The organism is Mycobacterium sp. IS-1556, assembly GCF_001499985.1.
Classification (GTDB): Bacteria; Actinomycetota; Actinomycetes; order Mycobacteriales; family Mycobacteriaceae; genus Mycobacterium.
In genome coordinates this window covers 1-55,381 of record NZ_LQIM01000041.1, presented here as the reverse complement: position 1 = coordinate 55,381, position 55,381 = coordinate 1, and the positions used below count along the sequence as shown (strand labels likewise).

The window sequence follows — 55,381 nt, the reverse complement described above, 5'->3', positions numbered from 1 at the left end:
GCCTCGACGAGGGCGACCTTGAGCCCGCGCGTCGCTGCATCCAGCGCGGCGCCCGCCCCGACGACGCCCCCGCCGATCACCACGACGTCGAACTGCTCGCTGCCGAGCCGCTCCCAGGCCTCGGCCCGCTGCTCGGGGCCCAGAAGCGTCTGCCCGTTGGCCGGGATCGGATCGCTCACCGGAATGGACTCCTAGTTACTGGTGGGTACGTTCGTCCGTCCCAAGGCTACGTGGGTTCAGTCCAGATCGTCGTGCGCCATCAACCGCCGGCCCGCCTCGGTGATCGACCCCGACAGCGACGGGTACACCGAAAACGTCTGCGCGAGATCCTCGACGTCGTTGCCGTTCTGCACCGCCAACGCGACCGGCATGATCAGCTCCGAGGCGATCGGTGCCACCACGACCCCGCCGATCACCACCCCGGTCGCCGGACGGCAGAAGATCTTCACGAAGCCGCGCCGCAAACTCGACATCTTGGCCCTGGCGTTGGTGTTCAGCGGCAACATGATCGTGCGCGCAGCCACCGACCCGTCGTCGATCTTGGATTGGGGCACCCCGACCGCCGCGATCTCGGGCCGGGTGAACACCGCGGCGGCCACGGTGCGCAGCCGGATCGGCTCGAGTCCTTCACCGAGCACGTGGTACATCGCGATGCGGCCCTGCATGGCGGCCACCGAGGCCAGCAACATCAGCCCGGTGCAGTCCCCCGCGGCGTAGATGCCCGGCACGGTGGTGCGTGAGACCCGATCGACCTTCAGATAGTCGCCCGGCCCGAGGTCGATGCCGACCCGCTCGAGGCCCAGGCCCGCCGTGTTGGGCACCGAGCCGACCGTCATCAACGCATGGCTGCCCTCGACGCATCTACCGTCGGTCATCTTGACCACGACACCGTCGTCGGTACGGCTCACCTGGTCGGCGCGGGCGTTCTTGACCAGCGTCACCCCGCGCGAACCCAGCGCGTCCTCGAGCACCGCGGCGGCGTCGGAGTCCTCGTGGGGAAGGATCTGGTCGCGGCTGGCCACCACCGTCACCTTGACCCCGAGTTCGGTGTAGGCGTTGACGAACTCCGCGCCGGTCACCCCGGAGCCGACGACCACCAGATGCTCGGGCAGTTCCTCGAGGTCGTAGAGCTGGCGCCAGTTCAGAACGCGTTCGCCGTCGGGTTCGGCGCCGGGCAGCACCCGGGGGCTGGCTCCGGTGGCGATCAGCACGACGTCGGCGTCGATCGTGCCGACGGTGCCGTCGTGCGCGGTGATCTTGACGGTGTGCCTGGCCATGCCCGGCATGTCGTCGACCAGCTCACCCCGGCCGGCGATCAGCGTCACGCCATCGTTGCGCAACCGCTCGGCGATGTCGGCGGACTGGGCGGCAGCCAGCCGCTTGACCCGCTCGTTGATCTGCCGCAGCGAGATCTTGGCGTCCTCGAACTCGAGCGCATAGCCCAGGTCCGGTGCACGACGCAGCTCGGTGCGCACGCCCGTCGACGCGATGAACGTCTTGGACGGGACGCAGTCCCACAGCACGCACGCCCCGCCGATGCCGTCGGAGTCGACGACGGTGACCTCGGCAACTTCGGGTCCTCGTGCCGCGGCGACCAATGCCGCCTCATAACCGGCGGGCCCGCCGCCGATGATCACGATGCGGGTTGCCACGACCCCAACCTAACGAAGCGGATGGTTGATCGCGCAGCCTGTGCGCGAACCCAGCTAGTCTTTCCTGGTGCCGCTCTATGCCGCGTACGGATCGAACATGGATCCGGAGCAGATGTTGCAGCGCGCGCCCCATTCCCCGATGGCGGGGACGGGGTGGCTGCACGGCTGGCGTCTGACGTTCGGCGGGGAGGACATCGGCTGGGAGGGCGCGCTCGCCACGGTCGTCGAGGATCCGACATCGAAGGTGTTCGTCGTGCTCTACGACGTGACCAAGGAGGACGAGGAGAACCTCGACCGCTGGGAAGGCTCGGAACTGGGCTTTCACAAGAAGATCCGCTGCCGGGTGCACCGCATCTCGTCGGACACCAGTTTCGAGCCGGTGCTGGCGTGGCTGTACGTGGTCGACGCGTGGGAGGGTGGTCTGCCGTCGGCACGCTATCTCGGCGTGGTGGCCGACGCCGCCGAAGTCGCCGGCGCCCCAGCGGATTACGTGCACAACCTACGAACTCGCCCGGCGCGCAACATCGGCCCGGGCACCAGCGGCTGACTCTTTTCCGCGAGTTTCCGCGTGGGCCCACGCGAAGTTCCGCGAGCGACCGCGTCTGTACGCCGACACGCCGTAATTCGCGCGCATTTCGCGGTCCCTCACGCCGCGCGAGCGCGACGCAACTGGTTGTCGATGCGAGCAACGAACTCCCTCGACCGGTACCGAACATCCTCGAAGACGATCGCAATGACCACCCATCTGACGTCGAGGAGTGCAGCCGTTCGGCGACGGTCGCGCCGTAGCGCCTCGGCGCTGCCGTGCCAGTCCAGACCGTCGTACTCGACGGCCACCCGGTAGGCCGGCCAGGCGAAATCGACGCGACGAAGCTGCCCATTTCCGTCGATGAGCTCGTACTGCAGCTCGGGGGTCGGCAGGCCACCGTCGATCATCGCGAGCCGCGCTTCGCTCTCCATCGGTGATTCCGAGCGGGCGTCGGCCAACGTGATCAGGTCGCGAACGGCGACGATGCCGCGCCGGCCGGCCTGCTCGACGGCCGCACGCCACAGCTCGGTCCGATTCACTGAACCGCTGCGCAGCGCGGCATCCAACGTGGCCAATGCCCTCGGTCGACGCTGCGAACGGGCCACCTCCACCGCCGTCCACGCCGCCGCGGTGACCGGTCTGCCGTCGACGACGGTCAGCGGCGCACCCTCGCGTCGATGGACTTTCATGCCGTCGGTCGATCGCAATCGTGAACCCGGCGGACTGAGCACATGAAGATCGGCGGGCTCTTCGATATCGAAGCCATGGATCGCCGCTGCGGTATGCAGACACGCGGCCACCGGAGTGCCACAGCGAAAATCGAGCCCGCGCAGCCGCATCGCGTCATCCGGTTCGCCAATGCAGTAGACGCCTGGCCAAAGCCGTTGCAAGGGACCGGATTCGAGTGCTGAGTCGAAGCCGCGCCTCGTCATGTGTTGCAGAATCTGGGCACTCGTCGCGAGCCCGCCCTGCGCATCGAAAAGTTCTGTCAATTCTCGGTTCACAGCGCTGATCGTCAGCGACGAGCCGGCGCGCCGGTAGGCCGTGTGGCCAAGCTGTGGATGAAGGTCAAATTGTGGACGATCAACTCCCGCGTGGGCCCACACGTCAGTCGGGGACGACCGCCGAGTGTTCGCGAGAACCGGCGTGTCGGGGCGCAAACACGGTCACTCGCGGGAGAAGGACAGTTAGAACTGAGCGGCCTGGTCGATGATGTTGACCAGCACCCGCACCCCTACCGCCAGCGCCCGCTCGTCGAGGTCGAACGTCGGCTGGTGCAAATCCAACTGGGGGCCGCGGCCCGTCCACACGCCCAGGCGCGCCATCGCACCCGGCACTTCCTCCAGATACCACGAAAAGTCCTCGCCGCCGCCGGACTGCCGGGTGTCGGCCAGCACGTCGGGTCCGATCGCTTCGATCGCGTGGGTCAGGATGCGCGTCGAGATCTCCTCGTTGACCACTGGCGGCACCCCGCGGCGGTACTGCAGGCTGTACTCGATACCGAGCGGCGCGAGTAACGACGAAACAGACTCGCGCACAATGGATTCCAGCATCTCCCAGGTGTCGCGGCTGGCGGTGCGGATGGTGCCGGCCAGTGTGCCGGTCTGCGGGATCGCGTTGGCGGCGACGCCCGCATTGACCGCACCCCACACCATCACGGTGCTGTTGCGGGGGTCGATGCGGCGCGACAACACCCCGGGCACACCCGTGATCAGCGTGCCCAGCCCGTAGACCAGGTCACCGGTGAGGTGCGGTCGCGAGGTGTGACCGCCCGGCGAGTGCAGCGTCACCTCGAGCTGATCGGCGGCCGACGTGATCGGTCCGGCCCGCATCGCGACCTTGCCCACGGCCAGCCGCGGATCGCAGTGCAGCGCGAAGATCCGGGACACCCCGGTCAGCGCGCCCGCGGCGATCGCGTCGATCGCCCCGCCCGGCATCAGCTCCTCGGCGGCCTGGAAAATCAGCCGCACCCCGACCGGGAGTTCGGGCACGTACGCCAACGCCAGGGCGGCGCCCAGCAGGATCGCGGTGTGCGCGTCGTGCCCGCAGGCGTGGGAGACGTTCGGCACCAGCGACGCGTACGGCGCGCCGGTGCGGTCGGCCATCGGCAGCGCGTCCATGTCGGCGCGCAACGCGATTCGAGGTCCATGCTCGGGACCGAAGTCGCACGTCAAGCCCGTTCCGCCGGGCAGCACCTTCGGGTTCAGGCCCGCGTCGGCCAGCCGGGACGCGACGAACTGCGTGGTGGCGAACTCCTGCCGGCCCAGCTCCGGGTGCATGTGAATGTGGCGGCGCCACTCGACGAGGTCGTCGTAGTGGGCCGAGAGCCACCGCGCGGCGGCGTGGGGCAGCACGCTCACGACGCCCGCCTCGCCTGTGACTCCATCACCCGGTCGCGCTCGTGCGGCGTTTCGGCCAACCGCACGGCGGTGCGGGCCAGCATGATCGCGCCCTCGATGACGGCCTTGTCCGCGCTGGGCCCGGCCGCGGCCGTCGCGAACGCCGGCTGGTGCACCGACGCGCCGCCCGCATCGATGCCGACGATCGGATGGATTCCGGGCATCACCTGGGTGACGTTGCCCATGTCGGTGCTGCCCAGCGGCAGCGCGGCCTCGACGTCGGCGTGTACCGGCTCGCGGCCCAGCCGCTGCATCTCGGCGCGGAACGTCTCCGCCAGCCAGGTGTCCGGGGTCAGCTCGAGGTAGCTGGGTTCGGTCTCGGTGACCTCGTGGCTGCAGCCGGTCGCCACAGCGCCGGCCAGGAAGCAGTCGGCCATCCGCCCTTCGAGTTCCCGCAGCGAGGCGGCGTCGTTGGCCCGCATCGTGAACTGCATCTCGGCGCGCGCGGGAATGACGTTGGTGGCCTGGCCGCCGTCGGTGACGATGCCGTGCGCCATCTGACCGGGCGCCATCTGCTGGCGCAGCAGCCCGATCGCCACCTGCGCGACGGTGATCGCGTCGACGGCGTTGAGGCCGAGGTACGGCGCGACCGCGGCGTGCGCTTCCCTGCCCTCGTACCGGATCGCGACCTGCGAGAGCGCGAGTGAGCGCGCGCGGGCGATGTCGAGCGGGCCGGGGTGCAGCATCACCGACGCCGCGATGTCGTCGAACGCGCCGGCGTTCAGCATCAGCACCTTTCCTCCGCCGGCCTCCTCGGCCGGGGTGCCGAGCAGCACGACCGTCAGCCCCAGCTGGTCGGCCACCTCCGCGAGTGCCAGCGCGGTGCCGACCGCGGACGCGGCAATGATGTTGTGTCCGCAGGCGTGCCCGATGCCCGGCAGCGCGTCGTATTCGGCGCACACCCCGATGACGAGCGGCCCGCTGCCGTAGACGGCGCGGAACGCGGTCTCCAACCCGCCGGGCGCATGTGCGACGGCGAACCCGTACTCGGCCACCAGGGCCTGCGTCTTGGCACAGCTGCGGTGTTCGGCGAACGCGAGTTCGGGTTCGGCGTGGATGGAGTGCGACAACTCGACCAGATCGCCACGGCGTCGGTTGACGGCGTCTTCGACGGCGTCCGACGCGGTGAGTGCTGGCATCTTGGCAGTATCTCACTGCGGCCGCGCGCCGGAACCGACAGATAAGCTCGCGCACTGTGACCGATGCGCGGGCCCTGACTGCCGAATCGGCGGCCGCCATCGCCGAGCGCACCGGCGTCGACCGCCACGACGTCGCGGTCGTCCTGGGTTCGGGCTGGGCACCGGCCGTCGAACCGCTGGGTGACCCGGTGGCGGTGGTCCCGATCGCCGAATTGCCGGGGTTCACCCCGCCGGCCGCCGAGGGACACAGCGGCCAGTTGTTGTCGATGCGCGTCGCCGACCACCGGGTGTTGGTGTTCGTGGGCCGGATCCACGCCTACGAGGGCCACGACCTGCGCCACGTCGTGCATCCGGTGCGTGCCGCCTGCGCGAGCGGCGTGCACACGGTGGTGCTGACCAACGCCGCCGGCGGACTGCGCGAGGAGTTCGCGGTGGGCCAACCGGTGCTGATCAGCGACCACCTCAACCTGACGGGCCGCTCCCCGCTGGTGGGGCCGCGGTTCGTCGACATGGTCGAGGCGTACTCGCCGCGACTGCGCGGCATCGCTCGCGAGATCGACCCCGCGCTGGCCGAGGGCGTCTACGCCGGGCTGGCGGGGCCGCAGTACGAGACGCCCGCGGAGATCCGGATGCTGCGCACGCTGGGCGCAGACCTGGTCGGCATGTCGACCGTGCACGAGACCATCGCCGCGCGTGAAGCGGGCGCGCAGGTGCTCGGGGTGTCGCTGGTGACCAACCTCGCCGCGGGGATGACGGGCCGACCGCTGAACCACGAAGAGGTGCTGGAGGCGGGCCGTCGGTCGGCGACGCGAATGGGCGCGCTGCTCGCCGCGGTCATCGCCCGGCTCTGACGGCGACCCGCGTCGCTGGAATATGCCGACAGGAAAGTGGGCACACTAGCGCCATGACTGCGTCGCCGGCGACAAGTACAGCGCAGGAGTGGATCACTCACGATCCCGATCCCCAAACCGCCGCGGAGCTCTCGGAGTGTTCGCAAGAAGAGCTCGAACGGCGATTCGCACACCCACTGACGTTCGGCACCGCGGGCTTGCGCGGACCGCTGCGCGGTGGCCCCAGCGGCATGAACCTGGCCGTGGTGCTGCGCGCCAGCTGGGCGGTCGCCAAGGTGCTCACGGACCGGGGCCTGGCCGGCCAGGACGTCATCGTGGGCCGCGACGCCCGGCACGGGTCCGACGAGTTCGCCCTGGCCGCCGCCGAAGTCCTTGCCGCGCACGGGTTTCGCGTCACGCTCTTCTTCACCGCCGTGCCCACGCCGATCGTCGCCTTCGCCGTGCGCCACCGCCCGGCCGCCGCGGGTATCCAGATCACCGCCTCGCACAATCCGCCGTCCGACAACGGCTTCAAGGTGTTCTTCGGCGGCGGCTTCCCGATCATCTCGCCGACCGACCGCGAGATCGAGCAGGCCATGGCCGAGGCGCCGCACGCCGACGAGATCCCGCGCCAGGCGGTGACGCCGGGCGGCGTCGACGAGGTGCAGCGCTACGTCGAACGCGCCGCGAATGTCCGGCACACCCACGGTTCGGTGCGGGTCGCGTTCACCCCTCTGCACGGCGTCGGCGGGGAGTTCGCCCTCGACGCGTTCGTGCGCGCCGGCTTCTCCGACGTGCATGTCGTGGAAGACCAGTTCGCGCCCGACGCCGACTTCCCCACGGTGACCTCGGCGAACCCGGAGGAATCCGAGGCCGTCGAAGCGGTGCTGAAACTGGCCGCCGACGTCGACGCCGAGGTCGCGATCGCTTTGGATCCCGACGCCGACCGGTGCGCGGTCGGCGTTCCGACGCCGGACGGTTGGCGCATGCTCTCGGGTGACGAAACCGGTTGGCTGCTGGGCGATTACATCTTGTCGCAGGTCGAACCCGGGGCGGTGACCGAATCCACGGTGGTGGCCAGTTCGCTGGTGTCGTCGCGCATGCTGGCGGCGATCGCGCGGGAGCAAGGGGCGCGTCACGTCGAAACGCCCACCGGCTTCAAGTGGCTGTCGCGGGCGGACGTCGACCTGCCGGGCTGCACGTTGGTGTACGCATACGAGGAGGCGATCGGCCACTGCGTCGATCCGTCCGCGGTGCGCGACAAGGACGGCATCAGCGCAGCGGTGTTGGTCTGCGATCTGATTGCGGCGCTGCGCGACCGCGGGCACACACTGCTCGACGCGCTGGACGACCTGGCCCGCCGCCACGGCGTGCACACCACGACGGCGGTCTCGCGGCCCGTCGAGGACGCACAGGAGGCGAACGCGGTGATGACACGCCTGCGTGAGACGCCACCCGACCGCCTCGGCGGATACGAGGTGACCGTCACCGATCTGGAGCCCGATGACGGTACCGACGCGCTGATCCTGACCGGCGGTGGCGATGACATCGCGGTGCGGGTGGTGGTGCGCCCCTCGGGTACCGAACCAAAAGTCAAGTCCTACATCGAGGTACGCAGCAGCGACGTCGCCGATCTGGCAGCAGCGCGGGAGCGGGCCGAGCGGGTGCAGGACGAGTTGGCCGGCCTCTGCTCGCGGTTCTAGCGCGGGCCGAACTGGCGGTCCCCCGCGTCGCCGAGGCCGGGCACGATGTAGGCGATGTCGTTGAGGCATTCGTCGATGGTGGCGGTGACCAGCCGGACGTTCGGCGCCGCCTTCTCCAGCGCGGCCAAGCCTTCCGGTGCGACGACGACGCAGATCGCCGTGATGTCGACGGCGTTGCGCGAATGCAGCAACTCGACCGTGTGCAGCATCGAACCGCCGGTCGCCAGCATCGGGTCGAGCACGATCACCGGCTGGGTGCTCAGGTCGTCGGGCAGCGACTCCAGATACGGCGTCGGTTGATGGGTTTGCTCGTTGCGGGCGACACCGACGAAGCCGACGCGCGCCTCGGGGATCAGCACGTGCGCCTGGTCGACCATGCCCAGACCGGCCCGCAGCACAGGGACGAGCAACGGCGGGTTGGCCAGTCGGCAGCCGGTGGTCTCGGCCAGCGGGGTGCGCACCGGGATGGTCTCGACGGCGGCGTCCCGGGTCGCCTCGTACACCAGCATCAGCGTGAGGTCTCGCAAGGCCGCCCGGAAGACGGCGTTATCGGTTGTGGCGTCGCGCAACGTGGTCAGTCGTGCGGCCGCGAGCGGGTGGTCGACGACGCGCACATCCATTGCCCGACCTTAACGGGAACCGAGGTCCGTCGCGCCGCGTCCTAACGACATGCACGCCGATACGGACGCCATCCGCAACCTGGCCGCGGCGAACTCCGCGCACGCCGACGAACTCGCCGCCATCGCTTCGAAACTCGCGAGCGCCCCCACGTCGGCGCCGGCGTTCGGTCCAATCGGCGAGCCGTTCCTCGCGGCGCTGGCCGAAGCCGTCGCGCACGAGGCCCGCGGCGTCGCAGCGTTGCGGGATCGGGCATCGGCGACCGGTGACACCGCATACCGGACGGCGCGCGCCTACGACGACGCCGACGATCGCGCGGGCGCACGGGTCAGCGGCGTCTGACGATGCCGAGTGCGTTGGTGGCCGCGCTGACGGCACCCCTGCGAGAACTTCAGTCGCTGGTCGGCCCCGGCTCGCGGGCCGAGTTGGCGACCGCTCTGCACGACGTGCGCAATGCGCTGCAGGAGGTCTCGGCGTCGACCAGCCAGGCCTGGCGAAGCGCGGCGCCGCACTGGACCGGCCCCGGAGCCGACGCGGCCGAGCGCGTCGTCATCGCGACCGCCGCGCAGACGGAAGAACTCGCGCGACGGGTCGGGCGGCTCGGCGAAACGGCGGATGCCGCCGACGCGGCGGTCGCGCGCGCTCATCAGCGCCTACGCGACGTCGTGGACGCGTTCGAGGCCCGAGCGGCCGCGCTGGAGCCGTATCTCGATTCGCCCGGCGTGACCGAGGAGCTGATGGCCGAGGCACGGCGGTCGCTCGCCGAGGCCGTCGCGGTGATCGACGAGTTGCGCGCCGAGCTCGACGGGCACGCCGCCGGGATCGCCGCGGGCGCGACGGCTCCTGCCGCGACGACCCCGTCCGGCGCCGCGGCAACCACACCGTCAAGCTTCGGTGCGCCCATGGGTCCGCTGGGAAGTGCTGGCGGGTTCGGCTCCGGCGGTGGCGGGCTCGGAACCAGCGCCGGCGGGCCCGGGTCCAGCGCCAGCGGGCTCGGCACGAATGCGGGCGGCCTCGGCTCTCTGGTGCGCGACATCGCCGAACTCTCCCGACCCGAAGCTCCTGTTCCGACGCCGGATGCCGGGATCTTCGGAGACGGTGTAGCGGTGCGGCTTCCCGACGGCAGCTCCGCGACGGCGCCGAACGCGGTGGCGGCGAGCGCTGTTCGGCACGCGCTGACGCAGTTGGGTGTGCCGTACTACTGGGGCGGCACCACGCCGGGCGTCGGCCTCGATTGCAGCGCCCTCACCCAATGGGCGTATTCGGAAGCGGGACTGAGCCTTCCGCGGCTCGCGCAGGAGCAGGACATCGGCGCGCCCGTCGCCGCGGGCGATCTACGGCCGGGTGACCTCGCGGTGTGGGACGGTCATGTCGCGATGATCGTCGGGAACGGCCAGATGATCGAGGCCGGTGACCCCGTTCAACTTTCGCCGATTCGGACGAGCAACGCGGGACAGGGTTTTCAGGGGTTCTGGCGGCCGACTGCGTAGGCGGCAAGGGTGTTGTGCACAGATAAGTCGAGCAGCGCACTGTCCAGTGGGCGGTCGAGTAGCAGCAGCCGGAGATATGCCGGGGCCACGAGAAACTCGATCAACTCGTCTGGGTCGGTGCCGACTGGGAGCTCGCCGCGGTCGATGGCACGTTCGACGATGCGCGAAGACCCCAGGAATCGACTGCGCCAGAATGCCTTACGTGCATCGACGGCACCGTGGTCGCGACTGTCGAGCGCAGCGGCCACGCGAAGAATCCGCTCGACCTCCGGGCGTCGAAGCAAGTTGAGTATCTGACCCAACAGTGTCCCTAAGTCGCCCTCGAGCGTGCCCGTGTCGGGAATCGGATTGTCGGCGCGGGCGAGGTGGCCGACCGCGGCAGCAGCAAGATCGTGCGTCGTGGGCCAGCGCCGATAGATCGTGGTTTCCGCGACGTCTGCCAAGCGTGCGACATCGCGCACCTTGAGTCCGTCGTAGCCGTCGTCGAGCAGCCGCTCCACCGCCGCTTCGAGAACCTTCACACGGACGCGCTCAGAGCGGCCCCCAGGTCGTCGGGTGACCAATCGCCACCTCCTGTGACGTGCGGCTATGGCCAGCGTAAGGTCCTTAATGCAATTTTTCTAGCGTTAGGGCTCAGCATGTCGGCTCCGGAAATCGTCACCGAGATCAAGGGCAGGAGCGTCACCCGAGGTGAGGTACTTGCCTGGGAGGACCGTCGCATCACCGCAGTGGCGAGAAAGCTCGGCGTGCGCGTGCCGCGCAGCGGCGTCACAGAACGGCGCGAAGCGTTGTTGCAGGCGAAGCGCGCCCTCGGTGCCGAGAAGATCACCGCCCGACTCGATCGCGAGATGAGAATCGCCGACGCCGCCGCCCGACTGGAAGCCCGCCTGAGCCCTCGACGTCGGATCAGCAGCATCGACGTATACGTCCGTGGCGGCTCCGCCGAGACCTTCGTCGACGCGTTCGAACGTTGGACGCAGACCTCTGACGAGTTGGCGATGCTTCGAGCGTGCCCGGACCACTTCCTCATCCGCACCGGCGCCGACCGCCGACAGCGGGTGCTGGAGACGACCGGCGGCAGTCCGTTTGCGGCGCTGTTCTTGATCGACTACGACGACGTCTCGTCGCTGGTCACACCCGCCGATACGCGCTTCCCGCATCAGATTGCGGGCGTCGCACGGGCGTCCGACGGGTTCGCGATCGGTGGCGTGCGCCATCAGTTCCGTGACACCGACGATGGGTTCCACGCTCGACTGACTGTCGAGTTCCCGCTGCCGACGCTGAGGCGGATGGTGGCCGGACACCGGTGGCACCTTGCGTGCGAATTCTGCAACTGGATCGAAGCGGCACTCGAGCAGCCCACGGCGTAGGCGGTATGGCCCTGCGCCAGCTTGACAACCAATCTCGATCGTTAGGCTGTGCGCCATGGCTGCTGACATCGTGCCGATCCGGCTCGGCTTGACCAAGGGCGACCTGTACACGTTATGGGCTCCACGCTGGCGCGATGGCGCCGACGAGTGGGAGGCCTTCCTCGGCAAGGACGAGGATCTGTATGGGCTCGAGTCGGTTGCCGACCTGGTCGCATTCGTCAGGACCAACAAGGACAACGACCTCGTCGACCACCCGGCATGGGACAAGGTCACCGAGGTCAATGCGCACCGGCTCGATCCGGCCGAGGAACACGAGTACGACGTCGTCGGCGTACCGGACATCGTCTCCGAGAAGGCCACCGAAGAGTCGGTGCGGCGACTGCACCGGACGCTGGCGGTCGTCTCGGCGCTCGGCTCGGTGTGCGAGCTGCCGGCGGTCGCCAAGTTCTTCAACGGCAACCCGGTGCTGGGCACGCTCGGTGGTGGAATCGACGCGTTCTCCGGGCGCCGGGGACGCAAACAGTGGGCCGCAATCGAGGCCGTGATAGCCAGAGGTTGGGACAACGTCGTCGACGCGCTCGACGAAGTGATCACCACACCGGATGTCGACGCGGACGCCGTGAAGAAGGCCGAGGCAGAACTGGCCGAGCCGGCACCGGAACCGGAACCGGAAGAAGAGCTGATCGACGAGGTCGAGGACAGCGAGGACGCCGAGGACGAGGGCGCGGAGGAACCCGACGCGCTGGCCGTCCAGGCGCAGAGCCAGGTGCTGGGCAGCGACGAGGACTTCTGGCTCAAGGTCGGCATCGACCCGGTGCGGATGATGACGAGCGCGGGCACCTACTACACGCTGCGCTGCTATCTGGAGGACCGGCCGGTCTACCTCGGCCGCAACGGCCGCATCAGCGTATTCGGCTCGGAGCGGGCGCTGGCGCGCTATCTGGCCGACGAGCACGACCACGACCTGTCCGGGCTGGCCACCTATGACGACATCCGGACGGCCGCCACCGACGGCTCGCTGCAGATCGACATCACCGACGACAACGTCTATGTGCTCACCGGCATCGTCGACGACCTCGCCGAGGGACCCGATGCGCTCGACCGCGACCAGTTGGACTTGGCCGTCGAACTGCTCAGGGACGTCGGCGACTACTCGGAGGACTCGACGGTCGACCAGGCACTCGACGCCGATCAACCGCTGGGCCGGATCATCGCCCACGTTCTGGAGCCCGACAAGGTCCGCGCGCCGAGCCCGCCGTATGCCAAGGCCGTCGAGCAGTGGGAGGCGTTGGAGGCGTTCGTCGAGTCCCGGCTTCGCCCCGAATAGCGTTACAGCTCAGTTGCTTTCGGGTGGCGAGGCTCATACAGACCGAGCTCACCGCCGCCGGGCAGTGCGATGGTGGTCAACAGACCCCAGCCCTGGTCGGTAACCGGTCCGCAGGCGATTCCCTTGTCGGACAGTCGCTCAATGGTGGCCGTGACGTCGTCGCACATCAAATACAGCTCGTGCGACCCGGCACCCTCGGCCGGATGCACGGCGACCTCGGCCGGCGGCAATTTGAAGATCAGCCAACCACCGCCGGCGTCGACGTTCGGATACTCGAGCACGTCGCGGAAGAAGGCCCGGTCCGCTTCGGCGTCGCGGCTGTAGACGATGACGTGGGCTCCGGTGATCATGTGGTCACCGTACGACGCGCTCTGGCTGGCGGAGGCACGCCCTCGCGTGAGGAGGTGCTCCCGCCGGCCCACCTGTCCTACATGCCGTCGGGCCTGGCGGCTCAAGCCGCCGCCTTCGCGGCCGCCCGCCTGTAGGGCCTCTCGGCACGCGCGAGCGACCGGAAAATGTCACCCGGCATAGGCGTGTCGGTGTGCAAACACGGTCACTCGAGCGGAAAGGGGACTCAGCCGATGAGCACGGCGTAGCGCGGCTTGATCACGTCGTCGATGATCGACAGGCGCTCGTCGAACGAGATGAACGCCGACTTCATCGCGTTGATGGTGAACCGCTGTAGATCGCTCCAGCCGTAGCCGAAGGTCTCCACCAGCCGCAGCATCTCCTGGCTCATCGTGGTGTCACTCATCAGCCGATTGTCGGTATTGACCGTGACGCGAAACCGCAGCCGCGCCAGCAGATCGAACGGATGCTCGCCGATGCTGGCAACCGCGCCCGTCTGCACGTTGGACGACGGGCACAGCTCGAACGGAACCCGCTTGTCGCGCAGCAGTGCCGCCAGCCGGCCCAGTTGCGCGCTGCCGTCGGGCGCGACGGTGATGTCGTCGACGATCCGCACACCGTGGCCGAGGCGGTCGGCGCCGCAGAACGCGATCGCCTCGTGGATCGACGGCAGACCGAACGCCTCGCCCGCGTGGATCGTGAAGCGCGCGTTGTTGTTTCGCATGTACTCGAACGCGTCCAGGTGTCGCGTCGGTGGATAGCCGGCTTCCGCGCCGGCGATGTCGAAGCCGACGACACCCCTGTCGCGGAACCGGATCGCGAGTTCGGCGATCTCGAGCGAGCGCGCCGCGTGCCGCATCGCCGTCACCAGGCACCGCACGGTGATGCCCCGCCCTTCGGCGCTGGCCGCCTTCTCACCGTCGGCGAACCCGGCCATCACCGCGTCGACCACCGCGTCCAACGACAGGCCGCCATCGATGTGCAGTTCCGGCGCGAACCGGATCTCCGCGTAGACGACATTGTCGTCGGCGAGGTCCTCGACGCACTCGTAGGCCACCCGGTGCAGGGCCTCGGGCGTCTGCATGACGCCGACGGTGTGCGCGAACGGCTCCAAATAGCGCACCAGCGACCCGCTGTGCGCAGCGGTGCGGAAGAACGTCGCGAGTTCGTCGACGTCGGACGCGGGCAGGTCGTCGTAACCCGTCGCCTCGGCCAGCTCCAGGACGGTGGCCGGGCGCAGGCCGCCGTCCAGGTGGTCATGCAGCAGCGCCTTGGGCGCTTGCCTGATCGAGTCCAGCGTCAGCGGCGTCGTCATGTCGCTCTCCGGTCAGTCTCCGCTCGTGATTCGGTCGATGATCAATGGGCGCGCCGGCGGTGCGGTATCGGCGACGGTCCAGGCGCCGTCCAGTTCGGCGATCGCGGCCTCGAAGCGTTCGGGCGTCTCGGTGCTCAAGGTGAAAAGCGCCTGACCCGCGCTGACGGGCTCTCCGGGCCGCCGGTGAATGAGCAATCCGGCACCAGGTTGCACCCGCTCACCAGGGGCCGAGCGGCCCGCACCGAGTCGCCACACCGCCATACCCACCGCCATCGCGTCGATGTCCCCCATCGTGCCATCGCGAGGTGCCGTGATGGTTTCGACCGAGGTACGGAGCGGCAACGGCTGGCTCAGGTCGCCACCCTGCGCGGCGACCAAGTCGCGGAACCTGTCCATCGCCGAGCCGTCCTGAAGGGTCTGGGCTGGATCGACGCCGTCGATGTCCGCGGCGTCGAGCATCTCGGCGGCCAGCGCCAAGGTCAGCTCCACGACGTCGGGCGGCCCGCCGCCGGCGAGCACCTCCAGCGATTCGGCCACCTCCACGGCGTTGCCGACGGCGCGGCCCAGCGGCGTCGACATGTCGGTCAGCAGCGCCCTGGTGGCCAGGCCGTGCAGCGTTCCCAGCTCGACCATCGTGCGGGCCAGCTCCCGCGCTTCCTCCTCGGTCTTGAGGAACGCACCCGAACCGACCTTGGTGTCCAGCACCAGCGCCCGGGTGCCCTCGGCGATCTTCTTGCTCATGACCGAACTGGCGATGAGCGGCAGGGAGTCGACCGTGCTGGTGATGTCGCGCAGCGCATAGAGTTTGCGGTCCGCGGGCGCCAACTCCCCCGCCGCGAAGATCGCCGCACCGACGTCGCAAAGCTGTTGACGAATACGGTCTTTGGCCAACTCGGCGGTGAACCCGGGAATCGTCTCCAGCTTGTCGAGCGTGCCGCCGGTGTGGCCGAGTCCGCGGCCGGAGGCTTGAGGAACCGTCCCGCCGCAGGCCATCACCACCGGCACCAGCGGAATGGTGATCTTGTCGCCCACCCCACCGGTTGAGTGCTTGTCCACCAACGCCAGTGGCTTGCCACGGCGACTGAGATCGCTGAAGTCCAACCGTTCGCCGGAGTTCACCATGGCCGCAGTCCAACGGGCGATCTCGGCCGTGGTCATTCCGCGCAGGAAGATCGCCATCAGCAACGCCGACATCTGCTCGTCGCCCACCCGGCCATGGGTGTATGCGTCGATGACCCAGTCGATCGCCGCATCCGGGAGCGCCCCGCCGTCACGCTTGCGCCGGATCACCGTCGGCGCGTCAAATGTGAACTGCATCACGGAATTTCCCTTCTCCGCCGCGAGTGGGATCGACGCACGAATTCCCGCCGGATCGCGTGCCGGTAACCCTCGTTCGGCGATTCAAGTCTCCCGACCGCGCCTGGCCAGATCCTGCGGTCCGAACGCGTCGGGCAGTAGGTCCCTCAGCGTGCGCGGACCCTGCGGATGGTCGATGAGCATTTCCGGCCCGCCGTGCTCGAGCAGCACCTGACGGCACCGCCCGCATGGCATCAGCAGCTGGCCCGCCGCGTCGACGCACGACAGCGCGACAAGCCGTCCGCCACCGCTGGAATGTAGGTTGCAGACCACTGCGCACTCGGCACAGAGACCTAGGCCATATGAGACATTTTCCACATTGCAGCCGGCCACCACGCGGCCATCGTCTACCACCGCCGCCGCACCGACCGGGAAGCCCGAATAGGGTGCATAGGCGGTTTCTGCGGCTTCAATTGCTTTGTCCCGCAGCATCTTCCAGTCGATTTCCGTTGTCATGCCACCCCCGCCGGGCCGATCCTGAATGCATTCCGAAGTCCCGCGCGCGGAGCCGGTTTCAGCATAGGTAACCCTAACTTCGGCGCTTTTCAGGACATCGACGGCTAAACCGTAGTTCGTTTAGCAGTACAACTGGGTTTAGAGTCGCCCCGAGGTTTGGGTGAAGTGCGCGAACCGGATCAAGTCGCCGCCCGGTGCAGCTCGAAAGCCCAAACGTCCACCGAAGGCGTTGGAGGCCAGATGAGTACTCAAACTTCCGGGCTGGCGCCCGGGGGCCCGGCGGTGCCGGCTCCGCGATCGCGACCGCCGCGCAGGCGCACCCTCTACCGCGGCGATCCCGCGATGTGGTCCTGGGTCCTTCACCGCATCACGGGCGCGACGATCTTCTTCTTCCTGTTCGTCCACGTGCTCGACACCGCGCTGGTGCGCGTGAGCCCGCAGGCCTACAACGAGGTCATCGAGACCTACAAGACCCCGCTGATCGGATTGATGGAGATCGGCCTCGTCGTCGCGGTGCTCTATCACGCCCTCAACGGGATCCGCGTCATCCTGATCGACTTCTGGCAGCACGGCGCTCGCTACCAGCGGGTGATGCTGTGGATCGTCATCGGCGTCTTCCTGGCAATCTTCATCCCGTCGCTCGGTGTGATCGGGATGCACATGGCGGAGCGGTTCCTGTGAGCGCGCCGACGGGTGGGGCGACCGAAAAGGCGACAGAAAAGGCTGCGACCGAAAAGGCGGCGGAAAAGGCCTGGACTCCGCATCACCGCGAGGGACGCATCGCACCGGTGATGGAGAAGGAGCACGACCGGCCGGCCGGCCTGGACCATCCGCGGGCGCCGCGGCGGCCGCGCGGCATCCCGTACTTCGAGAAGTACGCGTGGCTGTTCATGCGTTTTTCGGGTGTCGCTCTTGTTTTTCTCGCGCTCGGCCACCTGTTCGTGATGCTGATGTGGGAGGACGGGGTCTACCGCATCGACTTCAACTACGTCGCCGAGCGTTGGGCCTCGCCGTTCTGGCAGATCTGGGACATGGCGCTGCTGTGGCTGGCCCAACTGCACGGCGCCAACGGCCTGCGCACCATCATCGGCGACTACGCGCGCAAGAACACCACGAAGTTCTGGCTGAACTCGCTGCTGCTGCTGGCCACGGGGTTCACCCTGGTGCTGGGCAGCTACGTGTTGGTCACCTTCGACGCGAACATCTCATGAGGGCGAGTCTGTAAATGATTGTTGAACATCGCTACGACGTCGTGATCGTCGGCGCGGGCGGGGCCGGTATGCGCGCCGCGGTCGAGGCCGGCCCGCGAGCCCGCACGGCGGTGCTGACCAAGCTGTACCCGACGCGCAGCCACACCGGAGCGGCGCAGGGCGGCATGTGCGCGGCGCTGGCCAACGTCGAGGAGGACAACTGGGAGTGGCACACCTTCGACACCGTCAAGGGCGGCGACTACCTCGCCGACCAGGATGCGGTCGAGATCATGTGCCGCGAGGCCATCGACGCGGTGCTCGACCTCGAGAAGATGGGGATGCCGTTCAACCGCACCCCCGAGGGCCGCATCGACCAGCGCCGGTTCGGCGGGCACACCCGCGACCACGGCAAGGCTCCGGTGCGCCGGGCGTGTTACGCCGCCGACCGCACCGGCCACATGATCCTGCAGACGCTGTACCAGAACTGCGTCAAGCACGACGTCGAGTTCTTCAACGAGTTCTACGCACTGGACATCGCGATGACCGAGACTCAGGGCGGGCCCGTCGCTACCGGCGTCATCGCCTACGAGTTGGCCACTGGCGACATCCACATCTTCCACGCCAAGGCGATCGTGTTCGCCACCGGCGGCTCGGGCCGGATGTACAAGACCACCTCCAACGCCCACACGCTCACCGGTGACGGCCTGGGCATCGTGTTCCGCAAGGGACTTCCCTTGGAGGACATGGAGTTTCACCAGTTCCATCCGACGGGTCTGGCGGGCCTGGGCATCCTGATCTCCGAGGCCGTGCGCGGCGAAGGCGGGCGGCTCTTGAATGCCGACGGCGAGCGGTTCATGGAGCGCTACGCGCCGACGATCGTCGACCTCGCCCCCCGCGACATCGTCGCCCGGTCGATGGTGCTCGAGGTGCTCGAGGGCCGCGGCGCGGGTCCGAACAAGGATTACGTCTACATCGACGTGCGCCACCTCGGCGAAGACGTGCTCGAGGCGAAGCTGCCCGACATCACCGAGTTCGCCCGCACCTACCTGGGCGTCGACCCGGTGAAGGAACTGGTGCCGGTGTATCCGACGTGCCACTACGTCATGGGCGGAATCCCGACGACGGTCAACGGCCAGGTGCTGCGCGACAACACGACGATCATCCCGGGCCTGTACGCGGCCGGGGAATGCGCGTGCGTGTCCGTGCACGGCGCCAACCGGCTGGGCACCAACTCGCTGCTGGACATCAACGTGTTCGGCCGTCGTGCGGGTATCGCCGCGGCCAATTACGCGCTGGGACACGATCACGTCGACCTGCCGGACAACCCGGCGGGCAAGGTGGTCGACTGGGTCGGCGACATCTTGAGCGAGCACGGCAACGAACGCGTCGCCGACATCCGCGGTGCGCTGCAGCAGTCGATGGACAACAACGCCGCGGTGTTCCGCACCGAGGAGACGCTCAAGCAAGCGCTGACCGACATCCACGCGCTCAAGGAGCGTTACGGGCGGATCACGGTGCAGGACAAGGGCAAGCGGTACAACAGCGATCTGCTCGAGGCGATCGAGCTGGGCTTCCTGCTGGAGCTCGCCGAGGTCACCGTCGTCGGGGCGCTGAACCGCAAGGAGTCCCGCGGCGGGCATGCCCGCGAGGACTACCCCAACCGCGACGACACCAACTACATGCGTCACACGATGGCGTACAAGCAGGGCACGGACCTGCTGTCCGACATCAGGTTGGACTACAAGCCGGTGGTGCAGACCCGGTATGAGCCGATGGAACGGAAGTACTGATGACTACTGACGAGCACACGAGCGTGGGGGCAAAATGACTCTGTCACCCGACGTCGAAAAGGCCGAGGCCACAACCCCTCCCGTGCCGGAGGGCGCGGTGATGGTGACGCTGAAGATCGCGCGGTTCAACCCCGAGGACCCGGATACGGCCGGCTGGCAGAGCTTCCGGGCACCGTGCCTGCCCACCGACCGGCTGCTCAACCTGCTGCACTACGTCAAGTGGTATCTGGACGGCACCTTGACGTTCCGGCGGTCGTGCGCGCACGGCGTGTGCGGCTCGGACGCGATGCGGATCAACGGCGTCAACCGGCTGGCGTGCAAGGTGCTGATGCGCGACATGCTGCCGAAGAACCCGCGCAAGCAACTGACGATCACGATCGAGCCGATCCGCGGACTGCCCGTGGAAAAGGACCTCGTGGTCGACATGGAGCCGTTCTTCGACGCCTACCGCGCGATCAAGCCCTACCTGATCACCAGCGGCAACCCGCCGACCCGCGAGCGCATCCAGAGCCAGACCGACCGCGCCCGCTATGACGACACCACCAAGTGCATCCTGTGCGCGTGCTGCACCACGAGTTGCCCGATCTACTGGAGCGAAGGCAGCTACTTCGGACCCGCCGCGATCGTCAACGCACACCGGTTCATCTTCGACAGCCGCGACGAGGCCGCCGCCGAGCGACTCGACATCCTCAACGAGGTCGACGGCGTGTGGCGCTGCCGCACCACGTTCAACTGCACCGAGTCGTGTCCGCGCGGCATTCAGGTCACCCAGGCGATCCAGGAGGTCAAGCGCGCGCTGATGTTCGCGCGCTAACGGGTGATTTCGGTGCCCGAACAGTCGGTCAGCGACTGTTCGGACACCCAAATCGCTACAGGACGATCACCGGGATGAAGACTCCGAAGAGCCAGAAGCCGAAGGCCTTGAAGCCCGGATCCCAGACCGGATGCACGCGGTAGCCCCAGTAGTCGATCCACTGCGGCGGATGCCCACGCCAATGCACGGCGGGCGGACGGCCCCAGCCCCACGGCGGGCGGTCGTCGTTGCGCCACTTGTTGACCTTCCACCACTTGTCCCAGTCGTGGTCGTTCCACCGGTTCCACTTCCAGTCACGGTCGTACTGCCAGTCGCCGTCGACCCACTCGTCGTGGTCGCGCGGCCCCCAGTCGGGGTCAGCGTTGGCGGTCACGGCGCCGGTACCCAGCGCAGCACCACCGAGCACGACGGCGACGGCGCCGTGGGCAGTGGCTTTCTTCAGGACTTTCGCGACGTCCATGTGTGACTCCTCGTCTCCCCGACATGAGCAGGAAACTGAGAAGGACAACCCCGACCGTCCGCCAAGTCTGATGTCGCCGCCGCGGCGGCTCCGAGTCCGGCCTGGACAGACTTGATCGATCTCACTGAGTTATCGGGCCATGGCCTGCCCGGCGTTACGTCGGCGAGCGAGCACGCTTGCGGAAACTGTTGTCACACATCCGGCGGCTGTCTCGTCATATGGGTATGACCGAGAAAGCACAGAAAACCCGCATCGAACCCCTACCCCCGCAGCGTGCCTCGCTGCTCACCAAGGTCTTCTACCGGGTCGCCAGGCGCCGGTTCGGCGAGGTGCCCGAGCCGTTCGCGGTGGCCGCGCATCACCCGCGGCTGATGATCGCCAACGTCGTCCACGAAGGCATGCTCGGCTCGGCGTCGAAGAAGCTGCCCAAGAGCGTGCGCGAGCTGGCGGTGTTCTGGACCGCCCGCACGGTCGGCTGCTCGTGGTGCGTCGACTTCGGCTCGATGCTGCAACGCCTCGACGGCCTGGACGTCGACCGGCTCAAGCACATCGATGACTACGCCACTTCCCCGCTGTTCTCCGACGACGAGCGCGCCGCGATCGCCTACGCCGACGCGATGACGACCGACCCGCACACCATCACCGACGAGCAGGTCGACGACCTCAGGCGGCGGTTCGGCGACGACGGCGTCATCGAGCTGACCTACCAGATCGGCGTGGAGAACATGCGGGCGCGGATGTACTCCGCGCTGGGCATCACCGAGCAGGGCTTCAATTCCGGTGACGCGTGCCGGGTTCCGTGGGCTAGCGAGGTCGCGTCTCGGGGGTGATCTCGATGTAGGCCATGTCGGTTCCGAGCGCCTGGCTGCCCTTGTCGAGACCGCGTTCGAACAGCTTCATCGGCAGGCTCCAGTTCGCCGCGATGGCCCGCTCGGCGTGCGCGTGTTCGGCCTCGGGCAGGATCCGCGCGATCCCGGCGACCGGTTGCCCCTTGGGTTTTCCGCGCAAGTTGCACTGCACCACCACAACTCGCGGATTGTTCCGCAGGCGCTTGACCTTACCGGTCGACGGGTCGGTCCGAACGTAGAGCTTTCCGTCGGCGAGACCGTGGTTGATGGGGCTCGGCATTGCTTCGCCGGACCGCTTGAACGTCACCAGCAGGATCTGGCGCGTCTTCTCGAAGCCCGTGAAGTCCGCACCTGTGGGAGCACCGACCTCGAAGGCTTCGTGATGGCGCATCTTGTCCATCCCGCGGAACATGAGCTTGCTCATCGTGGTAGCGAAATCAGCGGCCATATTTTCCTCTCAGCGGCGAACCGGTGAACTTGTCCGGGTTGGCGATATCCCAGATGGCACAGACCTTTCCGTCGCGCACGGTCATCGCGGTCACGCGTGGGGTCATCTCCGGATAGCCGTCGCGGGCCGGCGAACCCGGTGTCCAGCTGCCGAACTGACCGTTGATCAGTGCAGGCACACCCGTCTCGAGCCAGCCCGGGCCGTAGCGGCGGGCCAGGCCGAACAGGAACCGCGCAACCTTGTCCGGGCCGTGGATGACGCGCGGCGCGGTGGGCGCCCTGCGATTGGAGTCGCCGGTGAACGTCACGTCCGGATGGAGAAGGCGCACCACGGCTTCCATGTCGCCGGAGGCCAACGCCGCCATCAGCGCGCCGGCCACCTCGTTGTGTTCGTCGGGCGCAACCGGCGGCGGCGCATCGGCCACGGTCCGTCGCGCCCGCGACGCCAGTTGACGAGCCGCGGACGCGCTGACGCCGAGCACGTCGGCGATCTCGCCGAACGGCACACCGAAGCCGTCGTGCAGGACGAACGCGACCCGCTGGTCGGGTTTGAGCCGCTCGAGCACCACCATCGCGGCAAACCGAGCGTCTTCACCCGCGACCACCACCGCCAGCGGGTCGTTGCCGTCCAGCGCAGTGACCACCGGCTCGGGAAGCCATTCGCCCACATAGGTCTCGCGTCGATGCGTCGCCGACCGCAACCGATCGAGCCCCAGCCTGCTGACCACCGTGGTGAGCCAGCCCCGCAGGTTCGTGATCGCCTCCGAGTCGGCGGCGCTCCAGCGCAGCCACGCGTCCTGCACGATGTCCTCGGCATCGACGACCGTGCCGGTGAGCCGGTAGGCAACCGACAGCAGATGCGGTCGCAATGCCTCGAACTCGTCGATCCGCGTGCTGGCGGTCATAGTTCGAGCCTAGCGACTGCTCGCGCGCGTTCAGAATGTGCGCACCACGACTGCGTATCCGTCGAGGCGCAGCGAGCAAGGACCCGCTGGTAGCGAGACCACCACAGGCGCCGCGGTTTTGTTGATCAGCAACAGCTTCCGTGTGCCGTCCGTGCTGACGAAGCCCTGCGCGCACACCCGGGGGTCGGGCATCGCCGGTTGTCCGGTGCTGGTGGACACCACGGAATCGCCCGGTCCGAAGTGTCGCATCAGTAGTTCGAGTGCGTGATAGCGCGCATTGGGCAAGCCGGTGGCCCAGTCGATCAGTGTGACGCCAGGGATCATGCCGGGGTAGCCGATGAACTCGGCGACGCCGACCAGATCGACGCCCAGCCTGACAAGCTCCACCCATAGATAGGACTGCACGGCGGCGCTGAGGTCCCAGTACTCATCGGGGATATCGGGTGCCGGGTCCATCGGCTCGGCGGTGAAAGTGCCGATCTCGTTGACGAAAGTCTTGGTGTCGGGTGCAATCCGCGTGCGGATCGACTCAATGAAACGCGCCTGTTCGATGAATCCATCGGCCTGCGCGAAGAACGCGTCGCGCCAGTGTGCGAACGGCGGATTCCCCTCGCGCGAGTAGGGATTGACGATCTCAGGGTGAGCGTAGAGGTGGTAGGACATGGCGTCTGGCGCCGCGCCGCCATCGTGGTTGGCCGGATCGAGGAATTGCCAGAAGTACTCGGGATCTCGGTGCATGTGCGTCAACGACAAGCCTACGAATTTCATCTCCGGGTCCAGCGGGCGCAGCCGGGTCACCACCGCGTCAAACAGCTTCGCGTAGGTCTGTGGTGACATGCCGCGGATATCTGGTTCGCACAACACCTCCCAGTAGGCGAAGCGGTAGTGGTGCCCGGATTCATGCCATTGGCCGAGTTCATCGGTGAATCCGCCGGCGATATACCAGCTGGCGATCCGGTAGAAGTAGTCGGCCACCTCGGCGCAGGTGGGATCGCGCAGTTCGGCACACGACTCGTAATGCCAGACAATTTCATTGGGATCCTCGGGAAGGTCAGCGATGTCCGTGGTGAACATCCACGCCGGAATGGTCGCGAAATTCATGACCACCGGCCGACCCTGTGCGGCATCCATGAAGTCGGCCACGAAGGGGTCGAGAAGTTCAAAATTCCAAGAGGTTTCAGTTTCTGTCGGCGCGACCAGCTCCGGGACCGAGACGCGCGGATGGGCGAACCAGGGCAGGAATCGGGCCAGATCCGCTTCGAGGTTTCGAAGCGCCTGAAAGGCCTTGACGTGGATCGGTGAGCCGCGCCGCAGTGGCGGCGCGGTCCAAAGGTGGGTCGTCAGTGTGGTCTGCGATCTGCGATCGATCGTGTCCCAGTCGACGTTGATCCGAATCGTCATCGTCCCTCCTTAGAAATGAAGAAGAGTGCGGGCAGGATGGCCTGGTCGACGATGGCGGCCAGGCTCGTGTCGTCGGGCATGTCGCCGGTGTCGATCTGGTGTTTGATCACCAGCGCCTCACCGATGTCGCAGACGACAGGCGTCACCAGCCGGGCGTCGATCTCGCCGAGCGCGGCGTAGTGCTCCAGCACCGTGCGCGTGAAGCGTCCACCGTGTGGGTCAAAAACGCGGCTGTACAACGCCTCCGCGAGGTCGGGGCGTCGTCGCCGGTCGGCGAGGATGGCGGCCACCGCGGGTGCCGATGGCCCGGTCAGCCATGCCCTGAGCGATTCGAGCGACCGCAGCAGGTCGGCCCGCAGATCCCCGCCCGCGGGCGTAGGTAGTTCGACGGGGTAGGCCTCGCTCAGCGCGTCCAGAAGTAGGTCCTCGACCGTGGGCCAGTGCCGGTAGATCGAAGTTTTGGCCACACCGGCGCGCCGAGCGACGCCCTCGATGGACAGCCGGCCGATGCCTGATTCGGCAGCCTCCGCCAGCACTGCGGTTCGACAGTCGGCGATCAGCTGATCGAGCGTTCGTCTCCGCACGCCCCAAATCATAGAAACGGCTTAGTAGCTACGCAACCGTTTCTATCTGGAGGGTTCCCTGCGTGCGCCCGGCGGGCCGCCCGCCGGCACTCACCGCAGCGCCGTCGATCCAGCTGCCTGTCAGGCTTGCGGAAACCGCCGTCATGGCGTTCACGCTATCCGGCGCGGCCGCGCCAGGCTACGCATTCCCGCCATCCGAGGCGGCTCAGGCGAGGGTTTCAAGGCCGTTGGTTGCCCGCTACGACGGATTCCGTGCACAATCACTGGCATGTCTACTCCGGGTGCTGCGCACGGCGTCGGGCCCGTTTCGTTCCGTGTAAACCATTCTCGACCGGGCGCCGCGTTCCAGCTCGATGACCTGTCGAAGCAGATCATCGAGAAGCTCCAGCAGGACGGCCGCCGCTCCTATGCGGGCATCGGCAAGGCCGTCGGGCTGTCGGAAGCCGCCGTACGCCAGCGGGTGCAACGCATGGTCGACGCGGGCGTCATGCAGATCGTCGCCGTCACCGACCCGCTGCAGTTGGGCTTCGCCCGGCAGGCGATGATCGGCATCCGCTGCACCGGCGACACCACCAAGGTGGCCGAGAGGCTTGCCGCCATCGAATCCGTCGACTATGTGGTGCTGACCGCGGGATCGTTCGACGCGATCATCGAGGTCGTCTGCGCGGACGACGACGAGCTCCTCGACCTGCTCAACACCCAGATCCGCGCCGTGCCCGGAGTGCTGTCCACCGAGACGCTCGTCTACCTGAAACTGGTCAAGCAGCAATACAATTGGGGCACAAGGTGACTACAACCGGTATCGTGCAAGACTTTTCGACCGATCTCGACGCAAAAGCGCACCGCCACCTGTGGGGCCACTTCGCCCGGCACGGTGCCGGCATCACCCCGCCGATCATCACCCGCGGCGAGGGCATCACGATCTGGGACAGCAAGGGTAAGAGCTACATCGACGGGCTGTCGGGGCTTTTCGTCGTCCAGGTGGGTCACGGCCGCCACGAACTGGCCGAGGCCGCGGCCAAACAGGCCGAGCAGCTGGCGTTCTTCCCGCTCTGGTCCTACGCCACGCCGACCGCCATCGAACTGGCCGAGCGGATAGCCAACTACGCCCCCGGCGACCTGAACCGGGTCTTCTTCACCACCGGCGGCGGCGAGGCCGTCGAATCGGCGTGGAAGCTGGCCAAGAACTATTTCAAGCTCATCGGCAAACCCGGTAAGCACAAGGTGGTTTCGCGGTCGATCGCCTACCACGGCACGCCACAGGGCGCGTTGGCCATCACCGGACTGCCGGTGTTCAAGGCGCCGTTCGAGCCGCTGACACCCGGCGGATTCCGGGTGCCGAACACCAACTTCTACCGGGCGCCCGCGCCGTATCAAAGCGACGAGAAGGCGTTCGGGCAGTATTGCGCGGACCGGATCGCCGAAGCGATCGAGTTCGAAGGACCGGACACCGTCGCGGCGGTCTTCCTGGAACCGGTGCAGAACGCCGGCGGCTGCTTCCCGCCTCCGCCAGGGTATTTCGAGCGGGTCCGCGAAATCTGCGACGAATACGACGTGCTGCTGGTCTCCGACGAGGTCATCTGCGCCTTCGGCCGGATCGGGTCGATGTTCGCCTGTGACGACTTCGGCTACGTGCCCGACATCATCACCTGCGCCAAGGGTTTGACGTCGGGCTACTCCCCGATCGGCGCGATGATCGCCAGCGACCGGTTGTTCGAGCCGTTCGACGACGGCAAAACGACGTTCGCGCACGGATACACGTTCGGCGGGCATCCGGTGTCGTCGGCGGTGGCGCTGGCCAACCTCGACATCTTCGAGCGTGAGGGCCTCAACGACCACGTCAAGGAGAACGCCCCGCGGCTGCGGGCCACCCTCGAGCGGCTCTACGACCTGCCGATCGTCGGCGACGTCCGCGGCGAGGGCTTCTTCTACGGCATCGAGTTGGTCAAAGACAAGGCGACCAAGGAAACCTTCGACGACGAGGAAAGTGAGCGGCTACTCCGTGGCTTTCTCACCCCCGCGCTGTTCGAGGCGGGGCTGTACTGCCGGGCCGACGACCGCGGTGACCCGGTCGTCCAGCTGGCGCCGCCGCTGATCAGCGGTCCGAGGGAGTTCGAGGCGATCTACGACATCATGCGCAGCGTGCTCGACGAAGCGGGCCGACTGCTCTAGCCCGTCGGCGTAGCGTCGGCGACGTGTCCGCCTCGAAGAAGCCGCCGATCGATCCCGTCCGCTGGCAGCCGCCATCCGTCGACCCGCTGCCCGACCTGCCTCCGGCCGAGCTGACCGTCGTCCCGTTGCCGGGCAACGCGCCCGAGGACGTGGTCGTCGACGCCGACGGCGCCGTATGGACGGGTGTGGACGACGGCCGCATCCTGCGCATCCCGGCCGACGGCGGAGACCCCGTCGCCGTCGCCACGACGGAGGGCCGCCCGCTCGGGCTGCACGTCGCCCACGACGGCCGAATCCTGGTGTGCACCAGTCCCGGGGGCCTGCGCTCACTGGATCCGGCCAGCGGCACACTGGAGACACTCGTCGCCGAGGTCGACGACCGGCGATTGATGTTCTGCTCGAACGTCACCCAATCACCGGATGGCACAATCTATTTCACCGAGTCGACGAGCGCGTTCAGCTATGCCCATTTCAAGGGCGCGGTGATGGAGGCACGGCCGCGCGGCAGCCTGTTTCGGCGTGACGCCGAGGGCACCGTGCTCACCGCGGTGCCGGGTCTGTACTTCGCCAACGGTGTGACGCCGACTGCCGACGGCTCGGCGTTGGTGTTCGCCGAGACGATGGGACGCCGGCTGTCGAAGTTCTGGCTGACCGGGGAGCGGGCCGGCACGGTGACACCGCTTCGGGAGAACCTGCCCGGCCATCCGGACAACCTGTCCACCGGCGCGGACGGCCGCATCTGGTGCGCGATGGTCTCACCGCTCAACGCCGCGGCCGAATGGCTCGCGCCGCGCTGGCCGGCGCTGCGCAAGCTGCTATGGAAGCTGCCCGACACACTGCAACCCCAGATCAAACCCGAGGTGTGGGCGGTGGCCTTCGATCCCGACAGCGGCGAAGTCGTCGCCGGCTTGCGCACCGAACATCCGCAGTTCGGCATGGTCACCGGCCTGGTCGAGGCCGGCGGCCGACTGTGGATGGGCTGCATCGGTTTCCCGGCCGTCGCGCACTGTGCACTCCCCCTCTGACGCCGAGTGCACGCGTGTTGTACACAAATGCCGATTAGGCGTGCGTCAAGCGTGCACTCGGCGCGAACCGCCAGTCACAAATGAAACGTGAGTAACAGCAGTCACAGCGCGCCTCCGCAGGATCCTCGCGAATACGCCTTAATCTGCGCTCGATGGCGAAGTTTCGAAATTCGTTGAACCGCGCCGCCGTGCTGGCAGCGGCCTTGTTCGTAGCCGCAGCGCCCGCTGTGGCAAGTGCTCAGCCGCCAGCCGCGCCGGAGGCCAACGCGTGCCCGTACCGCGAGGTGACCCCGCCGGCGGTCGACGCCTCCGAGGTGCCCAAACCCGGTGAGGCGCCGCCCGCTCCTCTGCCGGTGCCCGCGACACCGATGGGCGGCGAGAAGTTGTCCGGCTGCGGCATCATCACCGCGCCGGGGACGCCGCCGCTGCCCAACGACGTCTCCGCCGAGGCGTGGCTGGTCGCCGACCTCGACACCGGCGACGTCATCGCGGCCAAGGACCCGCACGGCAGGCACCGGCCCGCCAGCATCATCAAGGTGCTGACCGCCATGCAGGCGATCAAGGAATTGCCGATCCACCGCGTCGTGCCGGGCACCGCCGAGGACGCCAGCCAGGAAGGCACGAAGGTCGGAGTCGGCGAAGGGGGCCACTACTCGATCAACGACCTGCTGCACGGGTTGCTGATGTACTCGGGCAACGACGCCGCATTCGCGCTGGCGCGCCAACTCGGCGGCTGGGACGCCACGCTGAAGAAACTCAACGACCTGGCCCGCAAGCTCGGCGGTCTCGACACCAGGGTGGCCACGCCGTCCGGCCTCGACGGTCCCGGCATGAGCACATCGGCCTACGACATGGCGCTGTTCTACCGCTACGCCTGGCGCAACCCGATCTTCGCCGACATCGTGTCCACCAAGACGTTCGACTTCCCCGGCCGCGGTGATGCCGGATATCCGATCGAGAACGACAACAAGCTGCTACTCAACTACCCCGGCGCGATGGGCGGTAAGACCGGTTACACCGACGACGCCGGCCAGACCTTCGTCGGCGCGGCCGACCGCGACGGCCGCCGACTCGTCGCCATCCTCCTGAAGGGCACCCGCCAGCCGATCGCTCCGTGGGCACAGGCGGCACATCTGCTCGACTACGGCTTCGCGACGCCCCCGGGCACCAGCGTGGGCACCTTGATCGAGCCGGACCCGTCGCTGCTCGACCCCAAGCCGAGCGCCGACGGCGCGAACCCGGCAGTCAACGCCGCCCCGATGCTGTCGGACGTCGACGCGATGCCGGTGCGGGTCGGCGTCGCGGTGGTCGGCAGCGTGATCGTCTTCGGGTTGATCATGGGCGCCCGGTCACTGAACCGGCGACCACAGCACTAAACCTCGCCCCACGGCCGCAGCAGTCGCTCGGCCTCCGCGCACAGCGATTCGATGACCTCGGCGGCCGACCGCGGTTCGCGCACCATGCCCACGCCCTGTCCGGCGTTGACGGGCGCCACTCGATAGTCCTCGGTGGCGACCGCCGACGCGAGAGCCTCGCGGGCGTCGGCGTCGAGGAGGTCCTCGCGACCGTCGAAGCGGTCCACGAAATCGTTGCGCAGAACCCGCTCGGGAAGCGTTGCAGGCCAAGGGTATTCCTGTGCCACGTCGAAAACCCGCGTGGTCGCCGTGTCGACACCGCGCGCTGCCAGAAGCCGTACCCGGGCAGCGGGCGACGTCAAAGCCTCCGTGCAAGTGGTGAACACGGTGCCGAGCCACGCGCCGGCGGCTCCAGCGGCCAGAACCGCGGCCACCCCTCGGCCGGAGGCGATGCCGCCCGCGGCAAGCACAGGCACGGGCACCTCGTCGAGCACCTCCGCGAGCAACGGCAGGGTGCCGACGCGCGGCTCGCCGTGCCCTCCCCCTTCGGCTCCGCGCGCCACCACCACGTCGACACCGGCGTCCACCGCGCGCCGCGCGGCGGTCACGTCGGCCACTTGTACAGCCACCGGCACACCCGCGTCGTGGGCTCTGCGCACCCACGACCAGTCGTCGCCGAAACTCACGGACAACAGCGCGGGCTTCGCCGACAGCGCGACCTCCAGCAGGTCGGGCTCGGCCTCCGTCACCCAGTGCACGAGCCCGATGCCGAACGGATGCGAAAGTCCGGACACGTGCGGCAGTTCGGCCGCCAGCCCCGCGGCCGTCGCCGAACTGCCCATCCCGATCATGCCGAGCCCACCCGCCCGGGACACCGCCGCGGCCAGGGCGCCGCCTGCCGCTCCGCCCATCGGGGCGTTGACGATCGGCGCCTCCAGCCCCATCCGACGGGACCACGGTGTCGACAACGCCACGCAGCGGGACCCTACTCCTTTGCTACCGTGGACAGCGATTGGCATGTGAACCATGCGATCCGGACGAGGGGCACCGTACCCGGCCAGCGACAAGACGGCGCCGACGGAGTTGTGTGATGGCTTGGTTGATTCTCGTCGTGTCGGGAGTTCTGGAAGCGGTGTGGGCGTCCGCGCTCAGCAAGACGGAGGGCTTCACCCGCGTGGGCCCGTCGACGGTGTTCCTGGTGGCACTGGTGCTGTCGATGGTCGGCCTGGGCTTCGCGATGCGCAGCCTGCCCCCCGGCACCAGCTATGCGGTCTGGGTCGGGATCGGCGCGGCGCTGACCGTCGCCTACGCGATGATCACCGGAGCCGAAAGCGCGTCGGCGATCAAGGTGCTGTTGATCGTCGGCATCATCGGCTGTGTGGTCGGGCTCAAAGCGGTCAGTTAGCGATCGCGGGTCCAGCGCGAGATACCCAGCGCTCCAAGGGCTCCCACCGCGGCTGCGGTCAGCACACCGCCCGCGCCGACGCCCTCATGCACCTGCACCCGCGGTGCGATCCGGGCGAGGCCCGGCGGTTCGACGGGCGCGGCCTCGAGGTTTTCGGTCGACGTGGCGGCCCACGCCGTGGCGAACAGGATGAGGCGCGACGTGATGTAGGCGAACACCATCAGGCCCAGCACCGGGCCGAAGGTTGCCCCCGCCGGGCCGGTCACGACCGACTGCAGGTAGATCGACGCCACCTGCTTGAAGATCTCGAACGCCACCGCCGCCAACAGCCCGGCTCGTAGCGCGGAGCGGAAGCTGACGGATTCGCGGGGCAGCCGCGAGATGATCCACGTGAACAGCAGCCAGCTGATCAACACCGAAACCAACAGCGAAACCACCCGCAACAGCACGCTCATGCCCGGGACATCCTGCAGCCCAACCCATTCCACCGCTTTGCGCGCCAAACCGGAACTGCTGACCACGGTCAGCGCGACAGTGAGTGCGATCGCGAGGAACAGGCCGGCGATCGCCGTCAGGTCCGACAGCTTGGTGCGCAGGAAGGCTTTGGGCTCCCCGCGCGTCAGGCCCCACATCTGGCTCAGCGCCTCACGCAGATTCGCCATCCAGCCCAGCCCCGCCCAGACCGCGGCGAGCAAGCCGATGACTCCGACCGAGGTGCGGGACTCGATCGCCGAGTCCATCAGCTCCACCAGTTGGGTGCCGGAGTCACCGGACACCGACGCCCTGATCCGGTCTTGGATCTCGGCGAGCAGCTCCGGCTGGCTGGCCAGGATGAAACCGGCGATGGCGAAGCCGACCATCAGCAAGGGGAACAGCGCGAAGATCGTGAAGTAGGTGATGCCGGCCGCGTAGAAGTCGCCCTTACTGTCCTTGTAGCGCTCCTGCGCTCGCATGGCGTGGTCGAACCAGCGATACCGCGCCCGGAACCGATCGACGAACCCCGGCTTGTCATCCGGCTCGGCATGGGTCATGCCAGCCTCCCCAACACTTCAGCAGCGTCGCCGCAAAAACCCTAACCGGTCGTATACCCGTTCGAGCGTTTTCGCAGACACCTCGCGGGCGCGCTCGGCCCCCGCCGCCAACACCGATTCCAGTTCGGCGGGATCGCCCAGCAGTTCGTCGACCCTGGCCTTGATCGGGCTGACGAACTCGACCACGGCCTCCGCGGTGTCGGACTTCAGATCGCCGTATCCGCGTCCCGCGTAACCCTCGACGAGCTTGTCGACGTCGGCGCCGGTGACCGCCGACTGGATGGTCAGCAGGTTCGAGACGCCGGGTTTGGCGTCGGGGTCGTAGCGCACCTCGCGCTCGCTGTCGGTGACCGCCGAGCGGATCTTCTTGGCCGACGCTTTCGGATCGTCGAGCAGGCCGATCAACCCGGCGTCGGTGCCCGCCGATTTGCTCATCTTCGACGTCGGATCCTGCAGATCGAAGATCTTGGCGGTCGCCTTCGGGATCAGCGGTTCGGGGATGATGAACGTCTCCGGGAAGCGTGAGTTGAACCGTTGCGCCACATCGCGCGCCAACTCCAGGTGCTGTCGCTGATCCTCCCCGACCGGAACCAGGTCGGTGTCGTAGAGCAGCACATCGGCGGCCATCAGCACCGGATAGGTGAACAGCCCGACAGTGGTGGCCTCGCTGCCTTCCTTCTGCGATTTGTCCTTGAACTGCGTCATCCGCGACGCCTGCCCGAAACCCGTGAAACAGCCCAGTACCCATGACAATTCGGTGTGCGCCGGTACATGGCTCTGCACGAAGATCGTGCTGCGCGCGGGGTCGATACCCAGCGCCAGGTACTGCGCGGCGGTGACGAGGGTGCGCCGCCGCAACTGTTCGGGGTCCTGCGGAATCGTGATCGCGTGCAGGTCCACCACGCAGAAGAACGCGTCGTAGTCGTCCTGCAGGCCGACCCACTGCGTGATGGCCCCCAGCGCGTTGCCCAGGTGAAGGGAATCTGAGGTGGGCTGCACGCCCGAGAAGACGATTTGCTGCGCGGAACTGCTCATGATGGGCCCATCTTTTCACAAGCGATTTGTGCACCGTTTGGAGCGGTGAACCCTCCAAAACGTGCCCAAGTCACCCGATGGCGCGCGGAGTCTCCTGGTCCCGCACCTGTTCGAGCGCCCGCCGCGCGAACACCCACCGCTCGGTGATCGTCATCTGCCCGCGGCCCCTGCCCAGGAAGGTGACGAACCAGGAAAACACGGCGGCGACACGGTTGCGGCTGCCGACCAGGTAGTACAGATGCAGGCCGAGCCAGGCCAGCCAAGCGATGAACCCGCCGAACTCGAGCTTGCCGACCTTGCATACCGCCGAGAACCGCGACACCGTCGCCATGCTGCCTTTGTCGAGGTACTTGAACGGTTTTCGGGTCGCCGGGTCGGCCCCCTTGAGTTCACTCTTGATCAGCTTGGTGGCGTACTTGGCGCCCTGAATGGCGCCCGGCGCCTGCCCCGGCACGCCGGGCACGCTCATCAGGTCGCCGATCACGAAGACGTTCGGGTGGCCCTTGACGGTGAGATCGGGTTCGACGACCACCCGGCCCGCCCGATCGACCTCGGTGCCGTCGGACTGCTCGGCGACGAGCTTGCCGAGCGGGCTGGCCTGCACGCCGGCCGACCAGACCTTGACGGCGCACTCGATCCGGTACTCGGATCCGTCCTTCTCCTTGACCGTCAGACCCTTGTAGTCCACGTCGGTCACCATGGTGTTCAGCTTGACCTCGACACCGAGCTTCTCCAGCCGACGCTGCGCCTTGAGCCCGAGCTTGGGGCCCATCGGCGGCATCACCGCCCCGGCCGCCTCGATCAGGATCACCCGCGCCTCGGTCGGGTCGATCGCGCGGAACGCCCCCGTCAGGGTCCGATCTGCGAGCTCGGCGATCTGCCCGACCACCTCGACACCGGTCGGTCCGCCACCGACGACGACAAAGGTCAGCCGGCGTTGCCGTTCGTCGGCCGACGTCGTCACCTCGGCCGCTTCGAACGCGCCGAGGATGCGGCCGCGTAGTTCGAGGGCGTCGTCGATGGTCTTCATGCCGGGCGCGAAAGCCTCGAAATGGTCATTGCCGAAATACGACTGCTGCGCGCCCGCGGCCACGATCAGGCTGTCGAAGGGAACCACCCGCTCCCAGTCGAGCAGCTTGGAGGTGACGGTCTTGTTCTCGAGGTCGACGCCGACGACCTCACCGAGCAGCACCTCGGCATTCTTCTGCTTGCGCAAGATGATTCGCGTCGCCGGCGCGATCTCGCCGACGGACAGGATGCCCGTCGCCACCTGGTACAGCAGCGGCTGGAACAGGTGGTGCGTCGTCTTGGCGATCAGCGTGACGTCGACGTCGGCTCGTTTGAGGTGCTTGGCGGCGAACAGGCCACCGAAGCCCGACCCGATGATGACCACGCGATGGCGGCGGGGCACTTCGTTGTCTACGGTCATGGCCTGCGCTCCTCCCGACGCACCGGATTCATCGACCCTATCGGTATTCGACCGTCACCGGCGCATGGTCGGACCAGCGCAGCGCGTACGCCGCCGCACGCTCGACCCGTGCCGCCACCGCGCGCCCCGCCAACTCCGGCGTCGCCAACTGGTAGTCGATGCGCCAACCCGCGTCGTTGTCGAACGCGCGGCCCCGCCACGACCACCACGCGTACGGGCCCGGCTGATCGGGATGCAACTCGCGGACCACGTCCACCCAGCCCGTCCCGAGAAGCTCGCTGAGCCACTGCCGTTCGGCCGGCAGGAAACCCGACTTCTTGACGTTGCCCTTCCAGTTCTTGATGTCGTTCTCGGTGTGGGCGATGTTCCAGTCGCCGCAGACGACGGCGTCGCGGCCCGCGCACTGCAGCTTCGCCATCCGCGCGGCGAGCACCGCCATGAACCGCTCCTTCTCCAACTGTCGCGGCGTGTCCGCCTCGCCGGTCTGGATGTACACGCTGGCGACCGTCAGCCCGGCGGTGTCGGCCTCCAGGTACCGCCCGTGCGACCCGAATTCTTCGGACTCGATGAGCCGCGCGGCCTCGATCGGGTGCCGGGACAGAACGGCAACGCCGCTGCGGCCCTTGACATGCGGTTCGGCGGACGCCAACTGCCAACCGTCGGACAGCGCCGGGGCCAACGCCGCAGCCAACTGCGCGTCGTCGGCCCGGGTCTCCTGCAGGCACACCACATCGGCGGTGGTCTCGGCCAGCCAGGGCAACAGGCCGAGGTTCTGCGCAGACCGGTGCTTGACGGCGGCCCGGATGCCGTTGACGTTGACGGTGCTCACGATCAGCGAACTCACAGCGGGCGACCCTACCGACGCACTTGCGGTACCGCCGGTATCACCTTAATGTCTGGCTGATGAGCGAGCGCGCACCGATCCACCTCGGCTCCGGGGAGCCAATGCTGTTGCTACACCCGTTCATGATGTCGCAGAACGTGTGGAAGAAGGTCGCCCCGCTGATTGCCGACACCGGCCGGTACGAGGTCCTCGCCCCCACCATGCCCGGACACAACGGCGGCGTGAAGGGCCACTACTTCCTCGACACCGCCGAACTGGCCGACGACGTCGAACGCCGGCTCGATGCACTCGGTTGGGACACCGCGCACATCGTCGGTAATTCGCTCGGCGGCTGGGTGGCCTTCGAGTTGGAACGCCGCGGCCGGGCCCGCACGCTGACCGGTATCGCACCGGCCGGTGGCTGGAGTCGGTACACGCCCGCCAAGTTCGAGATCGTCGGCAAATTCCTGGCCGGCATGCCCGTCTGGCTGTTCACGCTCGCGTTCCGCCAGCACGTCCTGAAGTTGCCGTTCACCCGCTACCTGGCGCACTTCCCGATCAGCGCCACCCCGGACCGGCTGTCCGACGAAGACCTCGTCGACATCATCGACGACGTCACCCACTGCCCGGCCTACTACCAGTTGTTGGTGAAGGCGCTGTTGATGCCGGGTCTTCTGGAACTCGCCGAAGGCAAAGCGCCGACACACCTGGTGATCTGTGAGAAGGACCGGGTGCTGCCGCACCCGCGGTTCACCCGCCATTTCAGCACGCATCTACCGTCGAGCACCGAGGTCACCCACCTCGACGACGTCGGGCACATCCCGATGTTCGAAGCGCCGCAACGGGTCGCCGACGTGATCCTCGGGTTCGTCGACCGGTACACGACACCGCAACCGAGGGAAGCGCTCGGCGGCTAACCCTCCGTCACCGGCTGTTCCGTCGCGCCTTCCAGCACCGAGTTCAGCGTCTTGCTCGGCCGCATCACTGCCGTGGTCTTCTCGCGGTCCGGGTAGTAGTAACCGCCGATGTCAACCGAGTCACCTTGCACCTCAGCGAGTTCGGTGACGATGGCGTCCTCGTTCTCGCCCAGCGTCTTGGCCAGCCCGGCGAAGTGGTCGGCCAGTTCCTTGTCGTCGGTCTGCTCGGCGAGCTCCTGCGCCCAGTACATGGCGAGATAGAACTGGCTGCCCCGGTTGTCCAGCTCGCCGGTCTTGCGCGACGGGCTCTTGTTGTTGTCCAACAGCTTTCCGATCGCCGAGTCGAGCGTCTTGCCCAGCAACACGGCGCGCTTGTTGTCGGTCTTACGGCCGATGTCCTCGAAACACGCGCCGAGGGCGAGGAATTCGCCAAGCGAGTCCCAGCGCAGGTGGTTCTCCTCGACCAGCTGGTGGACGTGCTTGGGGGCCGAACCGCCCGCGCCCGTCTCGTACATGCCGCCACCGGCCATCAGCGGCACGATCGAGAGCATCTTGGCGCTGGTGCCCAACTCGAGGATCGGGAACAGGTCGGTCAGGTAGTCGCGCAGGATGTTGCCGGTCACGGCGATGGTGTCCTGGCCGCGGATCAACCGCTCCAGCGTGTACCGCATCGCCCACACCTGCGGCATGATCTGGATCTTCAGGCCCTCGGTGTCGTGCTCGTTCAGGTACTCCTTGACCTTCTTGCGCAGCTCGACCTCGTGTGGACGCTCGGTGTCGAGCCAGAACAGCGCCGTCATGTCCGAGGCGCGGGCCCGCGTGACGGCCAGCTTCACCCAGTCCCGGATCGCGGCGTCCTTGACCACCGGCATCCGCCAGATGTCGCCGGTCTCGACGTTCTGCGTCAACAGCACCTCGCCGGTGTCGATGTCGACGATGTTGGCGACGCCGTCCTCGGGAATCTCGAAGGTCTTGTCGTGGCTGCCGTACTCCTCGGCCTTCTGCGCCATCAACCCGACGTTCGGAACCGTGCCCATGGTGGTGGGATCGAACTGCCCATGGGTCTTACAGAAGTTGACCATCTCCTGATAGATGCGGCTGAAGGTGGATTCCGGGTTCACCGCCTTGGTGTCCTTGGTCCGGCCGTCGGCGCCGTACATCTTGCCGCCGAGCCGGATCATGGCCGGCATCGACGCGTCGACGATCACGTCGGACGGTGAGTGGAAGTTGGTGATGCCGCGGGCGGAGTCGACCATGGCCAGTTCCGGCCGGTGCTCGTGCACGGCGTGGATGTCCTGGACGATCTCTTCGCGTTGCGACGCCGGCAGCGACTGGATCTTGTCGTACAGATCCGACATTCCGTTGTTGACGTTGACCCCGAGTTCGTCGAGCACCTTCTGATGCTTGGCGAACGCCTCCTTGTAGAAGACCTTCACCGCGTGCCCGAACACGATCGGGTGCGACACCTTCATCATGGTGGCCTTGACGTGCAGCGAGAACATCACGCCGGTCTTGTAGGCGTCCTCGATCTGTTCTTCGAAGAATTCGCACAGCGCCTGTTTGCTCATGAACATGCTGTCGATGATGTCGCCGTCGTCGAGCGCCACTTCCGGCTTGAGGACGAGAGTCTCGCCGCTTTTGGTCTCGAGCACCATCTTGACCTTGCGATCCTTGTCGAGCGTCATCGACTTCTCGCCGTGGTAGAAGTCGCCGCGCTTCATGGTCGCCACGTGAGTGCGCGACGCCTGCGACCACTCCCCCATGCTGTGCGGGTGCTTGCGCGCGTACTCCTTGACGGCCTTCGGCGCGCGACGGTCCGAATTACCTTGCCGCAGAACCGGGTTCACTGCGCTGCCGAGGACCTTGGCGTAGCGTTCCTTGACCTGCTTCTCCTCGTCGGTCTTCGGCTCACCGGGATAGTCCGGCAGGTCGTAGCCCTTGCCCTTCAACTCCTTGATCGCGGCCAGCAGCTGAGGCACCGAGGCGCTGATGTTCGGCAGCTTGATGATGTTGGTGTCCGGTTGCTGGGTCAGCTCGCCGAGCCGGGCCAGGTTGTCGGGCACCCGCTGCTCTTCGGTCAGCCGGTCGGAGAACTCGGCGAGGATGCGCGCCGCCACCGAGATGTCGCTGGTTTCGACGTTGATGCCGGCCGGTTCGGTGAACGTGCGAATGATCGGCAGGAACGCATAGGTCGCCAGCAGCGGCGCCTCGTCGGTCAGCGTGTAGATGATGGTCGGCTGCTCGGCAGTCATTCGGTGTTCTCCCGGCGTCGGTAGCGGTCGGTTCGAGGATGTTCGGTGTCGCGTCGACTACCAGTATTGCCTCGGACACGACGCTACGTGTGAGCCAGGGGGTCCGGCCCCATCGGCAAAGAACTAGCTACTGACCAGTAGCTTTGCTGCCCGCCCTGCACAGCGGGTCTTTGCCGCACGCCGGCTCGATTGGCGAGAGTTACACCAGGGTTGTGGATCGACCCCGGATTGCGACCCTGGCGTACGTCTCGCGAGAGGGACTAGGGGTGGCGGCGCCGCCGTCGCTCTGCCCTCGCTGGCCTCACGTCGGTGACGTGCGATACGCTTCTGCTCGGTCATGAGTGCCAGCGACAAGCCCCGGCTTGCTGGTCGGCAACCCTCCAACCGCGGTGGGGTGCCCCGGGTGATGACCAGGTTGAGTAACCGCTAACGAGCGGCTGCCGGCAAGCGCGGGTCCGTTATGACGGGCCCCCAGACACAGATGGAGGTCCGTTCCGCATGAGCGCGCCAGAAGACCCGACCGCAAAGTGGACGTTCGAGACCAAACAGGTCCATGCCGGCCAGGTCCCCGACGCGGCCACCAACGCGCGGGCGCTGCCGATCTACCAGACCACCTCGTACACGTTCAACAGCACCGACCACGCCGCCGCGCTGTTCGGGCTCGCCGAGCCCGGCAACATCTACACCCGGATCATGAACCCGACGACCGACGTCGTCGAGCAGCGCATCGCCGCGCTCGAAGGCGGCGTCGCGGCGCTGTTCCTGTCGTCCGGCCAGGCCGCGTCGACGTTTGCGATCCTCAACCTCGCCGACAGCGGCGACCACATCGTGTCCAGTCCCCGCCTCTACGGCGGCACCTACAACCTGTTCCACTACACGCTGCCCAAGATCGGCATCGAGGTCAGCTTCGTGGAGGACGCCGACGACCTCGATTCCTGGCGCGCCGCGGTACGGCCGAACACCAAGGCGTTCTTCGCCGAGACCATCTCCAACCCGCAGATCGACGTGCTCGACATCCCGAACGTCGCCGCGGTCGCCCACGACGCCGGCGTGCCGTTGATCGTCGACAACACCATCGCCACGCCGTATCTGATCCAACCCCTGAGCCATGGCGCCGACATCGTCGTGCACTCCGCCACCAAGTACCTCGGCGGGCACGGCGCGGCGATCGCCGGGGTCGTCGTCGACGGCGGCACCTTCGATTGGACCAACGGCAAGTTCCCCGGCTTCACCGAACCGGACCCCAGCTACCACGGCGTGGTGTTCGCCGAGCTGGGTGCGCCCGCCTACGCGCTCAAGGCGCGCGTACAGCTGCTGCGCGACATGGGTTCGGCGGCGTCGCCGTTCAACGCGTTCCTGATTGCGCAGGGGCTGGAAACGTTGAGCCTGCGTGTCGAACGGCACGTGGCCAACGCGCAGAAGGTGGCCGAGTATCTGCAGGCGCACCCGGATGTCATCTCGGTCAACTACGCCGGGCTGCCCTCCTCCCCTTGGTACGACCTCGGAAAAAAGCTGGCGCCCAAGGGCACCGGTGCGGTGCTGGCATTCGAGCTGGCCGGCGGCGTCGACGCGGGCAAGGCCTTCGTCAACGCGCTGACGTTGCACAGCCACGTCGCCAACATCGGCGATGTGCGGTCGCTGGTGATCCATCCGGCGTCGACCACGCACGCGCAGCTCTCACCGGAGGAGCAGTTGGCCACCGGGGTGACACCGGGGCTGGTGCGACTGGCGGTCGGCATCGAGGGCATTGACGACATCCTCGCCGACCTGGAGCAGGGCTTCGCCGCCGCCAAGCCGTTGCGCGCCGCCGGATCGACCGATCCCAACACCGCGGCGGCGTTCTGATGTCCATCTCTGAATTGGAAGCCGACGTGCCAGTTTTGAGTCTGCCCGCCGAGGGCGAGGTCGGCGTCGTCGACATCGGCCCGCTGACGCTGGAGAACGGTGCGGTCATCGACGACGTGTCGATCGCCGTCCAGCGCTGGGGGGAACTGTCGCCGCAGCGCGACAACGTGGTCGTCGTGCTGCACGCGCTGACCGGCGACTCGCACATCACCGGCCCCGCGGGACCGGCCCATCCGACCGCGGGCTGGTGGGACGGCGTGGCGGGCCCGGGCGGCCCGATCGACACCGACCGCTGGTGCGCGGTGGCCACCAACGTGCTCGGCGGCTGCCGCGGCTCGACCGGCCCGAGCTCACCGCACCCCGACGGCAAGGCGTGGGGCTCGCGCTTTCCGCTGGTGTCCATCCGGGACCAGGTGGAGGCCGACATTGCCGCGCTCGACGCGCTCGGCATCACCGAGGTCGCCGCGGTCGTCGGGGGCTCGATGGGCGGCGCGAGGGCGTTGGAGTGGATGGTCGGCCACCCGGACAAGGTCCGCTCGGGGCTGGTGCTCGCCGTCGGGGCGCGCGCCACCGCGGATCAGATCGGCACCCAGAGCTCGCAGATCGCGGCGATCAAGGCCGACCCGAACTGGCAGAACGGGGACTATTACGGCACCGGGCGCTCGCCCGATCTCGGCATGGAGATCGCCCGCCGGTTCGCCCACCTGACCTATCGCGGCGAGGTCGAGCTCGACACCCGCTTCGCCAACGATGCGCAGGACGGCGAAAACCCAGCGGACCCCGCTTCCGGCGGCCGCTACGCGGTGCAGAGCTATCTGGAACACCAGGGCCGCAAACTGGTGTCCCGGTTCGACGCGGGCACCTACGTCACCCTCACCGAGTCGCTGTCGAGCCACGACGTGGGCCGCGGCCGCGGCAGTATCGAGGCCGCATTGCGGGGCTGCCCGGTGCCCGCGGTCGTCGGTGGCATCACCTCCGACCGGCTCTACCCGCTGCGGCTGCAGCAGGAGCTGGCCGAGTTGCTGCCGGGCTGCGCCGAGCTCGACATCGTGGAGTCGATCTACGGACACGACGGCTTCCTGGTGGAGACCGACGCGGTGTACAAGCTGATCCGCAAGACGCTGGAGCTGGCAGCGAGATGACGGCGCGGTGACCCGCTCGGAGCAGGATCGGTCGCTGTCGTTCGGCGCGGAAGCCGCCGCCTACGAGCGGGGCCGGCCGTCGTATCCGCCCGACGCGATCGACTGGCTGCTGCCGGAAGGCGCCACTACAGTGCTCGACCTCGGGGCGGGCACCGGCAAGCTGACGACCCGGCTCGTCGAGCGCGGACTCGACGTGGTCGCCGTCGACCCCATCCCGGAAATGCTTGAGCTGCTGAGCAACTCGCTACCCGACACGCCCGCGCTGCTGGGCACCGCGGAGGAGATCCCGCTGCCCGACGACAGCGTCGACGCGGTGTTGGTGGCCCAGGCCTGGCACTGGTTCGATCTCGACCGCGCGGTCAAGGAAGTCGCCCGGGTGCTGCGGCCCGGCGGACGCCTCGGCCTGGTGTGGAACACCCGCGACGAGCGGCTGGGCTGGGTGAAGGAGTTGGGCCGCATCATCGGCCACGAGGACGATCCGTTCAACGCCACCGTGACGCTGCCCGAGCCGTTCACCGGCGTCGAGCGTCACCAGGTCGAGTGGACCAATTATCTGACCCCGCAGGCGCTCATCGACCTGGTGGCCTCCCGCAGTTACTGCATCACCTCACCGGAGAAGGTCCGCACCCGCACGCTGGACCGCGTGCGCGAACTGCTGAGCACCCACCCGGCGCTGGCCAACTCGACCGGGCTGGCGCTGCCGTACGTCACGGTGTGCATCCGCGCTGCGCTGGCCTGACGACGGCGGCGAAATTCAGTTGAGACGCCCGCCGGCAGACCCTAGCCTCGAGCCCATGACAGCTTCGATGAGGTTGCGCACCGCCTAGCGGCGGATCTGCCTCTCACGCATCACATCCGCCGCCGCAGCGACATGTCCCGGCGACCGCGGAGGCATTGTGTCTTCCCCTCATCGTGGCCAACACGAGTTCGGCCAGAATTTCCTGCACGACCGTCGCGTCATCGGCGCGATCGTCGATCTCGTCGCGCGCACCGACGGACCCATCGTCGAAGTCGGTGCGGGCGACGGCGCACTCACGGTGCCGCTGCAGCGGCTCCGGCGACCCCTGACCGCGCTCGAGGTCGACGGGCGCCGCGCTGCACGACTCGCCGCGCGGACCGCCATCTCGACCAACGTCGTGGCGACCGACTTCCTGCGCTACCGGCTGCCGTGCTCACCGCACGTGATCGTGGGCAATCTGCCGTTCCATTTGACGACGAGCATGCTGCGCCGGATCCTGCGCGGCCCCGGCTGGACCGACGCCGTGCTGTTGGTGCAGTGGGAGGTGGCCCGGCGGCGGGCAGGCGTCGGCGGCGCCACCATGATGACGGCGCAATGGTGGCCGTGGTACGAGTTCGCGCTGTCGCAACGTGTTTCGGCGAACGCGTTCCGACCGCGGCCCAGCGTCGACGGCGGGTTGATGACGATCCGCCGGCGGGACGCTCCGCTGGTCGCCGACGTTGACCGCCACAGCTACCAGGCGATGGTGCATCAGGTGTTCACCGGCCGAGGGCGCGGTATCGCGCAGATCGTCGGCGCCCGGTTGCCGAAGGACACCACCCGCCGATGGCTGCACAACAACCGCCTCAGCGTCCACGCGCTGCCGCGAGACCTGACCGCGGCGCAATGGGCGTCGCTGTTCGCGATGTCACGCTAGCGGTCGCCGAGCGGACGGTTGATGAGTACAAACGCGAGAAGGACCGCGAACAAGAGCGCACTCGACGGTGCGGTGACGCTCGGCGAGCTCGCGAAACAGCCCACCTTGCCCGAGAACTAGCAGCCGCCGAACCACCGGACGAGCGCTACTCGCAGCCGATCCTCGTCGTCGGCGTCGAATGTGTCTGCAGCCCAAGCCACATAGCCGTCGGGCCGCAGCAGCAGCGCGGCCGCCGGACAATCGGTCATTGCCACGGTCACGGCGTCCACCCGATCTGCCCATGGCGCCGAGACCGCTGCCGCCGCGCCGCCCGACAGGTCCAGCAGCACCGGTCGGGCTTCGTGCAGCAGGCCGGCAACGCGACGGCCGTCGTCGAACACGAGGTCCGACACCATCAGACCGGAGAGGGGATGATCGTCGCCGACGTCGTAGCGCACATCGGAGCCGGCGAGCAACCCGGCGAGATGGCCGGCCACCTCGGGTTTGGCCGCCAGTTCGCTGAAAAGCTCACGCAGCGCGGACACTTCGGGCCCCGGCGCAGCCAGCGCGATCTGCGCCAGCGAGTGCATCATCACCCGCTTGCCCACCGGATAGCGCTCGGACTCGTAGCTGTCGAGCAGGCCTGCGGGCGCCCAACCGTTCACCACGCCGGCCAGCTTCCAGCCGAGATTGACCGCATCCTGCATGCCTAGGTTCAGCCCGGGCCCGCCCATCGGCGAGTGCACATGCGCGGCGTCACCCAACAGCAGCACCCTCCCCACGCGATACCGGTCGGCCTGGCGGGTGTTCTGCCCATCGAGGCGGCGCAACGCGTGCGTGCCGGACGTCGTCGGCTCCTGCAGGGGTGCGTCGACGCCGATCAGCCGGCGGACGCTGGCGCGCAGTTCGTCCAGCGTCATCGGACCGTCGGCGCTACCGGGCGTCCAGCCGTACTCGATCGTGCCCAACAGCGGCCGCTCCGGCTCCAGCGGGAAGATGACCAGCGTGCCGTTGTCGAACCTGTTCGGCCCGAACGGGATCAGGCCGAAGCCGGGGATGTCGTAGCCGCGGCCGGGAACCAGCAACTCGTCCGGCAGCCGCACGTGGGCCAGCCTGCTCACCATCGGCGACGTGCTGCCGGGAAAGCCGATACCGGCGCCCTTACGCACGATGCTGCGCCCGCCGTCGGCGCCGACGAGATATTCGGCGTCCAGCCGGTACGTTCGCGCGCCGGCCGCCACGGTCCCCGACACCGCATCGGCCGCCGCGCTCAGCCCTGTCAGCTCGTGGCCCCAGCGGATGTCGACGCCGAGGTCGCGGGCCCGCTTCTCCAACAGGCGGACCAGCCGTGGCTGCGGCAGCAGCAGCGCATACATCGGGTTGTCTTCGATGCCGAGGAAGCTCAGCGGCATCCCGGCGAACATCCAGCCGTGAACCGGCCGCGGAGGGCCGGCCTCACCGCCGAAGGCGTGGTAGAGCCCGCGCATGTCGAGCTGTCGAATGACCTGCCCGACAAGGCCGTTGGCCTTCGGCTCGTCGCTCGGTCCCGGCAGTCGATCGAGCACCACGGGGCGCACCCCCGCCAGCGCGAGTTCGCAGGCCAGCATCAGCCCGTTGGGCCCGGCGCCGCAGATGACGACGGACGCGTGCTCGCCGGTCATGAGGCGCTCGGATCGGGCAGACCGGCGGCGACCTCGGCGAAGCCGGCGCGGATCAGCGTCGTGATCGGCACCGGCGGGTCGGCGCGCACGTACACCTCGGTCGCGGCGTCACCGACCGCGCGCACCACCGCGGCCACCAGCCGCGGGTACAGGTCGACGTCTGGGTCGGTGCCGGTGCGCTCGGCGATGGCGACCGTCCATTCGTCGAACAGCCCCTTCGACACGGCGTCGCGGATCTCCGGTCGCATCAACAGCTTTCGGATCTCGGCAAGCTCCTCGCGGCTGGGAATCCGGTTTTCGGCGCCGTTCGCCTCGCGGAAGTCCTCCTCGAGCGGCGCCAGCACCGACTCGGTGATCGATGTCCACAGCGGCTCGGCGGCCGGACGGGCACGCAACTCCGCGATGCTGCGGCGCAGCCGTTCAGTTTGGCGGTAGGCCAGCGCCTGGTACTTCCCGGTGAAGTAGTTGTTGAACGTGCGCAGCGATACGCCCGCCAGTTCGGCGATCGCCTCACGCGTCACCGCGTCGAAGCCGCCCTCCAGGGCGAGCTTCAGCGCGGCATCGCTCAGCGCACGTTTAGTGTCGAGCTTCTTGCGCTCCCTCAGGCCGGACATGGACACCACGTTATCCGAAAAATTGCACACTGGGCAAAATTTCCTAGCGGGCAACTACGCTAGACGGGTGCCGAAACCGAGCTTGTGCTCGAAAAACCGCCGCGCGCAAAACTCGCGCACATCTTCAGTTTCGGCCGAGCGCGCGGAAAATGGCTAGAATAGCCAATATGTCCACATTGACGTTCCGTAACCGCGACGGCGAACTGGTCGACGTGCCAACCGTGGCCGCCACCCGGTTCAAGAACGAGTTCGGGGCGGTCTTCGAGCAGGCCACCACCGCAGGCGCGGTGGCGATCACCAAACACAACACGCCGCGGGCGGTGCTGTTGTCGTACGCCGAGTTCGAGGCGCTGACGAAGGCGAGCACACCCGCGCTCGACGAGCTGACCGAGCAGTTCGACGATCTTCTCGAACGGATGCAAAGCCCGAAGGCGAAGGCGGGTATGGCGTCCGCCTTCGACGCCGGCCCGGATCAACTGGGCCGCGCCGCGGTGAAGGCGGCCCGCCCGAAACGGCGGCGCTGACTGTCCCGGCTCTATATCCTCGCCGGCGTCAACGGCGCCGGTAAGAGCAGCATCGGCGGCGCGATGATCCGCGCGGCGGGCAGTGATTACTACAACCCCGACGAGGCCGCACGCGAACTGATGGCGGCCAACCCTGGGCTCGACCAGACCAACGCGAACGCCGTGGCATGGCGTCAGGGCACGCGCCTGCTCCAACGGGCGATCCACGAACGGCTTGACCTTGCGTTGGAAACCACGCTCGGTGGCAGCACCATCACCCGGCTGCTGTCCGAAGCGGCGTCACAAGGCATCGAAGTACGCGTCTGGTACGTCGGGTTGTCCAGCGCCGAGGCACATATCGAGCGGGTTCGGCAGCGCGTACGCTCCGGCGGCCACGACATCCCCGAAGCCGTCATCCGGCGCCGTTGGCGACACAGCAGGCAGAACCTGGTGCAGCTGCTGCCCGTGCTCGCCGAATTGCGGGTGTACGACAACTCCCCACACGCCGACCCTGTCGAAGGGAAGGCGCCGCGGCCGATACTTGTGCTGCATGTGGACCACGGCGAGGTCGTCGGCCCCGGAGACCTCTCGGCCACACCGGGATGGGCGAAACCGATCGTCGCGGCCGCGCTGCAGCTGAGCGCTTAACCGAACGAGCGCCGGGGAACACCGACCGCGATGAAGACTCAACGACGGCCCCCTCCGGTAAGCCGCAACGGATCGGTCAGCCACGAACGTCGGAACGGTCATGCCGGGATGGCTTGAAGCCGGCGGGTGGGGGCTGGTGGCCGGCGCCGCCCTGGTCCTCGGTGCGCTGATCGGCTGGGCCGTGCGGGTTCCGGTGCGGGTGGTCGCCGGTGTCATGGCGTTCGGCGCCGGTGTGCTGATCTCTGCGCTGGCGTTCGACCTCATGGACGAAGCGGAGCGCACCGGTGGGCTGCTGGCCACCGCGCTCGGTTTCCTCGGCGGAGCCGTGGCGTACGTCGCCGCCAACGCGGCGCTGGCCCGGCACGGCGCGCGCCACCGCAAGCGCTCACACGACCGGCAACCGACGGAGGAGCAAACGAGTGGAAGTGGTGCCGCGATCGCGATCGGTGCCCTGCTCGACGGCGTGCCCGAGTCTGCGGTGCTGGGCATCTCCCTGCTCGGCGGACAGGGTGTCGGGCTGACCGTGCTGGCCGCAGTGTTCATCTCGAACCTCCCCGAAGGGCTCTCCAGCGCCGCCGGAATGAAGCAGGCCGATCGCTCTGCGCGTTACGTCTTCGGGGTGTGGGGCGCTATCGCGGTGATCAGCGGTATCTCCGCGATGTTGGGATATGTGCTGCTGGCCAACGCCTCGCCGGCTCTCGTCGCGGTGATCACCGCCGTCGCCGCTGGAGCGATCCTGGCGATGATCGCCGACACGATGGTTCCCGAAGCCTTCGAGGAGGCGCACATTCTGACCGGAGTGATCACCGCAGTCGGCTTCCTGACCGCCTTCGCGATCGAACGGGTGGCCTAGATGTACACCTAGGTCTGCTAACTCGTCCCCAACGGATCGATGGTCCAGGCGATGTAGAGCATCGTTGCGCTGACGGTCGCGGTGGTGACGAAGTCCACGCCCCGGCTGCGCACCGCGAGCAGGCCGGCGCGGTCGTCGCTCAGCACCAGCCGCAGCCCCGCCGCGATACCGACCCCGATCGCCATCACCAGCGCGCCACGCCGCCAGTAGCCGCCGACCACGAGGACAAACGCGACGACGAAGGTCAGGCCCACCGACCAGAACGGCCACTGGCCCGTGAAAACCTTGCGCGCGAACTCCTTTGGCGTCACGTCGCGGTCAGTGCCTCCGCGCGCTCGACGACGTTGGTCAGTAGGAATGCCCGGGTCAACGGGCCGACGCCGCCGGGGTTCGGCGACACGTGGCCGGCGACGTCCCATACGCCGGGATGCACGTCGCCGACGAGCTTGCCGTTCTCGTCGCGGCTGACCCCGACGTCGATGACGGCCGCGCCCGGCCGCACCATCTCGGCGGTCACCATGTGCGGCATGCCGGCCGCGGCGACGATGATGTCGGCCTCGCGCGCCAGCTCGGGCAGGTGACGAGTCGCGGTGTGGCACAACGTGACTGTGGCGTTTTCCGATCGTCGCGTCAGCAGCAGCCCCAGGGGGCGGCCGACGGTAACCCCGCGCCCGATCACGACGACATGCGCACCGGCGATCTCGACCTCGTAGCGGCGCAGCAGGTGCACGATGCCACGCGGGGTGCACGGCAGCGGCGCGGGCTCGTTGAGCACCAGCCGGCCGAGGTTGGTCGGATGCAGACCGTCGGCGTCTTTACCCGGATCCACCCGCTCCAGGGCGGCGTTCTCGTTGAGGTGCTTGGGCAGCGGCAACTGCACGATGTAGCCGGTGCACTCGGGGTTGGCGTTGAGTTCGTCGATGGTCTCGTCGAGCTTGGCCTGGCTGATGTCGGCGGGCAGATCGCGCCGGATCGAGTTGATGCCGACCTTCGCGCAGTCGGCATGCTTGCCGCGCACATAGGCGTGCGAGCCGGGGTCGTCGCCCACCAGCACCGTGCCGAGTCCGGGCGTGAGGCCGGCGGCGGTCAGCGCCGCGACCCGTTTGGAGAGGTCGACGAAGATCTCGTCGCGCGTGGCCTTGCCGTCCAAAGTGATCGCACCCACGCAGAATCCTCCCGTCGCTTCGCTCGCCTGTGAAGCCAGTCTGGCATGCTCCTCCTATATGAACACCCAGCCCAATGTGTTCACCCCGGCCAAGCTCGGCCCGGTGACGCTGCGCAACCGGATCATCAAGGCGGCGACGTTCGAGGCGTCGACCCCGAACGCGCTCGTCACCGACGATTTGATCAACTACCACCGGCTGCCCGCCGCCGGCGGGGTCGGCATGACGACGGTGGCGTACTGCGCGGTCGCCCCCGGTGGGCGCACCGACGGCTGGCAGATCTGGATGCGTCCGGAGGCCGTGCCGGGGCTCAAGAAGTTGACCGAAGCGATCCACGCCGAGGGCGCGGCGATCAGCGCGCAGATCGGCCACGCCGGGCCGGTCGCGAACGCGCGGACGAACAAGGCCAAAGCGCTGGCACCCATGCGCTTTTTCAACCCGCTGTCGATGCGGTTCGCCAAGAAGGCCACCCGTGACGACATCCGCGACGTCACCGAGGCGCACGCCAACGCCGCCCGCCTGGCGATCGAGGCCGGGTTCGACGCGGTCGAGATCCACCTCGGACACAACTACCTCGCCAGCTCGTTCCTGAGCCCGCTGCTCAACCGCCGCACCGACGAATTCGGCGGCTCGTTGGAGAACCGTGCAAAGGTGGCCCGGGGCGTTGTCACCGCCGTGCGCCGCGCCGTCGAGAAGGAGGGCAACCCGATCGCGGTGACGGCCAAGCTCACCATGACCGACGGCGTACGCGGCGGCATCAGCCTCGAGGAGTCACTGCAGACCGCGAAATGGCTCGAGGAGGACGGCGGGCTGGACGCCATCGAGCTCACCGCGGGCAGCTCCCTGGTCAACCCCATGTACCTGTTCCGCGGCGACGCCCCGGTCAAGGAGTTCGCCGGCGCGTTCAAACCACCGCTGCGGTGGGGCATTCGGATGACCGGCAAGAAGTTCCTGCGCGAGTATCCCTACCGCGAGGCGTTTCTGCTGCGCGACGCCAAGCAGTTCCGCGCCGAGCTGAAGCTTCCGCTGATCCTGCTGGGCGGTATCACCAACCGCGACACGATGGACCTGGCGATGGCCGAGGGTTTCGAGTTCGTCGCGATGGGCCGCGCGCTGCTGGCCGAACCCGATCTGATCAACCGCATCCAGGCGGACCGATCGGTGCGGTCGATCTGCGATCACAACAACAAGTGCATGACGACGATCTACAGCCACACCCACTGTGTGCTGACCGGGGCGCCGGACAACTATCAGCCGTCCGCGGCGACCCGCGGCTCGACGTAGGCCACCATCGGTTCGGTGATGAGCACCCGGTCTCCCGAGGCCACGACGAGTTCCTTCGCGGAGAACGTGTACGTGGCGCCGTCGTGCTCGACGGTGAACACGCCGTCATCCTTCTCGACGGCCGCGGCGGTCAGCGTCAGTCCGTCGCTCATCCGCACACCGCGGTACTGATGGCTCCCGTCGCGCGTACAGATCGCGACGAGCGCGAACTGTGTGCGGCCGAATGCCACTGGCTGCCATGGCGCCTCGCAGCGGGCCTCGGAGTCGACGAACCCATGCTCGTCGATGGCGATGGCGCTCTGCGCATCGACCGTCGGCGCCAGGAACGCAGCCGCGATGCAGAGCCCGGCGATGCCGACGAACACGAAAGGCGCCCGAGACACCATGACCAATGGTGACCACGATTCGACGCCGTTGGCGCGCGACTCGCCGGACGACCGGCAAACTTTCGTCAGTCGGCTGGAATGAGCGCTGTCGCGCAGTCGGCGACGATCGCGTCCGCGCCGGCCGGAATCGCAGTCCCGGCCAGCAGATGGCGGCGCACCACGGCGTACGGGATATCAATGACGGCGGCGTTCACCCGGTCGGCGTCGCCGGGCACGCCCTCCAACGAGCGTCGCAGCTGACGCTGCACGCGGCGCCTGCGCGCAACCAACTGTGTCGGCCAGTCAGCGACGCAAAGCGCATCCGCACCCGCAAGCAACACCCGCGCCTCGGCCGGATGGTCGCGGCACCACTGCACGGTGTAGCGAGCGCCTGCGACACATTTGGACCGCCGGCCGCGCGGCCCGGACAACGCCGCAGTGAACCCCGCGACGAAGCGCTCCTCGGTGCGCATCCACAGTTCCCCGCACAGCGCCGCCCGGCCGGGAAACCGGTGATACATCGAACCACTCGGCGCGCCTGCCGCGCGGGCCACCGCGGACATCGTCACCGCGGCGGGTCCGTCGTCGGCGAGCAGTGCAGCGGCGGCATCGAGAAGTTCGTCGACCGTGAATCGCGCGGGTCGCGGCATCGCCCTACCCTATAATAGAGATTGCTCTCTAATAGCCTGAGGAGGCGAACATGTCCACTCCCATCGATGTCGCACAGCGGTTCTACGACGCCCTCGCCGGGGCAGACGGCCGAACGCTTTTCGAGTTGCTTACCGAGGACTTCGTCGGCACGGTCAGCCTGGGTATGCCGCACGGTGTCGGCGGACAGCACCACGGCCCGACGGACATGATCGCTGGTGTCTGGGGAGCCATCGGCACGCTGTACGACATGCACGTCGATCCGGCCGAATACCTGGTGACCGACGATGGCCGGGTGGTGGTCATCGGCCGCTACTGGGGCCCGGCCCGCGACGGCGAAACGACGGTCGATGCGGCGTTCGCACACGTCATCACGACGCGGGACGACCGCATCGCGGCTTTGCAGCAGATCACCGACACCGCGCGCTGGAGCATCCCGCGACACTGACCCGTGGTCGGACCACCTCCCCGCACGGCGCCCTTACCGTTAGAGTTGCCTCGATGAGCCGACCCGCCCCACCCGCGCTGACCGTTCGGTACGACGGATCGACCCGGACCTTCGCGGCGGGAAACGATGTCGTCATCGGCCGTGACCTCCGCGCCGACGTTCGCATCGCCCATCCGCTGATCTCCCGCGCCCACCTCGTGTTGAGGTTCGACCAGGGCCGCTGGGTGGCGATCGACAACGGCAGCCTCAACGGGATGTTCGTCAACAACCGGCGAGTGCCCACCGTCGACATCCAGGACGGCCAGACCGTCAACATCGGCAACCCCGACGGCCCACGGCTGACGTTCGAGGTCGGCCGTCATCAGGGTGCGGCGGGCCGAACGCCGACCATGGCGGTACCGATCACCGGCCAGCGGCCGGCGGGCGGTCCCCCGACCCCTCCGCCGACATCGGGGCCGCAGGCCGCGGCGCGCCCGTATGGACCGCCGCCCGGTGGACCGCGGTCTGCGCCGGCATATCCGACCGCCCCTGCACCGCCCCGCTATCCCAGCGCACCACAACCCGCCGCGCACAGCAGCGGGCCCGCGGCCGCTCCGCCGAGCACCCCCCAGCCGGTGCGCCCGCCGCAGCCGTCGCAGCCGATGTCGGCGCCGGGAATCGAGTCGGTGACGATGATGGGCCCGACCGCGGCACCCCGCTCGAGCGACGGCAACATCGCCACGAGCATGCTCAAGATCCTGCGGCCGAGCAGGCCCGCGGACAACATCCCCGGCGCGGTCAAGATCGGCCGCGCAACCGACAACGACATCGTCGTGCCCGACGTGCTGGCGTCGCGCCATCACGCGAGCCTGGTGCCCACCCCTGCCGGCACCCAGATCCAGGACAACCGGAGCATCAACGGCACGTTCGTCAACGGCGCGCGGGTGGAGTCCGCGGTACTGCACGACGGCGACACGGTCACGATCGGCAACATCGACCTCGTCTTCTCCGGTGGCACGCTGGTTCGCCGAACCGAGACCGAGGCCGCAACCCGCACCGGCGGGCTGGAAGTGCACGGCGTCACGTGGACCATCGAGAACAACAAGACGCTGCTGCACAACATCTCGATCGCCGCGCGGCCCGGCACGCTGACGGCTGTCATCGGGCCTTCGGGCGCCGGCAAGTCGACGTTCGCGCGCCTCGTCGCCGGTTACACCCATCCGACGACGGGCACGGTGACCTTCGAAGGCCACAACGTGCACGCCGAGTACGCGTCGCTGCGGTCCCGGATCGGGATGGTGCCGCAGGACGATGTCGTCCACGGCCAGTTGACCGTGCGTCAGGCGCTGATGTACGCCGCGGAACTACGGCTACCGCCGGACACCACGAAGGCCGACCGGGAACAGGTCGTCATGCAGGTTCTCGAGGAACTCGAGATGACCAAGCATCTGGAGACCCGCGTCGACAAACTCTCCGGCGGTCAGCGCAAGCGCGCCTCGGTGGCGCTCGAGCTGTTGACCGGCCCGTCGCTGCTGATCCTCGACGAGCCGACCTCGGGTCTGGATCCCGCACTGGACCGCCAGGTCATGACGATGCTGCGGCAACTGGCCGACGCCGGCCGCGTCGTGCTGGTCGTCACGCATTCGCTGACCTATCTCGACGTCTGCGACCAGGTGCTCCTGCTGGCGCCCGGCGGCAAGACCGCGTTCTACGGTTCGCCCAGCCAGATCGGCACGTCGATGGGCACGACCAACTGGGCCGACATCTTCAGCACGGTGGCCAGTGATCCCGACGCGGCCAACCAGCGTTTCCTCTCCCGGCACGGGCCACCGCCGCCACCGCCACCGACCGAACGGCCGTCCGAACTCGGCAGCCCGACCAGTACCAGTGTGCGGCGCCAGTTCTCGACGATCGCGCGGCGCCAAGTGCGCTTGGTGGTGTCCGACCGCGGCTACTTCGCGTTCTTGATGCTGCTGCCGTTCATCATGGGCGTGCTGTCGCTTTCGGTGCCCGGTGACGTCGGGTTCGGCGTGCCGGTGCCCGCGATGCAGGGCGGACCGGCACCCAACGAGCCGGGACAGATCCTGGTCATGCTCAACGTGGGCGCGATCTTCATGGGCACCGCGCTGACGATCCGCGCGCTGATCGGCGAGCGGGCGATCTTCCGTCGCGAGCAGGCCGTCGGATTGTCAACGACGGCATACCTTTTGGCGAAGATCTTCGTGTTCACGCTGTTCGCGATCGTCCAGTCGGCGATTGTCACGGCGATCGCGATCATCGGTAAGGGGTGGGGCCCCGGCGCCGTGGACAGCGGTTCCCTTCTCGGCAACCGCAGCATCGAGTTGTTCGTCGACATCGCGGTGACGACGGTGGCCGCGGCGATGGTCGGGTTGGCGCTCTCGGCGCTGGCGAGGTCGAACGAACAGATCATGCCGCTGCTCGTGGTCGCGATCATGTCGCAGCTGGTGTTCTCGGGCGGCATGATCCCGGTGACGGACCGGATCGTCCTGGATCAGATGTCGTGGTTCACCCCGGCGCGTTGGGGTTTCGCCGCTTCGGCCTCGACGATCGATCTGATCCGGTTGGTCCCGGGACCGTTGACGCCAGCCGACCGACACTGGGAGCACAGTGCGGGAACCTGGTTGTTCGACATGGCGATGCTCGGGTTGATCTGCATCGGCTACACGGCTTTCGTGCGCTGGCGGATCCGGCTGGCCAGCGGCTGAGCCCTGCGCCGCAGCATTTTTGCGGACGTCCGAGCCGCATCAATGGACGTCGGGGTGGACCGCGTTGAGTTGCGCGCTGTCCCAATAGCCACGCTGGTGCGCGATCTTCCCGTCGCGCACCAGGAAGAATCCGCAGCCGCGGAAATCCTCGGGATCGATCCATTCGAGCGCACCCCATTCGCCATCGACGACGAGATTGACGGGAATGCAGATGAGCGGTCCTGCGGCAAAGACATCGCGATGAAACTGCTCGATCGCGTCCCGGCCGACAACGGGCTGCAGCGCGACTTGATGGTTGATCGCATCGTCGGCGTACAACTCCGAGATGCCGGGGGCATCACCGGCATTGAACAACTCGACCCATCGTTCGATGGTGCGGCGTGTGCTCACCGCGCCGGGGCCAGCCGCTCGAGAGCCAGCCAGCCTTCGAAGGGCCGATACCCGAACGCGGGTGGCGCAACGTAGTCGGTATCCCCCAACGGCCTACGCACCTCGTCGAGCAGGTCGGTCCCGGCGTGGGCGCCCGTCGAGATGACGACGTAGCGATCGATCGTCCCCCGGGAAGCAGCCAGAGATGTCATCGCCACATCCTTGACCCGAACGGATCCCGGCGCAACGGATTTTCATCGCATCGTCATCTCTCGATACGCCAACCTGTTTCGGTGGCCCGACTCAGTTGGGTGATGGTGGGGGTTGGGGTTCGAAGGGGTTGTACCACCACCAGTCGGCGCGTTCGCCGATTGGTCCGCGCCAGGGTGGGACTGCGGGTGGGGGTTGTGTCGGCGGCCGGGCCAGCGATGCGTTGGTCAGCTCTCGCCCGGCGCTGTCGGTGATGCTGAGCTGGTGGGCGGGTCCGGTGATGGTGATCTCGCCGCGGTGATGCATCCGGTGGTGATACGGACACACCAACACCAGGTTGTCCAACTCGGTCGGCCCGCCGTCTTCCCAATGCCGAAGGTGATGAGCGTGCAGACCGCGGGTGGCCTCACAGCCGGGCACCACACACGTCGAATCACGGTGCTCCAGCGCCCGGCGCAGCCGGCGGCTGATCTGGCGCGTGGTGCGCCCAGCGCCGATCAGCTGCCCGCGGCGTTCCAACCACACCTCACAGCTGGCATCACACAACAAATATTGCCGATCGGCATCAGAGAGCAGCGAACCCAGATGCAGCCAGCCGGCGCGCTTGTCGACATCGCAATGCACGATCACGCTGGTGTGCTGGCCGTGCGGGCGCCGCGCCACCTCAGCGTCCCAAGCCGATTCCACCATGCGCAGGAACGCATCGGTGAGCGTCGGAAACGGCTGCAGACACTGCGACTCGCGCTGGGCACGGCGTTCGTGCTCCTGGCCGGGGATGTCGGGACCGTACTCGCCGCTGTGTTCGCTGATCAACGCCTCACGATGGGACTGCAGCGCGGCGTCGACCTTGGCCGCCTCGATATTGGGCACGGTG

Annotated in this window: 58 protein-coding genes, 1 pseudogene and 2 riboswitches (1 of these 61 cut by a window edge); of the genes and pseudogenes, 28 read left to right on the top strand and 31 right to left on the bottom strand. The window is 67.9% G+C overall.

What is annotated here, in order from left to right; all coding sequences use genetic code 11:
* Positions 1-179 carry the 5' portion of a glycerol-3-phosphate dehydrogenase/oxidase gene (locus tag AU187_RS23075; RefSeq protein WP_059167382.1) on the bottom strand. 1,573 nt of this gene lie to the left of the window's left edge, so the window shows 179 of its 1,752 coding nt (coding positions 1-179); the start codon lies at positions 177-179; the stop codon falls past the left edge of the window.
* 57 nt (positions 180-236) lie between these two features.
* Positions 237-1,652, bottom strand: coding sequence for an NAD(P)H-quinone dehydrogenase (locus AU187_RS23070; protein ID WP_059167381.1), 1,416 nt, complete (start codon positions 1,650-1,652; stop codon positions 237-239).
* A gap of 67 nt (positions 1,653-1,719) precedes the next feature.
* On the opposite strand from AU187_RS23070, the gene AU187_RS23065 reads away from it, so the two are divergent.
* Entirely contained in the window at positions 1,720-2,199 is a 480-nt protein-coding gene (locus AU187_RS23065; protein WP_059099452.1) for a gamma-glutamylcyclotransferase family protein, read from the top strand.
* Positions 2,200-2,297: 98 nt separating this feature from the next.
* On the opposite strand, the gene AU187_RS23060 is transcribed toward AU187_RS23065, so the two are convergent.
* The 3 genes from AU187_RS23060 to AU187_RS23050 form a co-directional block, all read right to left on the bottom strand.
* Positions 2,298-3,185: a type IV toxin-antitoxin system AbiEi family antitoxin gene (locus tag AU187_RS23060; protein ID WP_059167380.1), complete on the bottom strand. Its 888-nt coding sequence runs from the start codon at positions 3,183-3,185 to the stop codon at positions 2,298-2,300.
* Between the two features lie 183 nt (positions 3,186-3,368).
* Positions 3,369-4,541, bottom strand: coding sequence for an amidohydrolase (locus tag AU187_RS23055; protein WP_059167379.1), 1,173 nt, complete (start codon positions 4,539-4,541; stop codon positions 3,369-3,371).
* Positions 4,538-5,719, bottom strand: a complete 1,182-nt coding sequence (locus AU187_RS23050) for a M20 family metallopeptidase (protein WP_059167378.1) — start codon at positions 5,717-5,719, stop codon at positions 4,538-4,540. Before AU187_RS23050 ends, AU187_RS23055 begins: the two co-directional genes overlap by 4 nt.
* Before the next feature lie 56 nt (positions 5,720-5,775).
* On the opposite strand from AU187_RS23050, the gene AU187_RS23045 reads away from it, so the two are divergent.
* Both AU187_RS23045 and AU187_RS23040 read left to right on the top strand, forming a co-directional pair.
* Positions 5,776-6,570 (top strand): purine-nucleoside phosphorylase, encoded by a 795-nt coding sequence (locus tag AU187_RS23045; protein WP_059167377.1) that lies wholly within the window; start codon positions 5,776-5,778, stop codon positions 6,568-6,570.
* Positions 6,571-6,623: 53 nt separating this feature from the next.
* Positions 6,624-8,252, top strand: coding sequence for a phospho-sugar mutase (locus AU187_RS23040; protein ID WP_059167376.1), 1,629 nt, complete (start codon positions 6,624-6,626; stop codon positions 8,250-8,252).
* On the opposite strand, the gene upp is transcribed toward AU187_RS23040, so the two are convergent.
* A complete protein-coding gene (gene upp / locus AU187_RS23035) occupies positions 8,249-8,872 on the bottom strand; it encodes a uracil phosphoribosyltransferase (protein WP_059099446.1) in 624 nt (207 codons plus the stop codon). The two genes, AU187_RS23040 and upp, sit on opposite strands and share 4 nt — an antisense overlap.
* Before the next feature lie 49 nt (positions 8,873-8,921).
* On the opposite strand from upp, the gene AU187_RS23030 reads away from it, so the two are divergent.
* A complete protein-coding gene (locus AU187_RS23030; RefSeq protein WP_059167375.1) occupies positions 8,922-9,212 on the top strand; it encodes a type VII secretion target in 291 nt (96 codons plus the stop codon).
* A 2-nt stretch (positions 9,213-9,214) separates the two neighbouring features.
* Positions 9,215-10,360, top strand: coding sequence for a C40 family peptidase (locus tag AU187_RS23025; RefSeq protein ID WP_059167374.1), 1,146 nt, complete (start codon positions 9,215-9,217; stop codon positions 10,358-10,360).
* Here the strand turns inward: AU187_RS23025 and AU187_RS23020 are convergent.
* Entirely contained in the window at positions 10,333-10,881 is a 549-nt protein-coding gene (locus AU187_RS23020; RefSeq protein WP_059167373.1) for a TetR/AcrR family transcriptional regulator, read from the bottom strand. The two genes, AU187_RS23025 and AU187_RS23020, sit on opposite strands and share 28 nt — an antisense overlap.
* 117 nt (positions 10,882-10,998) lie before the next feature.
* Between AU187_RS23020 and AU187_RS23015 the strand changes: the two genes are divergently transcribed.
* On the top strand, positions 10,999-11,730 hold the full coding sequence (locus tag AU187_RS23015) for a hypothetical protein (RefSeq protein ID WP_059167372.1): 732 nt from the start codon (positions 10,999-11,001) through the stop codon (positions 11,728-11,730).
* 55 nt (positions 11,731-11,785) lie between these two features.
* Positions 11,786-13,057 carry a protein export chaperone SatS gene (gene satS, locus AU187_RS23010; protein WP_059167371.1) on the top strand — a complete coding sequence of 424 codons (1,272 nt, stop codon included), beginning with the start codon at positions 11,786-11,788 and terminating at the stop codon, positions 13,055-13,057.
* Between the two features lie 2 nt (positions 13,058-13,059).
* Here satS and AU187_RS23005 read toward each other — a convergent pair whose 3' ends face one another.
* From AU187_RS23005 to AU187_RS22990, 4 genes are all read right to left on the bottom strand, one after another.
* A complete protein-coding gene (locus AU187_RS23005) occupies positions 13,060-13,407 on the bottom strand; it encodes a VOC family protein (RefSeq protein WP_059167370.1) in 348 nt (115 codons plus the stop codon).
* Positions 13,408-13,631: 224 nt separating this feature from the next.
* Positions 13,632-14,720 carry an adenosine deaminase gene (locus tag AU187_RS23000; RefSeq protein ID WP_059167369.1) on the bottom strand — a complete coding sequence of 363 codons (1,089 nt, stop codon included), beginning with the start codon at positions 14,718-14,720 and terminating at the stop codon, positions 13,632-13,634.
* A 12-nt stretch (positions 14,721-14,732) separates the two neighbouring features.
* Entirely contained in the window at positions 14,733-16,040 is a 1,308-nt protein-coding gene (locus AU187_RS22995; protein ID WP_172800344.1) for a thymidine phosphorylase, read from the bottom strand.
* Positions 16,041-16,121: 81 nt separating this feature from the next.
* Complete coding sequence (locus AU187_RS22990) at positions 16,122-16,532, bottom strand: cytidine deaminase (protein WP_059167367.1); 411 nt, start codon at positions 16,530-16,532, stop codon at positions 16,122-16,124.
* Between the two features lie 240 nt (positions 16,533-16,772).
* Between AU187_RS22990 and sdhC the strand changes: the two genes are divergently transcribed.
* The 4 genes from sdhC to AU187_RS22970 all read left to right on the top strand — a co-directional run bounded on the left by sdhC (position 16,773) and on the right by AU187_RS22970 (position 20,326).
* Positions 16,773-17,213 carry a succinate dehydrogenase, cytochrome b556 subunit gene (sdhC, locus tag AU187_RS22985; protein WP_082683743.1) on the top strand — a complete coding sequence of 147 codons (441 nt, stop codon included), beginning with the start codon at positions 16,773-16,775 and terminating at the stop codon, positions 17,211-17,213.
* A 110-nt stretch (positions 17,214-17,323) separates the two neighbouring features.
* The gene (locus AU187_RS22980) at positions 17,324-17,743 is read left to right on the top strand and encodes a succinate dehydrogenase hydrophobic membrane anchor subunit (protein ID WP_059164153.1); all 420 of its coding nucleotides are present in this window, start codon (positions 17,324-17,326) and stop codon (positions 17,741-17,743) included.
* Positions 17,744-17,757: 14 nt separating this feature from the next.
* Positions 17,758-19,512 (top strand): succinate dehydrogenase flavoprotein subunit, encoded by a 1,755-nt coding sequence (gene sdhA / locus AU187_RS22975; RefSeq protein ID WP_059167366.1) that lies wholly within the window; start codon positions 17,758-17,760, stop codon positions 19,510-19,512.
* 34 nt (positions 19,513-19,546) lie between these two features.
* Positions 19,547-20,326: a succinate dehydrogenase iron-sulfur subunit gene (locus tag AU187_RS22970; RefSeq protein ID WP_059167365.1), complete on the top strand. Its 780-nt coding sequence runs from the start codon at positions 19,547-19,549 to the stop codon at positions 20,324-20,326.
* Between the two features lie 55 nt (positions 20,327-20,381).
* On the opposite strand, the gene AU187_RS22965 is transcribed toward AU187_RS22970, so the two are convergent.
* Positions 20,382-20,786: a hypothetical protein gene (locus AU187_RS22965; protein WP_059167364.1), complete on the bottom strand. Its 405-nt coding sequence runs from the start codon at positions 20,784-20,786 to the stop codon at positions 20,382-20,384.
* Positions 20,787-21,019: 233 nt separating this feature from the next.
* On the opposite strand from AU187_RS22965, the pseudogene AU187_RS22960 reads away from it, so the two are divergent.
* A pseudogene (locus AU187_RS22960) lies at positions 21,020-21,616 on the top strand (carboxymuconolactone decarboxylase family protein); the annotation flags it as partial.
* Here the strand turns inward: AU187_RS22960 and AU187_RS22955 are convergent.
* From AU187_RS22955 to AU187_RS22940, 4 genes are read right to left on the bottom strand one after another with little or no spacing between them, the layout of a single operon-like run.
* A complete protein-coding gene (locus AU187_RS22955) occupies positions 21,591-22,058 on the bottom strand; it encodes a PPOX class F420-dependent oxidoreductase (protein ID WP_172800342.1) in 468 nt (155 codons plus the stop codon). The pseudogene AU187_RS22960 and the gene AU187_RS22955 overlap by 26 nt on opposite strands.
* Before the next feature lie 13 nt (positions 22,059-22,071).
* Positions 22,072-22,986 carry a sigma-70 family RNA polymerase sigma factor gene (locus AU187_RS22950; protein WP_059099431.1) on the bottom strand — a complete coding sequence of 305 codons (915 nt, stop codon included), beginning with the start codon at positions 22,984-22,986 and terminating at the stop codon, positions 22,072-22,074.
* A gap of 30 nt (positions 22,987-23,016) precedes the next feature.
* The gene (locus AU187_RS26095; RefSeq protein WP_059167361.1) at positions 23,017-24,387 is read right to left on the bottom strand and encodes a hypothetical protein; all 1,371 of its coding nucleotides are present in this window, start codon (positions 24,385-24,387) and stop codon (positions 23,017-23,019) included.
* Entirely contained in the window at positions 24,384-24,971 is a 588-nt protein-coding gene (locus AU187_RS22940) for a TetR/AcrR family transcriptional regulator (protein WP_286132127.1), read from the bottom strand. Before AU187_RS22940 ends, AU187_RS26095 begins: the two co-directional genes overlap by 4 nt.
* 268 nt (positions 24,972-25,239) lie before the next feature.
* Between AU187_RS22940 and AU187_RS22935 the strand changes: the two genes are divergently transcribed.
* The 4 genes from AU187_RS22935 to AU187_RS22920 all read left to right on the top strand — a co-directional run bounded on the left by AU187_RS22935 (position 25,240) and on the right by AU187_RS22920 (position 29,544).
* Positions 25,240-25,761, top strand: a complete 522-nt coding sequence (locus AU187_RS22935; RefSeq protein WP_059099428.1) for an Lrp/AsnC family transcriptional regulator — start codon at positions 25,240-25,242, stop codon at positions 25,759-25,761.
* Entirely contained in the window at positions 25,758-27,143 is a 1,386-nt protein-coding gene (locus tag AU187_RS22930; protein WP_059167359.1) for an aspartate aminotransferase family protein, read from the top strand. The genes AU187_RS22935 and AU187_RS22930 overlap by 4 nt, the downstream gene beginning before the upstream one ends.
* Positions 27,144-27,166: 23 nt before the next feature.
* Positions 27,167-28,168 carry an SMP-30/gluconolactonase/LRE family protein gene (locus AU187_RS22925; protein WP_059167358.1) on the top strand — a complete coding sequence of 334 codons (1,002 nt, stop codon included), beginning with the start codon at positions 27,167-27,169 and terminating at the stop codon, positions 28,166-28,168.
* Between the two features lie 152 nt (positions 28,169-28,320).
* A complete protein-coding gene (locus AU187_RS22920) occupies positions 28,321-29,544 on the top strand; it encodes a D-alanyl-D-alanine carboxypeptidase family protein (RefSeq protein WP_059167357.1) in 1,224 nt (407 codons plus the stop codon).
* Here AU187_RS22920 and AU187_RS22915 read toward each other — a convergent pair.
* On the bottom strand, positions 29,541-30,467 hold the full coding sequence (locus tag AU187_RS22915) for an NAD(P)H-dependent flavin oxidoreductase (RefSeq protein ID WP_353612206.1): 927 nt from the start codon (positions 30,465-30,467) through the stop codon (positions 29,541-29,543). The two genes, AU187_RS22920 and AU187_RS22915, sit on opposite strands and share 4 nt — an antisense overlap.
* A 66-nt stretch (positions 30,468-30,533) precedes the next feature.
* Positions 30,534-30,601, top strand: a riboswitch (guanidine-III (ykkC-III) riboswitch).
* A gap of 12 nt (positions 30,602-30,613) precedes the next feature.
* Here AU187_RS22915 and AU187_RS22910 point away from each other — a divergent pair.
* Positions 30,614-30,928 (top strand): DMT family transporter, encoded by a 315-nt coding sequence (locus AU187_RS22910; RefSeq protein WP_059167355.1) that lies wholly within the window; start codon positions 30,614-30,616, stop codon positions 30,926-30,928.
* On the opposite strand, the gene yhjD is transcribed toward AU187_RS22910, so the two are convergent.
* The 4 genes from yhjD to AU187_RS22890 all read right to left on the bottom strand — a co-directional run bounded on the left by yhjD (position 30,925) and on the right by AU187_RS22890 (position 35,258).
* On the bottom strand, positions 30,925-31,959 hold the full coding sequence (gene yhjD, locus AU187_RS22905) for an inner membrane protein YhjD (protein WP_059167354.1): 1,035 nt from the start codon (positions 31,957-31,959) through the stop codon (positions 30,925-30,927). The two genes, AU187_RS22910 and yhjD, sit on opposite strands and share 4 nt — an antisense overlap.
* A gap of 18 nt (positions 31,960-31,977) precedes the next feature.
* The gene (gene trpS, locus AU187_RS22900) at positions 31,978-32,994 is read right to left on the bottom strand and encodes a tryptophan--tRNA ligase (RefSeq protein WP_059167353.1); all 1,017 of its coding nucleotides are present in this window, start codon (positions 32,992-32,994) and stop codon (positions 31,978-31,980) included.
* A gap of 70 nt (positions 32,995-33,064) precedes the next feature.
* Complete coding sequence (locus tag AU187_RS22895; protein ID WP_059167352.1) at positions 33,065-34,423, bottom strand: NAD(P)/FAD-dependent oxidoreductase; 1,359 nt, start codon at positions 34,421-34,423, stop codon at positions 33,065-33,067.
* A gap of 37 nt (positions 34,424-34,460) precedes the next feature.
* Complete coding sequence (locus AU187_RS22890; RefSeq protein ID WP_059167423.1) at positions 34,461-35,258, bottom strand: exodeoxyribonuclease III; 798 nt, start codon at positions 35,256-35,258, stop codon at positions 34,461-34,463.
* Between the two features lie 68 nt (positions 35,259-35,326).
* On the opposite strand from AU187_RS22890, the gene ephH reads away from it, so the two are divergent.
* Positions 35,327-36,163: an epoxide hydrolase EphH gene (ephH, locus tag AU187_RS22885; RefSeq protein WP_059167351.1), complete on the top strand. Its 837-nt coding sequence runs from the start codon at positions 35,327-35,329 to the stop codon at positions 36,161-36,163.
* Here ephH and AU187_RS22880 read toward each other — a convergent pair.
* Complete coding sequence (locus AU187_RS22880) at positions 36,160-38,415, bottom strand: NADP-dependent isocitrate dehydrogenase (RefSeq protein ID WP_059099418.1); 2,256 nt, start codon at positions 38,413-38,415, stop codon at positions 36,160-36,162. The genes ephH and AU187_RS22880 overlap by 4 nt on opposite strands.
* Before the next feature lie 333 nt (positions 38,416-38,748).
* Positions 38,749-38,871, top strand: a riboswitch (SAM riboswitch).
* 42 nt (positions 38,872-38,913) lie between these two features.
* Between AU187_RS22880 and AU187_RS22875 the strand changes: the two genes are divergently transcribed.
* The 4 genes from AU187_RS22875 to erm all read left to right on the top strand — a co-directional run bounded on the left by AU187_RS22875 (position 38,914) and on the right by erm (position 43,057).
* Entirely contained in the window at positions 38,914-40,260 is a 1,347-nt protein-coding gene (locus AU187_RS22875) for a bifunctional o-acetylhomoserine/o-acetylserine sulfhydrylase (protein ID WP_059167350.1), read from the top strand.
* On the top strand, positions 40,260-41,402 hold the full coding sequence (metX, locus tag AU187_RS22870) for a homoserine O-acetyltransferase MetX (RefSeq protein ID WP_059167349.1): 1,143 nt from the start codon (positions 40,260-40,262) through the stop codon (positions 41,400-41,402). The genes AU187_RS22875 and metX overlap by 1 nt, the downstream gene beginning before the upstream one ends.
* Positions 41,403-41,409: 7 nt before the next feature.
* Complete coding sequence (locus tag AU187_RS22865; RefSeq protein ID WP_059167348.1) at positions 41,410-42,141, top strand: class I SAM-dependent methyltransferase; 732 nt, start codon at positions 41,410-41,412, stop codon at positions 42,139-42,141.
* A gap of 157 nt (positions 42,142-42,298) precedes the next feature.
* A complete protein-coding gene (gene erm / locus AU187_RS22860; protein WP_059167347.1) occupies positions 42,299-43,057 on the top strand; it encodes a 23S ribosomal RNA methyltransferase Erm in 759 nt (252 codons plus the stop codon).
* A gap of 116 nt (positions 43,058-43,173) precedes the next feature.
* Here erm and AU187_RS22855 read toward each other — a convergent pair whose 3' ends face one another.
* Both AU187_RS22855 and AU187_RS22850 read right to left on the bottom strand, forming a co-directional pair.
* The gene (locus tag AU187_RS22855; protein ID WP_059167346.1) at positions 43,174-44,697 is read right to left on the bottom strand and encodes an FAD-dependent monooxygenase; all 1,524 of its coding nucleotides are present in this window, start codon (positions 44,695-44,697) and stop codon (positions 43,174-43,176) included.
* Positions 44,694-45,311, bottom strand: coding sequence for an acyl-CoA-like ligand-binding transcription factor (locus AU187_RS22850; RefSeq protein ID WP_059167345.1), 618 nt, complete (start codon positions 45,309-45,311; stop codon positions 44,694-44,696). The genes AU187_RS22855 and AU187_RS22850 overlap by 4 nt, the downstream gene beginning before the upstream one ends.
* 167 nt (positions 45,312-45,478) lie before the next feature.
* Here AU187_RS22850 and AU187_RS22845 point away from each other — a divergent pair, with 167 nt between their 5' ends.
* The 3 genes from AU187_RS22845 to AU187_RS22835 all read left to right on the top strand — a co-directional run bounded on the left by AU187_RS22845 (position 45,479) and on the right by AU187_RS22835 (position 47,315).
* Positions 45,479-45,835 carry a type II toxin-antitoxin system prevent-host-death family antitoxin gene (locus tag AU187_RS22845; RefSeq protein WP_059167344.1) on the top strand — a complete coding sequence of 119 codons (357 nt, stop codon included), beginning with the start codon at positions 45,479-45,481 and terminating at the stop codon, positions 45,833-45,835.
* A complete protein-coding gene (locus AU187_RS22840; protein WP_286132146.1) occupies positions 45,836-46,462 on the top strand; it encodes an ATPase in 627 nt (208 codons plus the stop codon). It begins immediately after the preceding gene.
* A gap of 100 nt (positions 46,463-46,562) precedes the next feature.
* Complete coding sequence (locus tag AU187_RS22835) at positions 46,563-47,315, top strand: ZIP family metal transporter (RefSeq protein WP_059167342.1); 753 nt, start codon at positions 46,563-46,565, stop codon at positions 47,313-47,315.
* 17 nt (positions 47,316-47,332) lie between these two features.
* Here the strand turns inward: AU187_RS22835 and AU187_RS22830 are convergent, their stop codons facing one another.
* A complete protein-coding gene (locus tag AU187_RS22830; RefSeq protein ID WP_059099409.1) occupies positions 47,333-47,626 on the bottom strand; it encodes a DUF3017 domain-containing protein in 294 nt (97 codons plus the stop codon).
* A complete protein-coding gene (locus AU187_RS22825; RefSeq protein WP_059099408.1) occupies positions 47,623-48,480 on the bottom strand; it encodes a bifunctional methylenetetrahydrofolate dehydrogenase/methenyltetrahydrofolate cyclohydrolase in 858 nt (285 codons plus the stop codon). Before AU187_RS22825 ends, AU187_RS22830 begins: the two co-directional genes overlap by 4 nt.
* Positions 48,481-48,538: 58 nt before the next feature.
* Between AU187_RS22825 and AU187_RS22820 the strand changes: the two genes are divergently transcribed.
* Positions 48,539-49,762, top strand: coding sequence for an NADH:flavin oxidoreductase (locus AU187_RS22820; RefSeq protein WP_059167341.1), 1,224 nt, complete (start codon positions 48,539-48,541; stop codon positions 49,760-49,762).
* Here the strand turns inward: AU187_RS22820 and AU187_RS22815 are convergent.
* Together AU187_RS22815 and AU187_RS22810 are read right to left on the bottom strand one after the other, a co-directional pair.
* Complete coding sequence (locus tag AU187_RS22815; RefSeq protein WP_156425405.1) at positions 49,729-50,145, bottom strand: hypothetical protein; 417 nt, start codon at positions 50,143-50,145, stop codon at positions 49,729-49,731. The two genes, AU187_RS22820 and AU187_RS22815, sit on opposite strands and share 34 nt — an antisense overlap.
* A 68-nt stretch (positions 50,146-50,213) precedes the next feature.
* Complete coding sequence (locus AU187_RS22810; RefSeq protein ID WP_059167340.1) at positions 50,214-50,777, bottom strand: TetR/AcrR family transcriptional regulator; 564 nt, start codon at positions 50,775-50,777, stop codon at positions 50,214-50,216.
* A 50-nt stretch (positions 50,778-50,827) separates the two neighbouring features.
* Here AU187_RS22810 and AU187_RS22805 point away from each other — a divergent pair, with 50 nt between their 5' ends.
* Positions 50,828-51,223, top strand: a complete 396-nt coding sequence (locus AU187_RS22805; RefSeq protein WP_059167339.1) for a nuclear transport factor 2 family protein — start codon at positions 50,828-50,830, stop codon at positions 51,221-51,223.
* 53 nt (positions 51,224-51,276) lie between these two features.
* Complete coding sequence (locus tag AU187_RS22800) at positions 51,277-53,928, top strand: FHA domain-containing protein (protein ID WP_059167338.1); 2,652 nt, start codon at positions 51,277-51,279, stop codon at positions 53,926-53,928.
* Between the two features lie 39 nt (positions 53,929-53,967).
* On the opposite strand, the gene AU187_RS22795 is transcribed toward AU187_RS22800, so the two are convergent.
* From AU187_RS22795 to AU187_RS22785, 3 genes are all read right to left on the bottom strand, one after another.
* The gene (locus AU187_RS22795; RefSeq protein WP_059167337.1) at positions 53,968-54,318 is read right to left on the bottom strand and encodes a nuclear transport factor 2 family protein; all 351 of its coding nucleotides are present in this window, start codon (positions 54,316-54,318) and stop codon (positions 53,968-53,970) included.
* The gene (locus AU187_RS22790; protein ID WP_156442402.1) at positions 54,315-54,509 is read right to left on the bottom strand and encodes a hypothetical protein; all 195 of its coding nucleotides are present in this window, start codon (positions 54,507-54,509) and stop codon (positions 54,315-54,317) included. The genes AU187_RS22795 and AU187_RS22790 overlap by 4 nt, the downstream gene beginning before the upstream one ends.
* Before the next feature lie 91 nt (positions 54,510-54,600).
* A partial coding sequence (locus tag AU187_RS22785) for an HNH endonuclease signature motif containing protein (protein WP_156442401.1) occupies positions 54,601-55,381 on the bottom strand: 781 nt, incomplete at its 5' end.

Excerpts from the sequence above, each read along its gene's own strand:
- AU187_RS23050 (WP_059167378.1), bottom strand. The coding sequence starts at position 5,719 with ATGCCAGCACTCACCGCGTCGGACGCCGTCGAAGACGCCGTCAACCGA.
- AU187_RS23040 (WP_059167376.1), top strand. The coding sequence starts at position 6,624 with ATGACTGCGTCGCCGGCGACAAGTACAGCGCAGGAGTGGATCACTCAC.
- upp (WP_059099446.1), bottom strand. The coding sequence starts at position 8,872 with ATGGATGTGCGCGTCGTCGACCACCCGCTCGCGGCCGCACGACTGACC.
- AU187_RS23030 (WP_059167375.1), top strand. The coding sequence starts at position 8,922 with ATGCACGCCGATACGGACGCCATCCGCAACCTGGCCGCGGCGAACTCC.
- AU187_RS23025 (WP_059167374.1), top strand. The coding sequence starts at position 9,215 with ATGCCGAGTGCGTTGGTGGCCGCGCTGACGGCACCCCTGCGAGAACTT.
- AU187_RS23015 (WP_059167372.1), top strand. The coding sequence starts at position 10,999 with ATGTCGGCTCCGGAAATCGTCACCGAGATCAAGGGCAGGAGCGTCACC.
- satS (WP_059167371.1), top strand. The coding sequence starts at position 11,786 with ATGGCTGCTGACATCGTGCCGATCCGGCTCGGCTTGACCAAGGGCGAC.
- AU187_RS23005 (WP_059167370.1), bottom strand. The coding sequence starts at position 13,407 with ATGATCACCGGAGCCCACGTCATCGTCTACAGCCGCGACGCCGAAGCG.
- AU187_RS23000 (WP_059167369.1), bottom strand. The coding sequence starts at position 14,720 with ATGACGACGCCGCTGACGCTGGACTCGATCAGGCAAGCGCCCAAGGCG.
- AU187_RS22990 (WP_059167367.1), bottom strand. The coding sequence starts at position 16,532 with ATGACAACGGAAATCGACTGGAAGATGCTGCGGGACAAAGCAATTGAA.
- sdhC (WP_082683743.1), top strand. The coding sequence starts at position 16,773 with ATGAGTACTCAAACTTCCGGGCTGGCGCCCGGGGGCCCGGCGGTGCCG.
- AU187_RS22980 (WP_059164153.1), top strand. The coding sequence starts at position 17,324 with ATGGAGAAGGAGCACGACCGGCCGGCCGGCCTGGACCATCCGCGGGCG.
- sdhA (WP_059167366.1), top strand. The coding sequence starts at position 17,758 with ATGATTGTTGAACATCGCTACGACGTCGTGATCGTCGGCGCGGGCGGG.
- AU187_RS22970 (WP_059167365.1), top strand. The coding sequence starts at position 19,547 with ATGACTCTGTCACCCGACGTCGAAAAGGCCGAGGCCACAACCCCTCCC.
- AU187_RS22965 (WP_059167364.1), bottom strand. The coding sequence starts at position 20,786 with ATGGACGTCGCGAAAGTCCTGAAGAAAGCCACTGCCCACGGCGCCGTC.
- AU187_RS22955 (WP_172800342.1), bottom strand. The coding sequence starts at position 22,058 with ATGAGCAAGCTCATGTTCCGCGGGATGGACAAGATGCGCCATCACGAA.
- AU187_RS22950 (WP_059099431.1), bottom strand. The coding sequence starts at position 22,986 with ATGACCGCCAGCACGCGGATCGACGAGTTCGAGGCATTGCGACCGCAT.
- AU187_RS26095 (WP_059167361.1), bottom strand. The coding sequence starts at position 24,387 with ATGACGATTCGGATCAACGTCGACTGGGACACGATCGATCGCAGATCG.
- AU187_RS22935 (WP_059099428.1), top strand. The coding sequence starts at position 25,240 with ATGTCTACTCCGGGTGCTGCGCACGGCGTCGGGCCCGTTTCGTTCCGT.
- AU187_RS22920 (WP_059167357.1), top strand. The coding sequence starts at position 28,321 with ATGGCGAAGTTTCGAAATTCGTTGAACCGCGCCGCCGTGCTGGCAGCG.
- AU187_RS22915 (WP_353612206.1), bottom strand. The coding sequence starts at position 30,467 with ATGGGGCTGGAGGCGCCGATCGTCAACGCCCCGATGGGCGGAGCGGCA.
- AU187_RS22910 (WP_059167355.1), top strand. The coding sequence starts at position 30,614 with ATGGCTTGGTTGATTCTCGTCGTGTCGGGAGTTCTGGAAGCGGTGTGG.
- yhjD (WP_059167354.1), bottom strand. The coding sequence starts at position 31,959 with ATGACCCATGCCGAGCCGGATGACAAGCCGGGGTTCGTCGATCGGTTC.
- trpS (WP_059167353.1), bottom strand. The coding sequence starts at position 32,994 with ATGAGCAGTTCCGCGCAGCAAATCGTCTTCTCGGGCGTGCAGCCCACC.
- AU187_RS22895 (WP_059167352.1), bottom strand. The coding sequence starts at position 34,423 with ATGACCGTAGACAACGAAGTGCCCCGCCGCCATCGCGTGGTCATCATC.
- ephH (WP_059167351.1), top strand. The coding sequence starts at position 35,327 with ATGAGCGAGCGCGCACCGATCCACCTCGGCTCCGGGGAGCCAATGCTG.
- AU187_RS22880 (WP_059099418.1), bottom strand. The coding sequence starts at position 38,415 with ATGACTGCCGAGCAGCCGACCATCATCTACACGCTGACCGACGAGGCG.
- AU187_RS22875 (WP_059167350.1), top strand. The coding sequence starts at position 38,914 with ATGAGCGCGCCAGAAGACCCGACCGCAAAGTGGACGTTCGAGACCAAA.
- metX (WP_059167349.1), top strand. The coding sequence starts at position 40,260 with ATGTCCATCTCTGAATTGGAAGCCGACGTGCCAGTTTTGAGTCTGCCC.
- AU187_RS22855 (WP_059167346.1), bottom strand. The coding sequence starts at position 44,697 with ATGACCGGCGAGCACGCGTCCGTCGTCATCTGCGGCGCCGGGCCCAAC.
- AU187_RS22850 (WP_059167345.1), bottom strand. The coding sequence starts at position 45,311 with ATGTCCGGCCTGAGGGAGCGCAAGAAGCTCGACACTAAACGTGCGCTG.
- AU187_RS22845 (WP_059167344.1), top strand. The coding sequence starts at position 45,479 with ATGTCCACATTGACGTTCCGTAACCGCGACGGCGAACTGGTCGACGTG.
- AU187_RS22835 (WP_059167342.1), top strand. The coding sequence starts at position 46,563 with ATGCCGGGATGGCTTGAAGCCGGCGGGTGGGGGCTGGTGGCCGGCGCC.
- AU187_RS22820 (WP_059167341.1), top strand. The coding sequence starts at position 48,539 with ATGAACACCCAGCCCAATGTGTTCACCCCGGCCAAGCTCGGCCCGGTG.
- AU187_RS22810 (WP_059167340.1), bottom strand. The coding sequence starts at position 50,777 with ATGCCGCGACCCGCGCGATTCACGGTCGACGAACTTCTCGATGCCGCC.
- AU187_RS22805 (WP_059167339.1), top strand. The coding sequence starts at position 50,828 with ATGTCCACTCCCATCGATGTCGCACAGCGGTTCTACGACGCCCTCGCC.
- AU187_RS22800 (WP_059167338.1), top strand. The coding sequence starts at position 51,277 with ATGAGCCGACCCGCCCCACCCGCGCTGACCGTTCGGTACGACGGATCG.
- AU187_RS22790 (WP_156442402.1), bottom strand. The coding sequence starts at position 54,509 with ATGACATCTCTGGCTGCTTCCCGGGGGACGATCGATCGCTACGTCGTC.